This is a genomic window from Brevundimonas sp. FV1ye28, from assembly GCF_058681135.1.
Map to the genome: position 1 here is coordinate 3122659 of NZ_CM178731.1, position 55058 is coordinate 3177716.

Consider the following 55058-nt stretch of genomic DNA (forward strand, 5'->3'; position numbering starts at 1 on the left):
CCTCAGGAAATGAGCCTGCGGGCACCCTTCAACGACGCCGCCACCTCTATCGATGCGACCAATCCCAACATCTTCACCTCCTACTATCCGTATGGGGCGGTGATCGCCTTCGGCCTCGACCTGACCTTGCGCCAGCGCTTCCCGGGCAAGTCGCTCGACGACCTGATGCGCCACATGTGGCGTGTCCACGGGGTGAACGAGAAACCCTACACGCCCGCCGACCTCCAGAACGCCCTGGCTGAGGTGACCGGCGACTCCGCCTTTGCCGCAGATGTCTTCGATCGCCAGATCCGTGGCAGCGAACTGCCCGATTTCGCCCCCTTGCTGGAACAGGCCGGGATCGTGATCCGCCCCGCCAATCCGACCATCGCTTGGGCCGGCGCCGTGCGGTTCGCGCCGACCGGGCCTGCGATCGTTTCCGCAGCCCTCGCCCCCGGCACGCCTCTGTACGAGGCGGGGCTGGATCGCGGCGATCAGATCGTGGCGGTGGGCGAGACGACCGTGGCCGGCGCCGCCGACTGGACGGCCGCCATCGCCGCCGCAAAGCCGGGCGACGAGCTTCCCATCCGTTTCCTCCAGCGCGGCGTGGAGCGATCCGCCACATTGCGTCTGGTGGCTGACCCCGCCTTCCGTCTGGCCCGCACCGAGGCCGGCGGCGGCTCAGTCACGCCCGAACAGCTGGCCTTCCGTCAGGCCTGGCTTGGCGATGTCACGGAATAGTATGTAGGAGTTTATTCTTTGGTCGCTCTTGCGAACGGCGCTTGTGACGCCCAAGTCAACGCGAGCGGTCTTTGACATTGCCAGCCGTTCTCTAATGTCCGAAATTTCCGACTAGGCCGTCTCACGGACATTGTGGTGCCGGCCAAGTCTCTGATTTTCATGGACTGGCCACCCGTTTTGTCCGTTATGTCACCCTAAATTGCGTCAGGGTGACAAAGCGCCCGTCCCGCGTCCCTGGAAGGTATTGCCCATGCTCGATCGCCGCAGTCTCATGCTGTCCGCCGCCGGCGCCGGCCTCATCGCCGCCCTGCCGATTTCGACCTCGGCCCAGTCGCAACAGGACGCAGCGCTCGACGCCCTGCTGACCGAATGGTTCTACGACAACGTCGAACGCAGCCCGACCTTCGCCACAAGTCTCGGCATCGACAAGGACGACCGCGCCCATCTGGCGGGCAGGCTGAGCGACCTGAGCCTTGAGGCGGAAGCCGCCGACAATGCCCGGGCCAAGGCGCAGTGGGAGCGGATCAAGGACTGGCCGACCACCAACCTGTCCGAAAGCATGAAGGTCACCCTGGCGGTGTCTCAGTTCCAGGCCGAGACGGCCGCCATGCGCGCCGACCTGCCCTTCATCGGCTCGCCCTATGTCGTGATGCAGAACGGCGGCGCCTACTTCACCGTCCCCGACTTCATGACCAACCAGCACCGGCTGGAGACGGCCGCCGACGCCGAGGCCTTCCTGTCGCGACTGAAGGCTTTTGCGGTTCAGATCGATCAGGAAAACGCGCGCCTGGAACGGGATGCCGAGGCGGGCATCACCCTGCCGGCCGTGATCATGGACAAGACCCTGACGCAGTTGAAGACGCTGCGCGACACCCCCGCCGCCGAGATGGCCATGGTCGTCGCTCTGGTCCGCAAGACGGGCGAGAAGTCGGTCGCCGGCGACTGGGGCGCCCGCGCCGCCGTGATCGTCGACGAAGAGGTCAAACCCGCCCTGACCCGCCAGATCGCCGTGTTCGAGGCCCAGCGCCCGAGCGCCTCCGAAGACGTCGGCGTCTGGCGTCTTCCGCAGGGCGAGCGCCTCTACAATCTCGGCATCCGCGGCTACACGACGACCACCTACACCGGTGCCGAGATACACGAAATCGGCCTGCAACAGGTCGCCTCGATCCAGGCCGAGATCGCCGAAATCCTCGAAGGTCTCGGCATGACCGAAGGCACGGTCGGCGAGCGGGTCAATGCCCTCGGTCGCGACCCGCAGCACCTGTGGCCCAACGACGACGCGGGCAAGGTCGCCCTGATCGCCTCGCTGAACGAGATGGTGGCCGAGATCACCCCGCGCCTGCCCGAGGTCTTCTCGACCCTGCCCCAGGCGCCGGTGGAGATCCGCCGCGTGCCGGTGTCGATCCAGATCGGGGCGCCGGGCGGCTATTATCAGGCGGCGTCCCTGGATGGGTCGCGACCGGGCGCCTACTACATCAACCTGCGCGACACGGCGAACCGGCCGAAATGGTCGCTGAAGACCCTGACCTATCACGAGGCGGTGCCCGGCCATCACTTCCAGATTTCGGTCGCGCGCGAGGCGGGGACCTTGCCGATCTACCGTCGCGCCTCGGGCTTCTCGGCCTATAACGAGGGCTGGGCCCTCTATTCCGAACGCGTCGCCGCCGACGACCTGAACATGTACGAGGGCGATCCGCTCGGCCGGATCGGCTACCTTCAGGCCTATCTGTTCCGCGCTGTGCGTCTGGTCGTGGACACGGGCCTGCACGACAAGCGCTGGAGCCGTCAGCGGGCCATCGACTACATGATCGCCGAGGCCGCCACGCCCGCGAACTCCGCCCAGTCCGAGGTCGACCGCTACATCGTCTGGCCGGGCCAGGCCTGCTCCTACAAGCTGGGGCAGACCGTGATCGAGGGCCTGCGCCAGGAAGCCGAGGCCAAGCCGGGCTTCGACATCAAGGCCTTCCATGACCGGATGCTGCTGAACGGTTCGGTGCCTCTGGCCGTCTTGCAGGGCATCATGCGAGCCTGAGGGGCGGCGGGGAGGCCGCCTTCGTCTAGACGGTCTGGCCGTCCTGCTGACGTAAGCTGTTGTGGATGTCTGTTGCGGCGACGGCGGCTTCGGCGGTTGCCACGGCGATCTGGTTCAGGCCCCGCACGACGTCGCCGGCGGCATAGAGGCCGGGGACGCTGGTCTTCTGGTGCAGGTCGACCTCGAGCCGGCCGTCATCGGCGAGGCGGGCGTTCAGGCCCTGGGCCAAGTCGGCGTTCGGTGACGTGCCGAGCGCCGAATAGACGAGGTCGAAAGCCTGGTACTGGCCGTTCCAGCACAGGGCGGTGACGCGGTCGCCCTCCAACTGGACTTGCTCGATCGGGGTCTCGACCAGCTCCACCCCAAGCCGGACCAGGGCCTCGCGCTCGGTCAGAGCCTCGGGCGGACCGATGTGGATCAGGGTCACGCGGTCCGAATAGGTGCGCAGGAAGGCGGCCTCGCGCACCCCCTTGTCGCTGTGACCGATCACGGCCACGACCTTGTCGGTGGCCTCGTAGCCGTCGCAGATGGGGCAGATGCGGACCAGCGCCCTTTCGATGGCGCGCTCGACATCTGGCAGGTCGGGGTGATGATCTATGACGCCCGTGGCCAACAGGACGGCGCGGGCGCGGACTTCGCGGCCTTCGAAGGCGGCGATAAAGCGGTCACCCTCAAGCTTCAGCCGATCCACCCACCCCGCCTCGATGCGGGCCCCGTACTCCTCGGCCTGTTCGCGCATCCGGGCTAGGATGGCGTCACCCGTGATGCCGGCGGGAAAGCCCGGCATGTTGTGGCTCAGGGGGATCCAGCTCGCGCGCGGCTGCCCCCCGTCGGCGACCAGCACCGACCGCCGGAAGCGGGCGAGGTAGTTGGCGGCCGTCAGCCCGGCCGGGCCTGCTCCGGCGATCAGGACATCGACATCGGTCTTCATCCACTGCCCCCTCGTCGCACGGCCGGTCAGGCCTTGCGTAACTCCGTCGGCCTGTGCGCGGCGCGGGCGCCGGTCTTGCCGCTCTCGACCAGATACTCGGGGTTCTCCTTCGAGGCCGCAACCTTGTGCGTCTTGATCGTCGTAGGCTTCGTCAGCTTCCTGACGACCTTGCCGGTCGTGGTTCCCTGGGAGTGGTCCCATTGAACCGTATCCCCGGCCTTGAACGTTTTTTCGGTCATAGGTTCGGCTCCGTCGTCTGGGTCTCCATATCAGCGAGCACGGCCCGCATCAGTTCCTTGTCGATCAGGGTGGGCATCTCGCAGAAGGCGATAATCCAGCGCTGAATCAAGGTTTCGGTTTCGGCATCCATTCGGATTCCCCGTGGCTGGAATGGCAGCCCTTCCGCCGATGAGAACAGGCGGGTCGGAGCGGGGTTCAGCTTGACCAGAGGCGGCTTTTTTGGGGCAGGGTTAACACAGGGCTCCTCGCCCTTTGCCTCGCGCGCCTGTGCTCGCTATACCGCCGCCACCTCCCGCACTTGCAGAAACAGGACGAAGCCGCATGGCCAAGATCAAGGTCGCCAATCCCATCGTGGACATCGACGGCGACGAAATGACCCGCATCATCTGGCAGTGGATCAAGGACAAGCTGGTCTTCCCGTTCGTCGATATCGAACTGGACTACTACGACCTGGGCATGGAGCACCGCGACGCCACCGACGACCAGGTGACGATCGACGCCGCCCACGCCATCCAGAAGCACGGCGTCGGCGTCAAATGCGCCACCATCACCCCCGATGAGGCGCGCGTCGCCGAATTCGGCCTGAAGAAGATGTGGAAGTCGCCGAACGGCACCATCCGCAACATCCTGGGCGGCGTGGTCTTCCGCGAGCCGATCATTTGCCAGAACGTGCCGCGTCTGGTTCCGGGCTGGACCCAGCCGATCGTCGTCGGCCGTCACGCCTTCGGCGACCAGTACAAGGCCACCGACTTCCTGATGCCGGGCGCCGGCACCCTGTCGATCAAGTTCGTCGGCGACGACGGCGCGGTCATCGAACATGAAGTGTTCAAGTCCCCCGGCGCCGGCGTGGCCATGGGCATGTACAACCTCGACGACTCGATCCGCGACTTCGCCCACGCCTCGTTCAGCTACGGCCTGGCGCGCAATTACCCGGTCTATCTGTCGACCAAGAACACCATCCTCAAAGCCTATGACGGTCGCTTCAAGGACATCTTCCAGGAGATCTTCGACGCCGAGTACGCCGACAAGTTCAAGGCCGCCGGCCTAACGTACGAGCACCGTCTGATCGATGACATGGTGGCCGCGGCCATCAAGTGGTCGGGCGGCTTCGTCTGGGCGTGCAAGAACTACGACGGCGACGTCCAGTCCGACATCGTGGCGCAGGGCTTCGGCTCGCTGGGCCTGATGACCTCGGTGCTGATGACGCCGGATGGCAAGGTGATGGAAACCGAGGCCGCCCACGGCACCGTGACCCGCCACTATCGCCAGCACCAGAAGGGCGAGGCCACCTCGACCAACTCGATCGCCTCGATCTTCGCCTGGACGGCGGGCTTCAAGCATCGCGCCAAGCTGGACGACAACGCCGAGCTGCTCCAGTTCGCCGAGACCCTGGAGAAGGTCGTCGTCGACACCGTCGAGGCCGGCTTCATGACCAAGGACCTGGCCCTGCTGGTCGGCGATCAGCAGTCGTGGCTGACGACCGAAGGCTTCCTCGACAAGGTCGCCGACAACCTTAAGACGGCGCTGCCGAACGTCGGTTAAGCCGAACACGGTTAGAATCTTTCGACCCCGCCGGAGCTTCTCCGGCGGGGTTTCGTTTGAGCCCAGCCTCAAGCCGTGCATTGTTGACGCACCGCTGGAGGAGGGGAGACCGCCACGTGAAACGGGTATTCGGCAATCTGATCCTGGTCGCCATCGCGCTTGCGGCGGTCAGCTTCTTCGCGGCCCCGGCCGTGGCCTTCTTCGGCATCCGCTCGGCGGCGCAGTCGGACGACGTCGCTGGGCTGCAGAGGCTGATGGATTTCGACGCCGTGCGTGCGTCGCTGCGGCCGCAGTTGTCGGGACGGCCCGAAGCCATGACACCGCCCCCTTCCTTCATGAACGATCCCATCGGCGCCTTCCGCCGCCAGTTCGAGGAGGTCGCGGCTCCTCAGGGTCCGAACCCGGACGCCTATCTTACGCCCGACGCCATCGACGGCCTGACCCGGGCCGAGGGACGCTACGCCGCAGTGCGGGCTGCCGCGCCGGGCACGGACAAGGCGTCGGCGCCCTGGCCGAAGCCGGCCTACTGGGGGATCAATCGTGCGCGGATGGCGGTGACGGACGAGGGCGGGTCGGACACGGTCTTCACCTTCGAGCGGCGCGGCCCGTTCGAGTGGAAGCTTGTTCACATCGGCCTGCCTGACGGATCGACGCCTCAGGTTTCGGCGCGCACCCCGCCGACCACGACCGCACCGGAGACGAAACGATGAAGGGCCTCATCAAGGGCATCGTGGTTTTGGGCGTCATCGCCTTCCTGGTCGCCTATTTCGCTACGCCGATCCTGACGGTGAATGCGATCGTCGCGGCGGCAAAGGCGGGAGACGATGCAGCGCTGGAGCGGAACATCGACTTCCCGGCCTTCCGCGACAGCCTGAAGGACGAACTGACGACCCGGCTGATGGCCGAGGCCAACGCCGATCCGGACGTGAGGTCGAGCGGACTGGGTGGTCTGGGCATGATGCTGGCCCCGATGCTGGTCTCCGGCGCCGTCGACGCCCTGGTGACCGCGCCCACCATCGCCGCCATGGTGCGGACGGCCGATACGCCGGACCCGACCGACCCCGCCCAGGCGACGACGCCCGAGCCGGAGGCCGAGGATCAGGACATTCGCCAGAGCTACGGCTACCGCGACCTGAACACCTTCGTGCTCACCCTGACCGATCCGGATCAGTCGGATCAGCCGCTGAAGCTGCTGCTCAAGCGGCAAGGTTTGTTCGGCTGGAAGCTGTCGGGGATCGACTTGCCGGAGAAGGCGACTGCCTAACGCTGCGCGGCGATCCAGGCGTCCATGCGGCGATCGAGCAGATTCAGTGGCAACGGGCCGTCGACCAGCAAGGCGTCGTGGAAGTCGCGGACGTTGAACCGGTCGCCCAGCGCCTGTTCCGCTCGCGTGCGGATGGCGCGCAGTCGGATCTCGCCGATCTTGTAGGCCAGGGCCTGACCTGGCCAACCGATGTAGCGCTGCAGCTCGGTCTCGATGTTGTGGGGCGACAGGGCGGAGTTGTCGGTGAAGCAGGCGCGGGCCTGTTCGATGGTCCAGCCCATCCAGTGCATGCCGGGGTCGGCAACCAGACGGCAGGCGCGCCACATCTCGTAGCTGAGACGACCGAACCGCTCCTCCGGCGTGCGGTAGAAGCCCATCTCCTCGCCGAGGAACTCCGAATACAGGCCCCAGCCCTCGGTGAAGGCGGTGACGCCGGCATTGCGGCGGAAGGCGGGGCCGGCGGCGGCCTCCTGTTGCAGGGCGATCTGGATGTGGTGGCCGGGGACGGCCTCGTGCAGGGTCAGGGCGGGCAGTTCGTACAGCGGCCGCTGCTCCAGCTTGCCGGTGTTGACGATATAGCCGCCGGGCACACCCTCCTCGAGCGAGCCGCCGTTGTAGCGACCGGTCGTGTAATTGTCCTCGATGTCCAGCGGAACCGGTCGGACGTTGTAGGTCAGGCGCGGCAGGGTGCGGAAGAGGGCCGGCAGGCCGCCGTCGGCGCGCTTGGCCATCTCCGAGGCCTTCTCCAGCATGTCCTCGCGCGAGGTGGCGTAGAAGCGCGGATCGGTGCGCAGGTGGTTCAGGAAGCCGGCGAAGTCGCCGGTCCAGCCGGAGGCGATCATTTCGGCGTCCATGCGGGCGCGGATGCGGGCGACCTCGTCCAGGCCGATCTGGTGGATCTGCTCGGGCGTCAGGTCGGTGGTGGTGTAGCGGCGCGCCTCGAAGGCGTAGAACTCGCGGCCGCCGGGACGTGACCCGATGCCGACCTCGGCGGGGGCGGCGGGCAGGTATTCGTTCTGGGTGAATTCGACCCAGGCGCGGCGGCGCGGCACGATCTCTTCGGCGACGATGTCGGCGGCGCGGGCGCGCAGCGCCTTCTGATCGGCGGCCGGGATGGTCGCGGGCAGGTTGGCGAAGGGACGCAGGAGCGGGTCGGTCTCGGGTGTGAAGGCCGCCTCGTTGCGGAAGATAGCCAGGGCGCTTTCGACTACGGATTTCGGCTGGACGAAGCCGGTCTCAAGGCCGCGTCGGGCGTCGGCGAGGCCCTCGTCATACCAGGCGTGCAGAAGCCCGAGACGGGCCAGCCAAGCGTCGGCGTCCGCGCGGTTGGTGATGCGAGTCCCGGCGGCCAGATAGCCCGTGCTCTGGCCCGGCCCTCCTTCGGAGTTGAAGGCGAGGCGGCCGCCGTCCAGACCGATAGACTCGATCGAGCGATCGACGATGATGGCCAGGAAGTCGCGGTTCAGGGCATCGTTGGACGACAGGGGCGAAGCATCGACGGCGGCGAGCCGGCGCTTGAATTCATTCAATGGTTCGAGGCGGGCGAGCTCGGCGGCCCGCGACGGGTCCGATAGGCGGGACTTGGCGGACTGGTCGCCGGCGCGTGCGGCCTGTTCCGGGCTGAGGCTCAGTTGCCAGGCGTCGTAATCGGCAATGATGGAGGCGAGGGCGGGGTTCTCGGCGGTGGTGGTGGCGGTTGCACGCGGCGTTTGGGCAGCTGCTGCAACCGGGCTGGAGAGGAGCAGGCACGCGACAGCGGCGGTGACTAAGCGATTCATGGAGACCCCTGGAACTGAGGGCGGCATGGGTAATGAAGAGGCGCGCGAGGTCAATGGGGGAGGCTTGACCCTGACCCAAAGCACGTCGCAACTGACCGCGTGGAGGACTTAGCATGCGACACATTCCTTTGACCGTCGTCGGTCTGATCCTCGCGCTTGGCGCGGGGGAAGCAGCGGCGCAGGCGCGCGATCCGGCGGCGGAGACTGATGCGGCTTTCGCGCGCTGGAGCGGTGCCGACACGCCGGGCTGCGCCGTCGCGGTCGAGCGGGACGGGCGGACCTTGCTGAGCCGCGGCTATGGCATGGCCAACCTGGAACATGGCGTCCGGGCGACCGACCAGATGGTGTCCGAGGCCGGGTCGGTGGCCAAGCAGTTCGTCGCGGCGGGCATCGTAATGCTGGCGCTGGACGGGCGTCTGTCGCTGGACGACGACGTGCATCGCTATGTGCCGGAGCTACCTGACTATGGTGCGCCCATCACGCTGAGGCAGATGCTGAACCACACAAGCGGGCTGCGAGACTGGGGATCGATGGTGGCGCTGGAGGGGTGGCCGCGTGGGCAGCGGTACATGACCAATGCGCGGGTGCTGGACGTCATCATCCGCCAACGGGCGCTCAACAACGTCCCCGGCGCCGAATTCATCTATTCCAACTCCAACTACAACCTGCTGACCATCGTGCTGGAGCGGGTGTCGGGGCAGAGCCTGCAGGCCTTCACCCAGGCGCGGATCTTCGAGCCCCTGGGCATGAGCCACAGTCTGTGGCGCTACGACTACGCCGCCGTGGTGCCGGGCCGGGCGACGGCCTATGGGCGCGACGGGTCCGGACGCTGGCGGGCGGACATGCCGCTGGAGGATGCCCACGGCAACGGCGGTCTGCTGACAACGGTCGGCGACCTTCTGGTCTGGACGCGGGCACTGGACGAGGGACGGTTCGGTCCGGTCTTCACGGCCGAAATGCTGCGGCAGGGCGTGCTGAACGACGGGACGACCATTTCCTATGCCTCGGGCCTGTTCGTCTCGGGCGAGCCGGGGCGGCGGGAGGTGTCGCACTCGGGGTCGACGGCCGGCTATCGGGCGTGGCTGGGCGTCTATCCGGACCAGCAGCTGTCGCTGGCCATGCTGTGCAACGCCGCCGATGCGAACACCGGCGCCTTGGCGCTGCGAACCGTGGTGGCTTTTGCTCCGGAGTTGGCGCCGCCGGTGCTGCCGCCGGTGGTGCTGCCGCCGACCGGTGATTTCGTCAGCGACGAGACGGGCGAGTTGCTTGCCATCGCGGCGGCCGACGGGGTGGCGCGCACCGCTGACGGGCGCACCGTGATCGCGGGCGAAGGCGGGCGGTTCAACCTGGGCGAGGACGTGCTGATCTTCGACGGGCCGGACCGGTTCGAGCGCACCGACAACCAGGGGCGCCGTATCCGCTATCACCGCGCCACAGCCCCGGCGTTGAGCAACGAGACGGTCTCCAGCCTGATCGGCGATTGGAGGAGCGATGAAGCCCTGTCCACGGCGGCTCTGCGCGCCGGTGATCACGGCGGGCTGACTATCCAGTTCCCCAATGCGAGGGTCCAGGCCGTCACGGCGACGCGCGGAGAGGCCTTGGCCTTTCCGCAAGGAGAGATCGTGATCGACCGCGATGCGACCGGCGCACCGGTCGCCTTGAGGATCACGGTCGACCGGTCGCGCGGGATCGTCTTCCGGCGGGTGACTTAACCCGCCAGCGCTGCGCGAACGGCCGCGAGGCCGTCCTCGGCCTTGGAGCCGTCCGGCGCACCGCCCTGGGCGAAATCGGCCTTGCCGCCCGCGCCCTGGCCGCCCATGGCGATGACGGCTGCGCGGGCGAGGTCGGCCGAGTTGACACGGTCGGTGACGTCGCTGGTCGCGGCGACAGTGACCGCCGCCTTGCCGTCCGACAGGCCGATCAGGGCGACGACGCCCGAGCCGACCTGTTTGCGGAAGTCCTCGGCCACGCCGCGCAGACCCTTGCCGTCGACGCCGTCGAGGATGCGGGCGATCAGCTTGACGCCGTTGATCTCTTCCGGGGCGGCATTGGCGGAACCGCCGCCACCGCCGAGGGCCAGCTGCTTCTTCAAGTCGGCGACCTGTTTCTCCAGAGCCTTGCGTTCGGCCGAGAGGGCCTCGACGCGGGCGGGGACGTCCAGCGGCTGGACCTTGAAGGACTGGGCCAAGGTCTTGGCGACCCCGGCCTGGGCCAGCAGGTGCTGGCGCGCGGCCTCGCCGGTCACGCCTTCAACCCGGCGGATGCCGGAGGCGATGCCGGTCTCGCCGGTGATCTTGAACAGGGCGATGTCGCCGGTGCGGGCGACGTGGGTGCCGCCGCACAGCTCGACCGAATAGGGGCCGTTGTTGTCGCCGGTGAGGGCGCGGCCGAGGGTGACCACGCGGACCTCGTCGCCGTATTTCTCGCCGAACAGGGCGACGGCACCGGCGTCGATGGCGTCCTGGGGTGTCATCAGCTGGGTCGTGACCGGGACGTTCTGGCGGATGATCGCGTTCACCTCGGTCTCGATGGCGGCCAGCTGCTCCTCTGTCACCGGGGCGTTATGGCTGAAGTCGAACCGCATGCGTTCGGCGTCGACCAGCTGACCCTTCTGGGCCACGTGCGGACCGAGCACATTCTTCAGCGCCGCATGCACCAGGTGGGCGGCGGAGTGGTTGGCGCGGGTGGTCAGGCGCTGTTCGGCCCCGGCGCGCAACTGGGCGCGGGCACCGATGGTCAGCGTGCCGGATTCGATTTCGATCTTGTGGGCGTAGAGGTCGCCGCCGGCGTGTTTCTGGACGTCGAGAATGACGCCGAAGCCCTGCTGGCCGCTCGCGTCCGTCCATTCGACCTCGCCGCGATCGCCGGTCTGACCGCCGCCTTCGCCGTAGAAGGGGGTCTGGTCGAACAGGACCTCGGCGGTCTGGCCGGGCTCCAGGGCGTCGATGGACTCACCGCCGCGCACGATGGCCAGGACCTCGCCCGAACCTTCGATGGCGTCGTAGCCGGTGAAGACGGTGGGCCCGAGACGGTCGCGCAGCGACAGCCACTCGCCGGCCGAGGCGGTCTGACCCGAGCCCTTCCAGTTGGCCTTGCCGCGTTCGCGCTGCTGAGCCATCGCGGCCTCATAGGCGTCATTGTCGACGGTCAGGCCGCGACGACGGGCCTCGTCCTGGGTCAGGTCGAGCGGGAAGCCATAGGTGTCGGACAGGGTGAAGGCGGTCTGGCCCGAGATGACGCCGCCTTCCGACAGGCCAGCGGTGGCTTCGTCCAGCAGGGTCATGCCCCGCCCGAGGGTGGTGCGGAAGCGGATTTCCTCCTGCTTCATCGTGTCTTCGATGGAGGCCTGGGCGCGGGCCAGTTCGGGGAAGGCTTCGCCCATCTGGTCAACCAGGGTCGGGACCAGACGGTGCATCAGGGGATCGGCGGCGCCCAGCAGGTGGGCGTGGCGCATGGCGCGACGCATGATGCGGCGGAGCACATAGCCGCGACCTTCGTTCGAGGGCGTCACGCCGTCGGCGATCAGGAAGGAGGACGAGCGCAGGTGGTCGGCGATGACGCGGTGGCTGGCGGCCTGGGCGCCGTCGGACTTCGTCGAGGTGGCGTCTTCGGACGCGGCGATCAGGGTCTGGAACAGGTCGGTGTCGAAGACCGAGTTCTTGCCCTGCAGGACCGAAGTCATCCGCTCCAGGCCCATGCCGGTGTCGACCGAGGGCTTGGGCAGTTTGCGAACGATCTCGTCGTTCTCCTTCTCAAACTGCATGAAGACGTTGTTCCAGATCTCCACATAGCGGTCGCCGTCCTCATCCGCGCTGCCGGGAGGGCCGCCGGCGATATGGTCGCCGTAGTCCCAGAATATCTCTGTGCAGGGGCCGCAGGGGCCGTTGTCGCCCATAGCCCAGAAATTGTCGGAGCCGGCGATGCGGATGATCTTGTCGTCGCCGAAGCCGGTGACCTTTTTCCAGATATCGGCGGCCTCATCGTCGTCGATGTAGACGGTGACGAGCAGGCGCTTCGGGTCGAGGCCGTAATCCTTGGTGACCAGGTTCCACGCGCGGTCGATCGCGTGTTCCTTGAAATAGTCGCCGAAGGAGAAATTCCCCAGCATCTCGAAGAAGGTCAGGTGGCGGGCTGTGTAGCCGACATTGTCGAGGTCATTGTGCTTGCCGCCGGCACGCACGCATTTCTGGGAGCTGGTCGCGCGGGGGTAGGGGGGCGTGGCCGCGCCGGTGAAATAGTCCTTGAACGGCACCATGCCCGCGTTGACGAACATCAGCGTCGGATCGTTTTGCGGCACCAATGGAGCCGAATGGACCTTGGTGTGACCGTCGGCCGCGAAGTAGTCGAGGAAGGTCGAGCGGATCTGTTTCAGGCTGGCCATGGGCATTCAGTCGTTCGTGTCTGTGTGCGGGAGCGGGTCACGATGTCGGTTTCGCCGCGACGCGGCGTCACCTCGACCGATCAGGCTCAGGATATGGAACCGCGCATATAGAGACTGGCGCGGTCATCAGCCAAGGTTTTCCACCCGGAAAGGCGGTCAGTCGGCCTCTTCGCCAAGATCTTCGACCGCGTCGTCTTCGTCCGAGAGGAGGGCGTCGAGGGCTTCGATTATGGCGTCGATCTGTTCGGCGGTGGCGGCCACGCGCACGACCGAGCCGTCCGAACCACCGACCTCCAGCAGATAGCCTTCGTCGCTTTCGGCCAGGTTGAACTGGGTCAGGGCGGGGATGGTGTCAGCCATGGGCGGTTCTCCTCGGGGCATGAACCGCCGATCAGGGAAATGGTTCGTGCTTTTGCGCGTCGGCGTGACGCGGGGCAAGGCGGGCTGCGCAGGCCTAGGGTGGGATATGGCCGAGGTGGAAGTCTGGTTCGATGGTGACTGCCCGTTGTGTCGGCGCGAGATCGCCCTGATGCGGCGGCTGGATCGCCATGGCGCGATCGTCTTCACCGATGTGGCGACGGGGCAGGGGAGCTGTCCCATCAATCGGGCAGAGCTGTTGAGCCGGTTCCATGCACGGGAGGACGGGCGAATGGTCTCCGGGGCGGAGGCCTTCGCGGCCATGTGGCGCGCCATCCCCTTGTTGTCGCCGTTCGGGCGGTTGGCCCGGAACCGGTGGGTTTTGGCGGTGATGGAGCGGCTTTATCTCGGTTTCCTCAAGGTCCGGCCGCGGCTGCAGCGGGCGCTGCGGCGGACGGGTTGAGGGCGGCCTTTCCTCAATAAGAAGAGCCCGCCCGGACGAGCCGGGCGGGCGGCTCCCCCCGGCCCGAGCCCCGCGGGGGTCGGCGGCGGGTCGCGGGACCAGCCAGGGGGAGTGTTCGATAGTCGGACGGAAAAACACCGTCCGAAGCGTCCGAAGCGTCCGAAGCGTTCGGATCAGCCTTCGAGGTCCTGACCTTCGTCGGGTTCGGGCGTGCCCAGAAGCTCATCGGCGATCTTGTTGGTCGAGGCGCGGACGGCTTTTTCGATCGCGTCGGCCATGTCGGGGTTGGCCTTGAGGAAGTTGCGGACGTTCTCGCGGCCCTGACCGATACGGGTCGAGTCGTAGGAGAACCAACTGCCCGACTTCTCGATGATCCCGGCCTTGACGCCCAGATCGATGATCTCGCCCAGCTTGGAGATGCCTTCGCCGTACATGATGTCGAAGATGACCTCACGGAACGGCGGAGCGACCTTGTTCTTGACCACCTTGACGCGGGTCGTGTTGCCGACGACCTCGTCGCGATCCTTGATCGCGCCCGTGCGGCGGATGTCGAGGCGGACCGAGGCGTAGAACTTCAGCGCATTGCCGCCCGTCGTCGTTTCCGGCGAGCCGTACATGACGCCGATCTTGTGACGGATCTGATTGATGAACAGGACGATGCACTGCGACTTGTTGATCGAGGCGGTCAGCTTGCGCAGGGCCTGAGACATCAGGCGCGCCTGAAGGCCGGGCAGGCTGTCGCCCATCTCGCCCTCGATTTCGGCGCGCGGCGTCAGGGCGGCGACCGAGTCGACCACCACGATGTCCACGGCGCCCGAGCGCACCAGGGTGTCTACGATCTCCAGCGCCTGTTCGCCCGTATCGGGCTGCGACACCAGCAGGTCGTCGAGGTTGACGCCCAGCTTCTGAGCGTAGCCGGGATCGAGCGCGTGTTCGGCGTCGACGAAGGCGGCGACACCGCCGGCTTTCTGGATCTCGGCCACAGTGTGTAGGGCAAGCGTCGTCTTGCCCGAGGATTCAGGGCCGAAGACCTCGATCACTCGTCCGCGCGGCAAGCCGCCGATGCCGAGCGCCATGTCCAGACCCAGCGAGCCGGTGGACACCGAGGGGATCACATCGGCGACCCCGCCCTTGCCCAGTTTCATCACCGAGCCCTTGCCGAAGGCGCGGTCGATCTGTGCGATCGCCGCCTCCAGCGCGCGCTGTTTGTCGCCGTCGTCCTTGCCAACCAATTTCAGATTCGCCTGAGCTGCCACCTTGCCACTCTCCTTTGCCATGATTCCCGTTGAAACCCTGGGGAGAGGCCCGCCTTCGGTCCTGTGACCGTGACCCGCTCCCTGTGAGACCAGACAGTACACGGTTTGTTCCAGTTGCCAATATGTTCTTTTCACAGCCTTTGCGGGAGTGCGACCGATTTTGACGTGTCGCGTCTCTTGGCGGTACGCATTGGACACCTTAGCTTCAGCTTCGACCATAAGAGGTGACCGATGGAAGTTCGAGAAGCGATCCAGACCGCTAAGCAAACAGTCGCGCAGCTGTTCGAGCCGGAGGGTGCCACAAACATCGGCTTGGAAGAGCTGGAGTTTGATGAGGACAGCGACACTTGGGACGTAACCATCGGGTTCTCGCGTCCGTGGGATCGTCCAAATATTGGTGCAATCGCGGAGGCGATGGGAACAGCTAGGCCAGCCTTCCGTCGAACCTATAAGATTGTTTCTTTAGCTAAGAACGATGGAAAACTCGTCGCGATCAGGAACAGGAACGTCTGACGACGTGCGCAAAGTTTTGCTCGACGCCAATCTGATCGTCTTGCTTATCGTCGGGAACGTCGGTCGCGAGAGGATCGAAAAGCATAAGCGGCTTTCGGCCTATCGCGCCGAGGATTGGGATTTGCTGATCGATGTGCTCAGCGATTACGAGCAGATTGTAGTGACGCCCAATGTGCTTACGGAGGCGTCCAATCTCATGCGAAGCGGCGACAAGAGTTCACGCGATGCGTTCTCGGTCATAATGCAGACGCTCATGAGCGATGCGGCCGAGGAATATGTCGAGAGCAGAAGCGTGGTCGCAGATGATCGGTTCGCCCGCCTTGGGTTGGCGGATGTCGCTTCCCTCGGCGCAATGGACGCCCACACCACATTGCTAACCGCAGACCTCGGCCTGTTCTTGGCGGCGCTGAACCAAGGTAATCGAGCGACGAACTTCAATCATCTTCGGGATCAAGCGTGACGCCGTTCAAGGGACGTCATCGCGCGTGTCCTGCTGAACCTCGCGGCCGACCGGCGGGCCGAAGTCGATAACATCGGGAAAGGTCTCCGGCTTCATTCGACGCAAAATGATGTCGAGATCGACGCGTTCAGGCCGAACGGCTCGCTCCTTGTCTTCTTCATGCATCGCCGCTTCCCGTCGTCTTGTCCAAACACCTATAGCGGTTTCGCCATCGCCTATTCTTTCAGATGCGCGTCCAGCAGGGTGTACCAGGTCGAGGTCAGGCGCTCGAACTCGGCCGGGCACTGTTCGGCGCGGGCCTCGGTCAGCCATTCCTCCTCGAGGAGGTTGGCGTACTGCTGGGTGTCGGAGCCGTAAACCAGGCAGGTCAGGGTGTAGTAGCGCTGCTGGCTCAGCGAGTGTTCGTCCTCGAAGTCGCTCTCGGCAATCTCGGCCGCCTCCGAGGGGTCGGTGTAGAAGCTGAGGGCGCCGGAGATGGCGGATTCCTCGCCGTCGTCGCCGTCGATCAGCCACCAGGCGGCCAGACTGTCGGCGGCGTCTTCCTCGCGGCCGGTGAAGGGAATCTCGAGCACATCGATCAGGGCGTGGCCCACCTCGTGGAAGACCGTGAACAGGAAGGAGCCGTTGACGGCGTCCTCGATCTCGCCATCGGTCTCGTAGTAGGCGGCGAAACTCTCGCGCTCGCCTTCGAACATCTCGATGCAGATCTGAATCTCGCGGTCATCGGGTATGTAGTAGGCGTTGTTTTCGCCGCACTGAGCGAAACGCATGCCGACGTCGACGGGCATGTTCAGGCTCTGGTTCAGAACGTCGGCAACGTCCTCCAGCCAGCGCTCCTCGGCGAGTTGCGCGGCGAGTTCTGCGTATTCATCGTCTTCGAGGACCGCCGGGCGGACGACGAAGTCGCCGCGATCCTCGCCCGAAGCGCGGGCGGCGGATTCGGCCGTGGCAAGTGTGTCCTCGCAGGCGACGAGCGTCAGGGCCGCGAGCATCACGAGCGTGAAACGGCGTGCGTGCGCCTTTAGCGACATGGACTTGGCGACCCCTCTGAAAGGCGGGATGTAGCCGGGGGTCGGCAGTGACGGCAACGCTTGCTGCGTCGCCGTCAGGTCACGTCAGTGAACGGCCGGATCGCGGACGGCGATCAGGGACTTGGTCAGGCCGGCGACCACCTCGTTGTGGTGGGCCGCGTCCGGATAGAGGAAGCGGAACTGGGCCTTGTCGAGGAGGCGGGCGTGCTGGACGTCGCGCATGGCCGCGCCCATGTCCGGCGCCTTCTGCGAAAAGCCGTGGCGGCGCTTCAAGAGGGACTTCGCGCGGCTTTGTTCCGAGCGCCAGTGGAAGAAGGGGGCCGAGAAATGCGGCTCGACCGGGAACCAGAAATAGGGCGTCTGGACATAGTAGCGCGGGGCCAGGCGGCGGCATTCGGCGGCGAAGGCCTCCACGCGGGTCCAGTCGCCGACGTGCTCGATGACCGAGTTGGAATGGACCATGTCGAAGCTGTGGTCAGCGTACTGAGGCAGGGAACAGGCATCGCCATCGACGACAGTGAACCGACGAGGATCCGCCACCTCGTCGATACCGCCCGGATTGACCAGCGTGATGCGGACCTTGGAATCCTGCAGGAACCCGGCGTCGAACAGGGTCCAGTAATTCGCCTCGCCGCCCAGATCGATGATGTTCACCGATCCCTTTTCTGCGTGGATACGGGTGATCATGTCGACGATCCGCCTGGCGCGGGCGCGGCGGAACCGCGACACCAGGGAGTTCGGATCGGTGTTGTCCTGGAGAGCGTGGATCAGGTTCATGTCGATCCTGATAGCGGCCTCGCTTTGCCGTCGGCTTAAACGGCAGGGTTAGCGCATGTTTACGTCGGGCCGGTCGCCGAAGGCGCGGGCGCGGGTTCTGCGTAGCGGGCGGTGAGAGAGAGGCCGCAGGCGAGGATAAGGCAGGCTGCGGCCGCGGCCGCGAGCGTACTTCTGGCCTTCGGAGCGAGCGGCGCGAGGAACAGAAGGATCAGCACCGTCATCAGGGCAAGCGCGCCGGGCAGGTCCATGCCGACACCGAGGAAGACCTGATGCGACAGGCTGAGGATCCATGCCCCGCCCAGGATCGTGGCGACGACCGCCGGGATCAGGGAGCGAGGGCTTTCGAGACGCGCGCCGATAAGAGCCGAGACCGCAGCCGTGACGGCCGCCAGAAGGCCAGGCCAGACCAGGAGAGGGGAGGCCTCGGGGGCGGCGGTCTGGGCGGCGCATCCGAGAACGAAGGTCAGGGCGATGAGGCCGAGCCAGCCACCCCACACCGTGCGGGGCGCACTGTGAGACCACAGTGAAAGGGCGATGGCGACGACGCCGGCGCCGAGGACGATGGGATCGAAGCCGCCGAGGATCACGCTGGTGATGACGGCGACGATGACGACGCCGGAAAGCAGCCGGGGTCCCAAAGCGTCGCGGCCGGCGAGGAGGGCGAGGGCGACTGCGGACATGGCCAGGCCCGTGCCGGCCTCCATCCAGGGGAGGCGACGCAGCAGGGTGTAGTAGACGTCGGCGGACTCGGCCCTTGCGGTCAGAGGCCCGGCGAGGACGCGGACGCCGTGGGCGACGACCATCCCCATGCCGAGAACCCAGACGCCCGACAGCATGCCGCGTCCGACGTCGGCGGCGGTCAGGCGGGTCGCATGATGCGCGCCCCAGGCGGCGAAGGCGCCGAGGACGGCGGTGACGGCCAGGAGGCTCCATCCCAGATCCAGCGAATGGACGATGGTGAACAGGCCGAGATAATCACCATAGGCGACATTGCGGCTCGCGGCCGGCAGGGCGGGCGCGCGCAGCAGTGCGTCAGTGACCTCAAGCGCCTGGGACCCCAGATGCTGGACCGCGCCCTGGTCGAGATTGTCGGGCGTGGATGTCGAGGAATGGTACTGGGACGGGCGGCCGATGAAGGCGAAATTCATCCCGCCCACACCCCGGTTCTTGGAGATGGTGAAGTCGGTGCCGTTCGGCATGTTCTCGTAGACGAAGACCGCGAGCGAGCTGGACGCCACCCCGCCGTCGGCGCGTCGGGCGGCCTGACCGTAGAGGCGGACGGTCTCGGCATTGCCGCGGCCGGTCTCGAACATGAAGGCGCGACCGCCGCCGCCGCGCGCCTCCAGATTGACCACTGCGCCGATCCGATCGCGCAGGGGATGTTCGGAGAAGAAGATTCGGGCACCGTCGAGATTCAGCTCCTCAGCGTCCGTCAGCAGGACGACGAGGCTGCGGTCGGCTGGGCCGCGCGCCTTGATGGCGCGGACGGCTTCCAGGATGGCGGCGACGCCGGCGCCGTCATCGGCCGCGCCCGGAGAATCCCAGGCGCTGTCGTAGTGAGCCATCATCAGAACGGCGGGGGCCGTGGTGTCGCGGCCCGGAAGGACGCCGACGATGTTGACGGCCTGATTGCCCGCAGCTGCCGGATCCCCGCCCCAGCGGGTCAGGCGTTCGATCGCCTCGGGCGACATCGCGCCGGGCTGAAGCGCGGGATCGAGGCCGAGCTGAGCCATCCGGCCGAACAGATGCTGCTGTACACGCGCGTGGTCGGCCGATCCGACCGGGTGGGGCCGCGCGCCAATGGCCCGAACATCGGTCATGGCGCGGGCGGCTGAGAAATCGACGGCCGGGGTTTCGGGGCCGCGCGGGGCAGGGACCTGAAGCGCCCACACGCCGATCAGTAGCGCGACGGCCAATGATCCCAGAAACAGAGCCCACCGCATCGATATCCCCTCCGACGTCCCGCCGACCATAGGGGGACGCGCGGGGCCGTGTCGACCGGGATCAGGCCGCGCGGCTGAGGGCCGAGGGGGCCTTGACGAAGACGCCCCTTCGACCGCCGACGGGGCGGAAGGCCACGGTGTCGCCGTCGATCCGCTCGTCTGCGCCCAGGATCAGGACCCCGTCGTCGACCAGTCGCCGCTCCAGACCGTCGACGACCTGGCCGCGCTTGGCGGCGTCCATTTCGGACAGGACATTGCGGCACAGGATGACGTCGAACTGCGCGGCGTCGGCGGGGGCGTCCAGCAGGTTGTGACGCGCGAACCGGACGGCGTCGCGCAAGCGGGGCTTGGTGATCCAGGCATCGTCGGCCCGGTCGAACCATTGCAGCATGGTCTGGGCGGAGAGTCCCCGCTGGATCTCGAAGGCGGTATAGGCGCCGGTCTTGCCGCGTTCGACCGCGCGCTGAGACAGATCGGTGGCGACGATCTCCACATTGGCGCCGGCGTCCATGGCGGCCATGGCCAGGGAGTAGGGCTCCTGACCGTGAGAGCAGCCGGCCGACCAGACCTTGATAAGCCCCTCCGGACGGGCGCGTCCGATGGCGGGCAGCAACTCGCGGGCGAAGGTGTCGAAGAGCGCTCGGTCTCGACGGAACCAGGTCTCCGGGTTGAGCAGGGCCTCGATCACCGCCCAGCCCAGGCTCGCGACCGGCTTGGCCCAGAGGCTGGCCAGCATGTCGTCGACGCTGTCGAAGCCCTCGCGGCGGGCGACGGGCGCCAGGCGGTGCTCGGCCAAATGAATGCGATCGCGCGCCAGCCTGAAACCGGCGCGCGAGACCATCAGGGCCTGCAGGCGTTCGAAATCGTCCTGGGTCATGTGACAGCTACGGCGCGGGTCATGGCTGGGTTTCAGACCGCTCCGACTTCAGAGAATTTGGACTGGAGGATCTCCGAGTCGAACGGCTTCATGACATAGTCGTCGGCCCCGGCGGACAGGGCCTCGGCGATCCGTTCCGGAGCCGTTTCGATGGTGCAGAAGAGGACCTTGGGCTTGTCGCCGTTCGGGGTGGCGCGCAGGCGGCGCAAAAAGGTCAGGCCGTCCATGACCGGCATGTTCCAGTCCAGCAGGACGACATCGGGCATCATGCCGGCGCAGTAGGAGAGGGCCTCAACGCCGTCGGCTGCCTCGTCGACCTCGAACCCGAGACCTTCCACGATGCGGCGTGCGACCTTCCGGATGATCCGGCTGTCGTCGACGATCAGGCAGGTGCGGATATCCAACGCGATATTCTCCCAGCGGTCGGAATCACCCGTCGCTTCAACCGCCAATATCGCTTCCGGGCGGTTAACGAGGCGTTGGGATTCGGGATTAAGACGGCATCCGTACTGTCATCGACACCCGGCCTTCCACAGCTTCGACGGCCAGGGTTCCGCCGTGCTGGTCGGCGGTGAGCCACAGCCAGTAGGGCTGGATCCACTGGCCTGCGAGCCCTTCGGTCAGGCGGTGGCCTTGGAGGCCGGTCGCCGCCTCGGGCTTGAGCCGCGCTCGGGCACCCTCGGCGAGACCTTTGATGACGATCTGGGCACCGTCCCGGCGCGCGCCGACCGTGGCGGCGCCACCCATCGGCAGGGCGGCGACGGTCAGATAGGCCAGATTGACCAGGGCGCGGGCTTGTGGCTTGCCGAAATCGCCGGCGTCGAGGTCCCAAGCCAGGGTGGCGCGGCCTCCCGAGGTCACGCCGTCGATCAGGGCGGTCAGTTCGGCGGCGGTGAACCGCTCGGCCGTCGTGGCCGCACCGAAGGCGACGCGACAGAACTGGACCAGGGCGACCATCTTCTTCGCGCTGTCCTTGATCAGGCTAAGGGCGTCGTCGCGCATGTCCTGGGCCGTCGGGTCGTCCAGCAGGTCGAGACCCGACATGATCGCGCCCGAGGGACTGATGAAGTCGTGGCAGAGTTTCGCGGCGATCAGGCTGGCAAGTTCCTGGCCGTCGACGGGCAGATCAGACGGGGCGGAGAAGGCGGCGTCGGTCATGCGGTGTGCGGCTCGCGAAGGGCTTCGGATATGGCCGGCACACTCGCGCGATTTGCCGGTTCGCGAAACCGCTCGCGATGGTCTATCCCCCGCCGAATGAGTGATGCCCTTTCTTCCGACCTCGCCTCCGGCGGCTTGCACGACCATCTCGCCGAGATCGCCGAGGAAGCCGCCGCCGTCATCATGCCGTACTGGCGGGCCGGGGGGGAGGTCTTCTCCAAGGCCGACGACAGCCCGGTGACGATGGCGGATCGTGAGGCCGAGGCCTTGATCCTGTCGCGCCTGGCCGCTCTCTATCCCGAGATCCAGGCCGTGGCCGAGGAGCAGTCGGAGGCCGACGGCAAGCCGGAGAGCGCGGCCGAGCGGTTCTGGCTGATCGACCCGCTCGACGGCACCAAGGGCTTCGTTCAGGGCAAGGAGAGCTTCACCGTCAACATCGCCCTGGTCGAGGGCGATCGCCCGACGGTCGGCGTGGTCTCGGCGCCGGCCACGTCTCTGACTTGGCGAACCGCGCCGGGTGGCGGGGCGCAGATGCGCCGCTATGGCCACGTCTGGCGGTCGATCAAGGTTCGCAATCGGCCCGACGAGGGGTTCGCCCTGTTGAGCCACAGCGTCACGGACGACGAGGCCGTTCGCCTCGCCGCTCGCCATGGCTGCACCCGGTGGCAAGGGACGGATTCGTCGCTGAAATTCTGCCTGATCGCCGAGGGGCGGTTCGACGCCTATCCGCGCACCGGACCCACGATGGAGTGGGATACGGCGGCGGGGCAGGCCGTGCTGGAAGCCGCCGGCGGACGTGTGCTGGGGCCAGACGGACAGCCGCTCGCCTATGGCAAGCCCGGGTTCCTGAACGGGGCGTTCGTGGCCATGGGCGGGTAGGGCTTCAAGCCCGGACCGGCAGACCCATCATCAGCCCCTGTGCGCGGTCGGCCAGCACCGGGACGCCGTGGTCGCGGGCGGCTTCGGCGGCCTCGGCCAGGACGAAGGCGGCCTGATCGGGGTCGGAGCCCATGAGTTGGCTGCGGGCAATCATCAGGCGGGCCATGGCGATCTGGTCGACGGCCCAGTCGATGACGGATGGGGCGCCTCGGCGTTCGGCCAGACGGCGACGGACACGGGTCTCGATCGTCGTCAACTCGGTGAGGTCGCCGGCGGTCGCAGCCGTCTCAATCTCTCGCGTGACCAGAAGGTCCAGAGCCAGTGCGCCCAGAATCGTGCCTTGCCCGGTGGTCAGGGCGACCGACTGGCGGATGGGTTCCACGGGGGCGGCCGGGTCGATCGAGCGGGCGATCTGGATGGCGACCCAGTCCAGCGGGCTATGGTCGACGAAGAACTGGTCGGCGGCGGCGTCGAACATGTCGTGGCCCGTCTTCATGGCCGCCTCGTCATCGGCCATGGCGGCCAGAGCGGACAGGCCGGCGGCACACAGGGCCAAGGCGCGGGCGCGGGTCAGGGGCCGTTGGTCGGGAGACGAGGCCTCGACCAGAGCGGTCAGGTCGCGACCGGCCTGGTCCAACAATCGGTGATCGCGCTGGATGATGCCGCCTTCGAGTGCGAGCGCGGCGCTGTCCAGGCGCAGGTCGTCGGCCTCGATCGGATTGTGCTTGGTCAAGGCGTGCAGAGCCGCGTCCATCAGGGCGGCGGCGTCCTGGCGATCCTGAGCGCGTTCGCTGATCCGGGCCTGGCGGGCGCGGATGCGGGCATGGACGCCGGCGCATGAGGCGAGGGTAGGCAGGCGTTTGGCGTTGACCTCACGCGCAAGTTCGGCGGCCAGGGCGACCGCCTCACGATCGCCGAAGAGATCGAACTTCGTGACATAGGCCTGGGCGGCGGCCAGAAGGGCCCGGGCGCGGTCGTCGTCGGACTTCGCAGCCTTGAGGGCGTCGTCGGCAGTGGTCAGGGCCTTGGCGAGGCTGTCGGGATTGCCACTGCGTCGCGCATGCTCTCGCCACAGGATCGAGGCGCGGCGCCAGGTCTGGGAAGGCTGGGAGCAGGAAACACGGCCACCGTCGGTGGTCAGCGACTTGGCTTCGCGCGCCAGCAGGTTGACGCCGATGAGTTCCAGCCAACCCAGGTCGTCGCTGTCGCGCGCCTGAACGAACAGTCGTCTCAGATCCTTGCCGAACTCAAACATAGCCACGTTACAAATCTCCGCGCGTCCCGCATCGGGACCGTCTCAAGCCTTCGCCCCCTTGTCTAGCAAACCCGACGCCGCGACCCGGTTCCACAACGGTTGCGCCGCGGGAGTCGGGCGCCTACCTCGTGTGCACCGCAACACCAGGTGTTTCATATGACGACCCTCTTCGACCCCATCGACCTCGGCGCGATCCCTCTCAAAAACCGGATCGTCATGGCCCCCCTGACGCGTAGCCGCGCCGTCGAGGGTGAGGTCCCCAATCCCTTGGCGGTCGAGTACTACGCCCAGCGCGCTTCGACCGGCCTGATCATCTCCGAGGCCACCCAGATCAGCCGTTCCGGGCAGGGCTATCCCAACACGCCCGGCATCTTCACCGACGCCCAGGTCGCCGGCTGGAAGCCGATCACCGAGGCCGTGCACGCAAAGGGCGGCAAGATCGTCGCTCAACTTTGGCATGTCGGCCGGGTCTCTATCTCCGCCTATCAGCCTGACGGCCTGCCGGGTTTCGCGCCGTCGGCCATCCCGCCCAGCGCCGGCCAGGCGATGAAGCCCGACTTCAGCATGGTCGATTTCGAGACGCCGCGCGCCCTGACGCTTGAGCAGATCGAGGCCATCGTCGGCGACTACGTCCATGCCGCCGAGAACGCGATCAAGGCGGGCTTCGACGGCGTCGAGATACATGCCGCCAACGGCTATCTGATCGACCAATTCCTTAAGGACGGTTCGAACCAGCGCGACGACCGCTATGGCGGCTCCGTCGAGAACCGCGCGCGCCTCATGCTGGAGGTCACGACCGCCGTGGTCGCCGCCATAGGTGCGGACCGGACGGGCATTCGCCTGTCGCCGTCGAACGGCGCCAACGGGACGCTGGATAGCGATCCCGCCTCGATCTTCCTCTACGCCGCAGCGGCCCTGAAGCCCTTCGGCCTCGCCTATCTGCACCTGATCGAGGGCGAGCCCGATACGCCGATGTCCATCAAGGATGGGGCTCCGCAGCTGGCCGCGCAGATCCGCGACGCCTTTGGCGGGCCTGTGATGCTGAACGGGGGCCTGACCCGCGAAACGGCCGAGAAGGCTATCGCCGAAGGCCGCGCCGATCTGATCAGCTCGGGCGTTCCTGTGCTGTCCAACCCGGATCTGGTCGAGCGCTGGCAGAAGAATGCTCCGCTGAACGCTCCTGACAAGGCCACCTTCTACGGCGGCGGCGCCAAGGGCTACACTGACTATCCGTTCCTCGAAACGGCCGAGGCGTAAGCTTCAGAAGACGTCCGGCTCCGGCGCACGCGCGCGCCGGGCCGGGCGGTCGCCGATCCGGGCCCAGGCCTCGGCCAGGGTATCGACGGCGTTCTTCAGCTCCGGCTCGGGCAGACAGTAGGGCAGGCGGACGAAGCGCTCGAACGCTCCTTCGATGCCGAAGCGCGTGCCTGGCGCGATGATCAGTTTCAGTTTCTGGGCCTCGACCACCAGGGCCGCGACCGAGGGGCGAGGCAGGGCGACCCATAGCGACAGTCCGCCGGTCGGGCGGGTCGTCTTCCATTCCGGCAACACCTCCGACAGACGCGCATGCAGCGCCGTCTCGCGCGCCCACAGCATCCCGCGTCGCTCCACGACGGGTGTCTGGTCCCCGGCCAACAGGTGGGCGGCGGCCAGTTGTTCGATCACCGCCGCGCCGAGATCGAGCGAAGCACGCGCACGAACGGCGGCGTCGGCGACCTCCGGGCTGGCGCGAATCCAGCCGATGCGGAGCCCGCCCCACCAGGTCTTGCTCATCGATCCCACCCGGACGACATGCGGACCGGGGGCGGCGGGCGCAGGCGGAGCCTTCTCGAACCACAGTTCCCTCTGGGTGTCGTCCATCACCATCAGGGCGCCGACGCGGGCGACGGCGGCGGCCACGACGGCTTCGTCTTCCGCCGTCATCACATGGCCGGTCGGATTCTGGTGGGCGCCCAGCAGATAGACCAGCCGGGGGCGGACCCGCTCGATCGTCGAGACCAGGCCGTCGATGTCCCAGCCCACCGAGGTCAGGGCCACAGGTATCGGCCGCATGCCCGCCCGAACGATCGCCTCAATGGCATGTGGATAGGTGGGGTGGTCGATCACCACCGCGTCTCTCGGCCGTCCGAAGGCGCGCAACAGGATGGCCAGCCCGTTCTGAGCTCCGGAGGTGACCACGATCTGGTCCGGCGTGGTCGGCAGACCTGCCTGACCATAGGTGTCGGCGACCGCGCGGCGCAGCGGCAGGAGACCGACGGGATCGTAGCCGTGACCGGGCAGATGCGGCGGCAGAGATTCCAGCGCGCGGGCATAGGCGGCATGGACGTGGGCGCCAGCCGGAAGGACCGCCGTCGCCATGTTGACGACCTCCGGTCCCGGCGCGACGTGGAACAGGCCTTCGAGACGCTCGGCCCGGCGGAAGGGCAGGGCTGTGTATGTGCCTGCGCCGACGCGGCTGGTCAGGAAGCCGTCGGCGCGGAGACGGTCCATGGCCGCGCTCACAGTGATGCGGCTGACGCCCAAGGCTTCTGCCACACGGCGTTCTCCGGGCAGGCGGGAGTCGAGCGGCAGACGGCCGTCCAGCACCAGCCCTTTTAGCGCGTCGGCGAGGCTGCGATAGGCGACGTCCTCGGCACCGGACGCGCGCCAGTCGCCGAGGTGACGGGACAGGCTGTTGAGATTGACGGGGCCGGACATGAGGCCACCGTCGCCAAAGTGGCTATGGATTGCAAGGCCGGTCGATCTAGCGTGGCGTCATGTTCATCCGTCGCTTCATCCAGCTCCAGATCGGCCTGCTTCTGTATGGCATGTCGCTGGCCCTCATGGTCCGCGCCGACCTCGGCCTGAATCCGTGGAGCGTCTTCCATCAGGGTCTGTCGGAGATGACGGGGCTCAGCCTCGGGCTGATCGTCAATATCGTCGGGGCGCTGGTGCTGTTGCTGTGGATCCCGATCCGCCAGAAGCCCGGCGTGGGGACGATCTGCAACGTGCTGGTCATCGGTACGGCGGCGGATGTCAGCCTGCATTTCCTGCCGGGGATCCATGGACTGCCGCTGCAGATCGGGTTCCTGGTCGCGGCCATCCTGCTGAACGGCGCGGCGACGGGAGCCTATATCGGCGCAGGACTGGGGCCGGGACCGCGGGACGGGCTGACGACCGGCGGCGTGCGCCTGACCGGCTGGGAGGTCCGCTGGGTGCGGATGGCGATCGAGGGGCTGGTCTTGGCGTTCGGATGGATGCTGGGCGGGACGATCGGGGTGGGCACAGTGGCCTACGCCCTGTCGAACGGGCCACTGCTGCAATTCTTCCTGCCGATGTTCGAAATCCGGCCAGCGACGGCGCCGGTGCCCGCGATCAGCTAGCGTCCGACGTGCCGAAGCGGGCGTTTTCGGGGACGTCCTCGAGGCGGCAGAAGTTCCAGAGGTCGTCCTCGGCCGTATCGACATCGTCGCCGAGCCGGGCCTGACGCTTGATCTGATCCGTGCCGAGCACGTCGTAGGTGACGTTGTAGGCGCCCGCGTCGCCGCCGCGCTCGGTCTTGCAGCGCTGTTCCTCGCCCCAGCTGTTGGGGCCGGTCTGGAGGAACTGGCCGGGGTCGCAGCCGCCGAAGTCGATGGTGAAGGATGTCGGCGTCAGGAAGGCCAGATCGCCTTCGCCGGGCCAGACCTGATCGCAGTCCTTGTCGCCCCGGACGTAGTAGCCGAGCGTCATCGGGATCGGGGCGGGCTCGGTCTCGCCGGGAGCCAAGGTGACGCCGGCAGGCTGCTCGGCGGTCTCTACTGCGTCCTCGCTGGTGTCACCCAGCAGATCTTCGAGAGTGCGATCGGCGGCCGAGGTCTGAGGGCGCGTCGTCTGCGGTCGGGCTGGCTGCGCGCGCGTCGTCTGAGGACGCTCCACGGCGCTCAGCGGAGGCTGGGCGTTGGCGCGAGGCGTCAGGGTCGACTGGGCCGGAGCGGTGTTCAACGACCGGGTCGTCGCCGAGCCCGAGCCTGAGCCTGAGCTTTGCTGGGCAGAGGCCGCGCTTGTCAGCAACAGGGCGCCCGCCGCCAGGGCGAGGGTCGTTCCGCAAGTCTTTGCTCGTTCGATCATGTCGTCCCTTCGATCACGCATGAACGACAGAACGATGGCGAAAGGCCGAGGTTCAGACGGGAAACGACTGATGGTACGCGACGCCTAGCCGCGTTCCTTGGTCTTGGTGAAGGCGACCTTGGGGAAGCGCTCCATGACGTAGCCGGTCTCCCAGCTCGACTTGGCCAGGAAGACCGGGGCCTGGTCGATGTCGCGGGCCATCTGTCCGCGGTATTTGGACATGAAGTCCTCGACGTCGGCCTTGTCCCCATCGATCCAGCGGGCCTCTGCATAGGGACTGTGCTCGAAGATAACGTCGAGACCGTATTCCTCGCCGAGACGGTCGGCCATGACCTCGAACTGCAGCTGGCCCACGGCCCCGACGATGAAGTCCGCGCCGATCTCGGGGCGGAACAACTGGGTCACGCCTTCCTCGGCCAGGCCGTCGAGAGCCTTCTTCAGGTGCTTGGCCTTGAGCGGATCCTTGACCCGGACGCGCTGCAGGATTTCCGGGGCGAAGTTGGGCAGGCCGGCGAAACGGATCAGGCCGCTCTCGGAAAGGCTGTCGCCGACGCGCAGCACGCCGTGGTTGGGAATGCCGATCACGTCACCGGCGAAGGCGTCGTCGGCCAGTTCGCGGTCACTGGCGAAGAACATGATGGGAGCGTTCACCGACAGCTGCTTGCCGGTGTTCTGGACCTTCAGCTTCATGCCGCGCTTGAAGCTGCCCGAGGCCATGCGGAACATCGCGATCCGGTCGCGGTGGTTGGGGTCCATGTTGGCCTGAACCTTGAAGACGAAGCCGGTGACCTCGCTGGAGCCCGGGTCGACCGTCAGTTCGACGGGGGCTGGGGCGTTGCGCGTCTCGGGCGGCGCTTCCTTCCTGGCCGGCATTGTGTTGGGCGGCGGCGCCCATTCGCCGATGGCGGCCAGAAGCTCGTCGATGCCGAAGTGGCGCAGGGCCGAGCCCCACAGGACGGGAGTCATATGGCCTTCCAGGAAGGACTGGCGATCGAAAGCCGGGTAGCCGCCCTCGACCAGTTCCTGGGCGTCCATCAGGGCCTGAAGCTCGCCCGCCTCGAAATACTCGCCGGCCTCGGCCAGGGGCAGGGCGGCCGGATGGGGGACGTCGTCCTTCGAACCGGCGGGCTTCTTGGCATAGGGCTGGAATTTGCCGGTGCCCATCTCGACCATGCCGCGCAGGCGGTTGCCGCTCTCGGCCGGCCACCAGATCGGCGAGGGATCGAGCTGGAGGCGCGAGGCGATCTCGTCCAGCAGGGCCATGGGGTCCTGGGCCTCGCGGTCCAGCTTGTTGATGAAGGTGATGATCGGGATGTCGCGCAGGCGGCAGACCTCGAACAGCTTCAGCGTCTGCGGCTCGATGCCCTTGGCGGCGTCCAGCACCATGATGGCGCAGTCGGCAGCGGTTAGGGTGCGATAGGTGTCTTCCGAGAAGTCCTCGTGCCCAGGCGTATCGAGGAGGTTGAACATCTTGCCTTCGTGCTCGAACGTCATGACCGAGGCGGAGACGGAGATGCCGCGCTCCTTCTCGATCTTCATCCAGTCGGACTGGGTGCGCCGGTTCTCGCCGCGCGCGCGCACCGCGCCAGCTGCGCGGATGGCCCCGCCGGACAAGAGGATATGTTCCGTCAGCGTCGTCTTGCCGGCGTCGGGGTGGGCGATGATGGCGAAGGTCCGGCGGCGGCCGGCCTCCTCGGCGAGGGTCAGTTTGGACATGCGGCCGGGGAGGTAGCGCGCGGGGCCGCCAAAGTCACGCAGCCCGGCTTTGAGGGCGCTCTCGAAGAAGTGTCGATAGGACCCGCAAAATCCCCTCGCCAAGAAGGGGCTTTGGAGTCATCCTCCCTTGGTGAGACGTTCCGGACACGAGCCGGACGCCGCAGGGAAGAAGGAAACGGTTATGGCCTTGCTGGATTCTGCCCACCACATCGCGTCCCATCGGGCGCCTGCGAAACGCTTCACGGAACGCGAGTTTCACCCCGCGATCTGTCTGGCGGCGGGCTTCGGCGTGATCTTCGGGGCAGCCGCCCTGGTGCATGTGGTGTTCAACGTCCTGACGTAGGACTTCAGGAACCCTCAGGCTCCTCACCGGCGTCGTCGCTTTCCGGCGGCGCTGCGGACGTGTCCGGCATCAGACCGGCATTGACGCGTGCCCGATTGAGAAGGGTGCGAACCGTGGCGTTGTTGCTGCCGCCATGCGGATCGTTGGCGATCGGCTCGAGCAGTTCGATTGCCTGTTGATTGACCCCCGCCTGAACCAGGGCCTGAGCCGCCCGATAACGTGTCGCCCGAACCTGGGGGGCGTATTCCTCTGCCGCCAGCAGGGTGTTCAGGTCGTTGTCGTTGGGGTAGCCGGCCTGCCCCTGTCGGCTGTCATCGAGGGCCAGGTAGGTGCGAAAATCCTCCGGGTCCGCCTGGAGCGAGCGGCCCAGAAGACGCCGAGCGTCGCGCAGGTGAGCCGCCCGTTCCTCATCGGACGCATCCTCCGCCTTGGCCCGTTCCAGCACGGCCATGCCGGCCAGGCGCAAGCCCTCGGCATTGGTTGAACTCTCGGCCGTCAGGGGCTCAAGCGCCGTGGTCGCCGCCGCCCACTCGCCGGCCGCCATCTCGGCCTTGGCCAGGACCAATGCGGCCATCGGGTCGCCCGCGTGGCGCGCGGCGGTCGCTCGGGCGAGAGCGATGCCCTCGAGGAAGTCCGCGCGGGCCTCGGCAAGGTTTTCGGCGCGCTCGGCGGTCTGCTCTGCGGTCTCGCCCTCACGCGCTTCGATCGGGTCGGGATTTCGCAGGCGCGACGCGCTGCCGAGCGACCGGTCCATGCGCAGACCCAGCCAGATCAGGTCGTCGGCGCCCGAGCCGAGGCGCTCGATCGCGACCTCGGCCTCGGGGATGGGCTGTTGGAGGGTGTAGACGGTGATCAGGTAGAGGTAGCTGCGGACGTCGAGCTGCAACTGCTGCGGCGTGCGCCCTGTCGCCTCGGTCATGGCCGCGACCGACTCCGTACCCCCGAGCACGAGCTGGAGATAGCGGCGCAGCATCTGCTGCCGCTCCGGCGTGCTCATCATGTAGTTCATCAGAAGCCAGGACTGGGCGTAGAAGCCGTAGCCCTGTTGCCCGCGCAACTGGCCCACGGACCGGCCGAGCAGGACATCCATCGGCACCCAGGTGTTGACGGCCCCGCGCAGCGAGTTGACCCGGCCGCGGCTCTCGATCCCCACACGGATGCGGCCCGGCGTCAGGTCCGCGGTCGAATAGTATTCGGCAAACCCCTCGACGAACCACGCCGGATAGGCCCCCGGCAGATGCACCAGCATGAAGTGGTGGCCGTATTCGTGAAACAGGGTCTTGTCGCCCTCCGACTTCTGGAGGTCTACGACGGCGTAAACATGCTCGGGGCTGGGGCTGTAGAAGCCCGCGATGCCTGAGCTGATACTGGGCGAGATGCGGCGCATGTCGGCACCGCCCTGGGCCAGATAGATCTCCAGCTTGGGCGCCTCGTGCTCGTTCGCGATGGGGTAGTAGAGGCGCAGGACCGCGTTGAAGCGCTCGACCTTGCGGACATAGGAGCGCAGGTCGCCTTCGCTGACGTCGCCGTAGACGATGAAATGCTCGCTCTCGGCCCGCAGCCATTCTGCATGGGCGGGAAAAGCGGCGCTGAGAGACAGAGCGGCGACGGCGCCGAGCAGGGTCGGCTTCAGACGGCGGAACAACATGACGCGGGTCTCCGGAACAACCCCGTCAGCCTATCGTCCCATTCACTCGTCCTACAAGCTTGGCGCGTGTCAGGCGGCCATACGTCCCCAGACGGCGCGGTCGGCGGCGACGGCGTCCAGCTTGCCTTTGCGGCCGCGCGTCATCAGCTGGGCGAGGACCGCATCGGGCAGGGCGCAGAACTGGGGTTCGACCAGGGCTGGGTCGCAGTCGGTCTCGGGTGCGGCGAACAGGGCGGCGTTCACTTCCGGCGAGCGGTCGTGGATCAGCCAGGCCAGGCGACGGGCGCGCTCCGGGTCGTTCCGGTGCATCATCGGGTCCTCGGCGAACAGCTCGCAACCGAGTTCCATCAGGTAGTCGAAGCCCAGCTTCTCGAACCGGCGCGCATCCGCCGACGTGACCGGGGAGGCCTCGTTCAGGTCGAAGACGACGTCGTTCATGAGAAACAGCATGCGGGGCACTCGCCTGACGCCGACGCTTCTCGCCGACATCCCGAACCTAGGCCCGGCCCGCTTGCGGTTCCGTTCCCGAACGTCGTTAAGGATTTGCGACCAGCGGGGTCAGCTCAGTCCTGCACCTTCTCGGTGATGAAATGCCGCCCCTGGCGGTCTTCGATCTCCACCACCCAGAGGTCGGGATCGTAGCCGCGCTGGCGTTCGATATAGGCGTCCAACTCGCTCTCGGTCCCGGTCACCGGCTGAATCCAGAGACGTTCTCCTTCATTGCCGAACGCTTCGCTGTAGAGCTGGGCCGTCCGTTGGGAGGTGTTGTAGGCCTTCACGATCACGGTCCCGGCGCGCGTGTCGCCCTTTTTCACGACGGTCGCGCTGGCGCCCTCGATCTGGGCGCGGCGGATCAGGGCACCGACCCACAGGTCTGAGTTCAGAAGCAAATCGGTAACCCTGCTCGGAAACGGGACCGGAACGACGTCGCGTTACGGTGAGGGCATGAGGATAGGCCTTTCGACCCGCACCGCCAGAGCCATCGCCGCCGCTGTCCTGATGGCGACGACGCCGGCGGCCGCCTTCGCCGACGGCACGGGCACCTACTATGACCGAACCTTCGTCCTGGCCGCGCACCAGAAATGCAGCCTGTTCCGAGCGCCTGTCGCCGGGGCGTTGTCGGCTGCGGCGCTTCAGTCGCGAGGCGCGGCCCTGCGCGCCGGAACGGCCGAGACCGCGCTTCAGGCCACGGCCGCCCGCGCCCGGACGCGGGCCCGTCAGGTGTCCTGCGCCAATCCCGAACTGGCTGTGGTGCGCGACCGGGTGGCCAACGCCTTTGCCGGCTGGCAGCGCATCCCGCGTATGGACTTCAACGGCGACAGCGCCAAATGGACCGCCGATCGCGTGCCTCGAGAAGGCGCCACCTGGCGTCTGGTTCAGACCTCGGTCACCGGGGCCTCGCCGGTGCGCTTCGGCATAGACGCCTCGGCGACGGGGCGTGAGAGCCTGTCGGCGGTGGTGTCCTTCGTCGGGCGTCCGCGTCCCTATGCGGCGCGGATGGTCATGCGCGATCCGGCCCTGGCCGCCCGCCCCTGGCTTACGGCCGCCGGGCGTGCCGTACTGCCGCCCCAGCGCGTCCGCCAGCAGGTCTGGTCGGCCGGGACCACCGCCGCTCCGGCGACCTTGCTGGCTTCGGGCCAGACGCAGGGTGAGACCTGGACCTTCCCAGCCTCGGGCGGAGACCGCCTGTCCCGCCTCGACCCGCGCGAGCCCTTCCTGATCGAGTTCCTGTTCCGCGACGGCAGCGTGGCGACCGCGACGTTTGAAGCGGGGGACTTCGGGGCGGCCCGGGCCTTCGTGGCGCTGGGGACGGTTTAGGACCGCACCAGGTCTCAACCTCCTGCGTTGAAGGGAATCACCTCCGCGCCACCCTCGGGCGCCGGGGCGCGAAGGGCGACCGCGACCGGCATCCGCACCGTCACGGCCGTGCCTTCGCCCAGGGTCGAGTCCAGGCTCATCCGACCGCCGTGCAGTTCAGCCAGAGACCGGACGAGCGACAGGCCCAGACCCGTTCCCTGAACCTTCTGCTCCACCGCGCCGGCCTGTTCGAACGGGCGGCCGAGGCGCTTCAGGTCCTTCGCGGCGATGCCGACGCCGGTGTCGGACACGACGAGCTCCAGATACGGACCGATGACGTCGAGTGTCAGGGTCACGGAGCCGCCAGCGGGCGTGAACTTGATGGCGTTTGACAACAGGTTGAGCGTGACCTGCTTCAGCGCGCGGCGGTCGGCATCGACGATCAGGGGCTCGTCGGGGACCAGGCTGGACAGGCCCACGCCCTTGTCGTTGGCGGTGACGCGGACGAGGGCGACGGCGGCGGAGACGACCTCGCGCGCATCGAAGGTCTCGCGCGACAGTTCGTAGCGTTCGGCCTCGATCTTGGACACGTCCAGCACGTCGTTGATCAGGTCCAGCAAGTGGCCGCCGGCCTCATGGATGCTGTCGGCGTAGTCGGCGTATTTCTGGGGCAGGGGGCCGAAGATCCGCTGGCGCATGATGTCGGAGAAGCCGAGCACGGCGTTCAGCGGCGTGCGCAACTCATGGGACATGTTGGCGAGGAAGCGGGTCTTGCCGCTGTCACGGGCCTCGGCCTCGGCGCGGGCGGCTTCGAGACCGATCTCGGTGGCGAACTGGCGGGTGGCGTCGAAGGCCTGGGCGATGACGCGGGGGGCGCCGTCGCCGTCCTCCATCCTGCGGATGATGAGGTTGACCCGGCGGTCGAGCGCCACGCGGGGCGCGAACTGGACCTGGCCTTCGTGACCGGCGAGGGCGCGATCGATGGCGGTCAGGATGCCGGGGCGATCGGGCGCGTGGACGGCGGCGATCAGGCCGGACTGGAACAGGGCCTCGGGATCTAGGGCGGGCGGCGGCGAGCCGTAGGCGGCCAGCACCCGACCACTGGGTTCGAGCACGAGGGTGAGGCCGGGCTGGGCGGCCAGAAGCGTCTCGACCCTGCGCGTCATGGCCTCGGCGGCGTTGAGCTTGTTCTCGCGCAGACGCCAGGCCAGCCGAACGGCCAGGACGGCGGCGACCATGACGAGGAGGACGGAGAGCGAGGCGGCCAGGGGCTGTTCCGCTGGCGGGCCGATCAGGAGGGCCGAAAGCTGACCGCCGAGCGCGGCGATGCCCGCCCCGACCGAACCGGCCTGGGCCAGTCGGACGCCGTGGCGGGGACCGCCGAGGGCCAGGGCCGCCACGAAAGGCATGATCACATAGCCGACCAGGGGACCGGCGAGGCCGCCCGACAGCATGGCCGCCGCCAAGGCCGCCAAGGTCCAGACCACGAGAACCAGCGACCGCTCGCCCGTCCCGTCGCGCCGCAACAGGCCCAGCCCCACGAGGCCGGGCGCCGCCATGGCAGCCGCGCCGAAGATCGCCGAACCTCCGAGCCAGCCGAGGGTCGCGCCCGCCAGGGTCGAGACCGCCGCGCCCACGGCCCAGGCCGCATGCCAGGCCGCCAGGGCAGACAGACCTTCGGCCGTCGACGCGCGTGCGCGCGGCGGAGAGGCGTCCGGGTCGGGGTTGGCGACAGGGTTCAAACAGGTGTCCAGGCGGCCGGGTGCGAGGCGTTGGGAGAGGAGGAGGCGCCGCCGACCGGCGAGATTAGCGTTCCGCATGAGTCGTCTAAAGCCCGCTCCCGCAGGAGGCGACTCGGTCAAGGGGATTCGCGAGCCGTGACTGGGGATGGACGGCGTGGTTGTCGTTAACCGGCGGGCGGCCTATCTGGCGGCCATGACCGAACCGGCCGACACCATCGACGCGACCCTGGAGGAACTGGCCGAGGATTTCGAGGTGCTGGAGGACTGGGAACAGCGGATCGCCTATGTCATCGACCTGGGCAAGGACCTCGAACCCCTGCCGGAGGCCGATCGAACCGAGACCAACAAGGTGCCGGGCTGTGCGGCGCAGGTCTGGCTGGCGTCATCGCGCGACGGCGACCGGCTGAGGTTCCGGGCCGACAGCGACAGCGCCATCTCGAAGGGCAATGTGGCCCTGTTGCTGAAGCTCTATTCCGGCCGTCCCGCCGACCAGATCCTGGCCTTCGACGCCAAGGCGGCGCTGGATCGGCTGGGGTTGCCCCAGGCCCTGACGCGACAGAGGGCGAACGGGCTGAACAGCATGGTCGGCCGCATCCGGCAGGAGGCCCTGGCGGCGGGCTGACGGTCATCGGGCGTAATGTCCGGGGTGACGCAATTTTCAGGGTGACATTACGGACATTTCGGACACTTCGACTTCACCGATTCCGTAGTGGTTCGCCAGCATCCGCAGCCCGGCCTTGAGCACCGTCTTGCCCTGGCGACGAGCGACGCCGGTCTCGCGTTCGGCGAGTTGCAGGCTGGTTTCCCGCAGACAGACCTGTTCCAGCAGAGGGCGATAGCGCGGGTCGACGGCGGAGAGGGCCTGGGCCACGCGTCGTCCGGCGGCCAGGGCGCGGTCGCCCGGCTCGACCCGGGCAGACGATCCGCTGCCGCCCGTCCGGGGCAGGGCGTCCCAGCGCATGGTCAAGGACGGCCCGGACCGCGCCAGCTCGGCGTCGAGCCTGAGCCGTTCGGCCGCCGCGATATCCCTCCGACCGAGCCAGGGGCGACCCGTGGCATCCTTGCGGCGAGCCAGCCAGGCGATGGGGCTTTCCCCCAGATTGGCGTGGTGCAGGATCACGCCGCCGTCCGGCATCATGATGGCGCGCTCACCGACGATCCGGCCGGGCATGCCGGCGGCCGGCGATGCAGCCTCGGGGCCGGCTGTGCGCATGATCCAGCCCCCGCCGGGACGCGCCCGGAGGCCGGGCGCCTGCACAAGGCCGTGGAAGGTCGCCTCGCTCAACATCATCGTCGCACGGCCGCGCCGGTCCGCGCCGAGTCGAAGCGGATAGGTCCTGTCCGATCCCGCAGCATCGACCCAGCCGCCGCGTTCCAGCAGGCCCCGCGCCCGCGCGACCGGGCCGCTCATGCGACGTCCGGCAGATCTGTGACCGGCGGGGCGTCGCAGACGGCCTGGATGGTCCCGGCGAGTTGATCGAGCAGGTCGTTCAGATGAGGCTCGTCGCGCGCCTCCTCGATCCGGGTGCAGGCCGAGCCGACGGTCTGGCGGCTGATCCCGAAGGCGTGGGCGACACGTTCCAGGGTCCAGCCCAGAGCGACGTGAGCCAGATAAAGGGAAAGCCGGCGCACCCGCAGGGCCGAATAGGACAGTCGGCCCTGACGGGACACGGTCTCGACCGGCGTGCCCAGCCGCATGGCGACGATCTGGAGGACCAGGTCGGCGCGGTGCCGCTCCTCCGCCGGGACGATAATCCGATAGGGTCTGTTCAAGGCTTTCTCCCGATACCGATGCGCAACCGACCCCCATTGTAGGGCCAGTCAGAAGGACGTTAGGAAGATTATCCTTCTTAACGTCAGAATCGGTCGTATCTGCGGTTGTGGCGGGCCCGGGTGGGATTCAATCATGCCAAACATGGCCAGCCACGAGGGCGCGGCGCGAAATAATTCGAATCGTTGACTCATGGAGTCTCGACGCGATTCGCAAATCACCCCAGATTCGCCTTCATGGGGTGGCGTTAATACTTCTTAAGGGTTCGAGGAGTTAACTCTCGAACAAGGTTACCTAGCCGTGAGCGGCGGGTCATATGGTCTAGCTTTTGCCTGGAGGGGCATGAATGCGCGTTCTGCTTATCGAAGACGATCACGCGACGGCGCAAAGCATCGAGTTGATGCTGAAGTCCGAGGGCTTCAACGTCTACACGACGGACCTGGGCGAGGAAGGCATCGATCTTGGAAAGATCTATGACTACGACCTGATCCTGCTTGACCTGAACCTGCCCGACATGAGCGGCCTGGAAGTCCTGCGCCAGCTTCGCGTCGGCAAGGTCAACACGCCGGTGATGATCCTGTCTGGCTCGACCGAGATCGAGACCAAGGTCAAGACGTTCGGCGGCGGCGCCGACGACTACATGACCAAGCCCTTCCACAAGGACGAGCTGATCGCGCGCACCCACGCCGTGGTCCGTCGCTCCAAGGGTCACGCCCAGGCGATCATCCACACCGGCGAGATCGCCGTGAACCTGGATGGCAAGACGGTCGAGGTGCACGGTCACCGCGTCCACCTGACGGGCAAGGAATACCAGATGCTGGAGCTGCTCTCGCTCCGCAAGGGCACGACCCTGACCAAGGAAATGTTCCTGAACCACCTGTACGGCGGCATGGACGAGCCCGAGCTGAAGATCATCGACGTCTTCATCTGCAAGCTGCGCAAGAAGCTGGCGACGGCCGCCGGCGGCAAACATTACATCGAAACCGTCTGGGGCCGCGGCTATGTGCTGCGCGATCCGTCGGAAGTGTCGGCGCCCGCTCCGCAGAGCGCCGCCGCCTAAGCCTTCAGGGAAGAAACGGCCAGAAAATCAGCGCCCGCCGGGAAACCGGCGGGCGTTTCTCGTTCGTAAGCAGATCAGCCTGCGCGGATCGCCCCTGCCACGGCCTGGAACATCGGGTTCGCCCGCCCGGCGGCGTCGAACAGCAGGGGTGAGTCCTTGCCGTCGTCGCGAGCGTCTCGCCGCAGCCAGCTGTCGGTGTCGCGCAAGCCCCAGACAGTGAAGGCGAAGCGCTGGGCGGGCGGCAGGTCCATGAAGGCCGAGGTCAGTTCGGCGACGCGAGCGGTCTGTTGCTCGATCCTCTGGCGGGGCGAGCGCAGGTCGACACGGCCTTCGGAGCGCAGGGAGGCGTCGAGCTCGGAGACGTGGATCGGCAGGCCGAACTGGGCGGCCTCGCGGAAGAAGGTGGCGGTCTGGCCGGCGGGGATCTCGATGTCGAGATGAGACTGGGTGCCGATGCCGCCGATGGGGACGCCGGCCTTCAGCATCCGCTCGACCAGCCGCAGGAAGGTCGCGCCCTTGGTCGGCAGGTTCTCGAGATTGTAGTCGTTGAGGAACAGGACGGCGTCCGGGTCGGCCAGCTTCGCCTGTTCGAAGGCGCGGGCGATGTAGCCGTCCTGGCCCAGGGCCTCGGACCAGAGGCAGGTGCGCAGGCCGGCGCCGTCCTCGGCGACGGCCTCGTTGACCACGTCCCAGCCGGTGGCGCGGCCGCGATAACGCTGGGTGACGGTCTGGATGTAGCGGTCGTACTCGGTGCGGAAACGATCGCCGCTGAGCGAGCGGAAGAAGGCCGAGTCCTGCGAGTACCAGATCAGGGTCGTGCCGAAGAGGCGCAGGCCGTGGGTGGTGCAGAAGTCGGCGATCCGGTCGGGGGCGTCCCAGCGGTAGTCGCCGGTCTCCGACAGGATGTATTCCATCTTCATCTCCCACTCGGGCGTGAGCTGGGAGACGTGGGTGAGGGCCAGATCGACCCAGGCGGGGTCGTTGAACTGGCCGGTCATGGCCGATGTGCCGATGGGGAAGGGGGCGATGGACTTCAGCGGGGTCGCGGCGACAGCGGGCGCGGCGGCGGTGTTTCCGCAGGCCGCGAGGGCGAGGGAAGACGCGAGGACGGTGCGGCGGGAAAGGCCCTTCTCCCCTTGCGGGTGGAGGAGGAGCGCATCGCGATCCGACGACGGGTGGCAGCCGGAGGCTGACTGATGAGGGGGCTGTGTCATCGGATCGGCTCTCAACGGTTGGAACGGCGAGGCGGACGCAGCCCCCTCATCCGACCTCGCTTCGCTCGGCCACCTTCTCCCCCGAGTGGAGAAGGAAACTTAGGCGCTACGCCGACGCAGGCCCATCTCGTCGAAGGCGGCGGTTTCGCGCTTGCCGGCGGCGATGAGGGCGTTGAGGCGGGTCGTCTCGGCGACGTGCTCGAATTTCTTCAGTTCGGAATAGGCGCCGGTCAGGGCGTCGCGGGCGCCTTCTTCCTCGGCGTCGAGGGTGACGAGGTCGCTCTCGGCGGCGCCCTTCCTGGCCTTCCAGCCGGCCAGATAGGCCTGAAGTAGCATGCTGGCCTCAGTGTCGGCGCGGGCGCGCTCGCGTTCGACCTCGACCTCGGCGTCCAGGACGGCCAGACGCATTTCGGCGGAGACCTTGCGCGACGAGATTTCGGCCAGGCGTTTCTGCAGCGTCTCGACCTCGTAGTTCGAGATGCGGATCAGCGAGTGGGCCCAGGCGGTCATGCGTACTTACTCCGTTGGCCGTGCATCACTGCACCATGCCCTGGTTCAGGATTGCCTCCAGGCGGGTAAAGGAATCGGAAAGACGCGTGGCGTCGTCCTTGTCCTGACCCAGGAAGGCCTCCAGTGCGGGGTTGAGGGCGATGGCCCGGTCGGTGATCGGGTCGGCGCCCGCGCGATAGGCGCCGATCTTGATCAGTTCTTCCATCGAGGCGTAGGCGCTGAGGCACTGGCGGGCGCGCTTGTTCAGCTCGCGCTCGGGCGGGGTCTGGCAGGCGGGCATGGTGCGGCTGACGGATTTCAGCACGTCGATGGCGGGGAAGCGGCCGCGTTCGGCGATCTTGCGGTCCATGACGATGTGGCCGTCCAGGATACCGCGCACGGCGTCGGCGATCGGCTCGTCATGGTCGCCGCCGTCCACCAGCACGGTGAACAGGGCGGTGATGGGGCCCGCCGTGGTGCCGTCGGGGCGGACGGGACCCGGCCCTGCGCGCTCCAGAAGCTTGGGCAGTTCGGTGAAGACGGTGGGGGTGTAGCCCTTGGTGGTCGGCGGCTCGCCGGCGGCCAGGCCTATCTCGCGCTGGGCCATGGCGAAGCGGGTGACCGAGTCCATCAGGCACAGGACTTCGAGGTCCCGGTCGCGGAAATATTCGGCGATGGCCAGGGTCATGTAGGCCGACTGACGGCGCTTCAGGGCCGGCTCGTCGGAAGTGGCGACGACGACGACAGCGCGGCGGAGGCCTTCTTCGCCCAGGGTCTCCTCGATGAACTCGCGGACCTCACGGCCCCGTTCGCCGATCAGGCCGACGACGACCACGTCGCAGGTGGCCTGTTTGGCCAGCATGGACAGAAGGACCGACTTGCCGACGCCCGAGCCCGCGAAGATGCCGAGGCGCTGGCCACGGCAGGTGGTGGTGAAGACGTCCATCGAGCGGACGCCCAGATCGAGCCGTTCGCCGACCCGGCCGCGCGAATGGGCCGGGGGCGGAGAGGCGCGCAGGGTGTAGGGGGCGGGTCCTTGCGGCAGGGGACCCTTGCCGTCGATGGGCTGACCGAAGGCGTCGATGATGCGGCCGAGCCAGGCCTTGGTCGGGCGGACGCTGGCCTGTTCGCCGATGATGTGGATGTCGGCGCCGGGGGCCACGCCCTCGACCGGGCCGAAGGGCATCAGCAGAGCCTTGGAATCGCGGAAGCCGACGACTTCGGCGGGGAGGGGCGTCTGGCCCCGGCGGCCGATTTCGGCGCGGGCGCCGACGGCGAGGCGGGACAGGCCGCCGCGCGCCTCGATCAGCAGGCCGCTGACGCCCGCCACCTTGCCGGTGACGACCAGCGGATCGATCGCTTCGACGGCGGAGACGAGGTTCTGCATCGCGTTAACGAATGCGGCATCGTGGTTAACGCGCCATGAATCCCGGACGTCAGAGGTAGCTCAGGATGGGGTGCGGGCGGCGCGATTTCAGGGCGATAAAGGCCCTGCATGGCGCCCACAGCAGAGCGGCGCAAAGCAGGGCGACGACCCAGACCCAGCCCATGTTCGCCACGCTGAAATAGTCGCCCTGATTGGGCCCCCAGATCGCGAGGCCGAGGCGGTTGGCGATGCCGAGGACGAACAGGTGGAGGATGTAGAAGAAGAGGGGGGCACCGCCGAATACGGCCAGCAGATTGGTCAGGACGGCCGGTGCTCGCTCCAGCGCGACCAGCAGCAGGGTGCCGAGGCCGAGGGTCACCAGGAGAAAGTCGAGCGACGGCGGGTATTTGGTCACGTTCAGGAAGGACAGGACGGTGCGGACCCAGGTCTCGCCGACCTGCCACGGCACGGGCTCGCCGTAGCCGTTGAACGTGCGGATGACGGCGAACAGAACGAGCGCGCCGACGCCCGTGGCCAGCAGCGCCCGGGTCCGCGCGGCCTCGGTCGTCTGCGCCTCGAACCATGGTCCAGCCGCATAGCCGAGGGCGATCACGCCGATCCACGGCAACAGGGGATAGGAGGTGCGGATGTCCGCCCCCCATGGCAGGTCGATCAGGCCCCGGTCATGCAGAATGGCCCAGGGAATATAGGCCCATTGACCCGGCTGGACGCTGATCGGATCCAGCAGGTTGTGGCCGAAGATGATGACCAGGCCGATCGCCGCCAGCACGGGGCGCGGCAGGTGAAGCAGGACCGACAGGGCGATCATCGACACGCCGATGGCCCAGATGACCTGAAGGAAATACCGATCCGGCGTCGGATCGAAGCTCCAGGCCAGGCTGATGACCGTGACTTCAAGGAAGACCAGAAACAGGCCGCGCTTGAACAGGAACCCGGAGGCCGCCCGCGCTCCGCCGTTCTTCGCTCCGTACAGCCAGGCAGAAATGCCGGTCAGGACGATGAAGATCGGGGCGCACAGATGGGCCAGAAGACGCGACACGAAAAGCCAGGTCTCGGTGTCCAGAGGCATGGGGTCCGAGACCTGGGCGTGCATGAAGAAGGTCTCGCGCACATGGTCGACCATCATCAGCAGGATGACGAAGCCCCGGAGGGCGTCGATGGAGACGATACGGCGGCGGGTAGGCGGGGTCTCAGGCATGCGGCCTGATATGTAATAATATAACGGCACGCAACCCGCGGCGTCAGTTGGGATTGGGGACCGGGGCATCGGCCGGGGCGGGCGCCTCGTCCTGGTCGGTCGTCAGGATGGCGCCGACCGAGGCGATGACGATGCAGGCGATGGCCAGCCACTGCAGACTGTTGAGCTGTTCGTGCAGCAGGACCAGGCCGGCGACGGCGCCGATGGCAGGCTCTGCGGACAGAAGGACGCCGAAGGTGCGTTTGGGGATGTGACGCAGGGCGATCATCTCCAGCGAATAGGGCAGGGCGCTGGAGGCCAGGGCGACGCACAGACCGATGATCAGGACGGACGGCAGCAGCAGGTTCACGCCCGCCGTGGCCACGCCGAAGGGGATGATGACCAGGGCGGCCGTGCTCATGCCCAGCGCCACCGACTGGCCTGCGTGCATGTGCGACAGGCGTTTGCCGAAGACGATGTAGAGGGCCCAGAACAGACCGGCGGCGGCGGCGAAGGCCACACCAACGGGATCCAAGGCATGGGCGCCGCTCCAGATCGGCAGCAACATACCAAGGCCTGCGACCGCACAGCCGATCCAGACGAAATGAATGACTCGGCGGGCGTGGATCAGGGCGAGGACCAGCGGGCCCGAGAACTCGATAGCGATGGCCAGGCCCAGCGGAATGGTCCGCAGCGACATGTAGAAGCTGAGATTCATCAGGCCCAGCACCAGGCCGTAGAGCAGCACCCGCCCGGCGTCGGCGCGGGTCAGCCGGAACCGCCACGGCCTCCAGATCGCGACCAGCACCAGGGCGGAGAGGCCGACGCGCAGCGTTGAGGTCCCCTCTGCGCCGATCACGGGGAACAGTTGTTTGGCGTAGGAGGTACCGACCGCCAGGGACACCATGCCGACGAACAGGGCGAGATATGGCGTCGCCATGGCGAGGCTGGGCGAGGTCAGGGTGCGGCGGGGAGCGATCATCGACATCGGGAGACGATAGCCGTTCGGCGGTTGCGCTTCCCGGCGATTTCAGGCTGTGATTCGGCTGAAATCGTCACGGAGGTCGCTCATATGACGGAATTCGCTGCGCTCGATGCCTTCGATCACAAGCTGCTCGATCGTGTTCGACGCAATACCCTGGAACCGGCGCGGGTGACGGCGGAGGCCGTGGGTCTGTCGGAATCCGCCGTGCTGCGTCGGCTGCGTCGGCTGCGGGCCGAGAAGGTGATCGTCGCCGACGTGGCCATCGTCGATCCGGCTCGGGTCGACCCGCGCATCGTCCTGCATGTCCTGGTCGAGATGAACACCCAGGATCGCAAGGTGATGGGTGCCTTCCAGAACGCGATGCAGACGAGCCCCGAGGTGCAGGGCTGCTGGGACGTCACCGGCGAAACCGACTATCTGCTGACCGTCTCCGTCAGGTCGATGGCCGAGTATGAGGTCTTCGGCAGCCGCGAACTGGTCCCCGAGAAGGGGGTGAGAGCGTTCCGCAGCATGATCGTGATCCGCGAAGTCGTCGGGCACGACCCCGCGCGCGCGGTGCTGTCGCGCTGAATTCGGCGGTGTCGTCTGGCGAGGTGCGAGACGGTCGTCGGAGCACCCGTGGCCGACGTCGCGGCATTGCTCTGAGAAGCATTCGCAACGTATGCAGTATTCGCTAGATGCAGGGGATTTGGCCGATGTCGTCATAGGGCTTCTTGACTAGACCTGGTGAAATGAATGTTTCCGGTCTGAAAACGAGTATTTTCGTCTTGAGCCTAGCGGTCTCATTCGAGGGGCGAATGCATGACGACTGTTCGGACATAAGGAATTCTACCTATCGACTCACTTGGATTTGGGTAACGGTGTTTGGGTTTAATCCGCAACCGAGGGTGGTCGCATCAAGGCGGCCCAGGGACGAAGACTATGTTCGGACACCAGTCGCGGGCCGAGAGCCGCATTCAGACGCAGGCGCTTCAGGAACTGGAGGGCAAGATGGCCGCGATCGGGCGATCGCAGGCGGTGATCGAGTTCGCCCTGGACGGCACCATCCTGGATGCGAACGACAACTTCCTGGGCGCCATGGGCTATCGGATGGAGGACCTCCGGGGTGCCCATCACCGCCTGTTCATGAACCCGGCGGAGGCGGCGTCGCCGGATTACGCCCGGTTCTGGGCTGAACTGAACGAGGGCCGGTTCGCGGCGGGAAAGTTCCGCCGCATCACGAAAGACGGTCGTGAAATCTGGCTGCAGGCCTCGTACAATCCGGTCTTCGCCGACGGGCGTCCGGTTCGGGTCATCAAACTGGCCGTCGACATCACCGAGGCCGAACATCAGGCGGCGCGGAGCGAGACCGAGCGCGTAGAGGCGCAGCGCATTCAGACCGCCCTCGTCGACGCCCTGGCCGCCAGTCTTTCGAGCCTGTCAGGTGGCGACCTGACCACCTCGGTCATGATCGAACCCAATGACCCGAACGGCCGCATCAAGACGGACTACAACAAGGCGGTGGAAAGCCTGCAAGACGCGATTGGCCAGGTCGGTCTGGCGGTCTCGGGATTGCGCGGCGGGTCCGATGAAATCTCCGGCGCGTCCGACGACCTGTCGCGACGCACCGAGCAGCAGGCCGCCAGCCTGGAAGAGACCGCGGCGGCCCTGGACGAAATCACCGCCACGGTGCGCCGCAGTTCGGAGGGCGCGCGTCGAGCCGCCGAAGCCGCCGCCGGGGCTCGCGAGGAAGCCGAGCGTTCGAGTGAAGTCGTGCGCGGCGCCGTGGCCGCCATGGGCGATATCCAGAAGAGCTCCGCCCTGATCGGCGACATCATAGGCGTGATCGACGAGATAGCCTTCCAGACCAACCTGCTGGCCCTGAACGCCGGGGTCGAGGCGGCGCGCGCGGGCGAGTTCGGTCGCGGCTTCGCGGTCGTGGCCTCCGAGGTCCGCGCCCTGGCTCAGCGTTCGGCGGAGGCGGCCAAGGAGATCAAGTCCCTGATCACCTCATCGACCGCTCAGGTCGCCGCCGGCGTCCGGCTGGTGGATCAGACCGGCTCGACCTTGCAGGCCATCGTCGATCGCGTCGCCGATATCGACGGGCTGATCACCGAGATCGCCGCCTCGTCCCAGGAACAGGCGACCGGGCTTCAGCAGGTGAACACCGCCGTCAACCAGATGGATCAGGTGACCCAGCAGAACGCGGCCATGGTCGAGGAATCGACGGCGGCCGCAGCGAGCCTGAAGATGGAGGCCGAGCAACTGGCGGAACTGGTCGCCCGGTTCACGACGGGGGCCGCGGTCGCTCCCGCTCCGGCTGCCGCTCCCGTGCGCGAGCGGAGCCGGCTGCGGATGGTCGCCGGCGGTGGCCGGGCGGCGGTGTCCGACCAGTGGGAAGAGTTCTAGCCTTCGATCATGTCGTGGACCTTGGCGGCCAGGTCGCCCATGACGAAGGGCTTGGTCAGGACCTCCATTCCGGGCGCGAGCAAGCCGTTGCCGACGGCGGCATTTTCCGCATAGCCGGTGATGAAGAGGACCCTCAGATCGGGTCGTGACACTCGCGCGGCATCTGCGACCTGTCGCCCGTTCATGCCGCCCGGCAGGCCCACATCCGAGATCAGCAGATCGATGCGGCGCTCTGAGCGCAGAATCTCCAGGCCCGAGGGGCCGTCCGGCGCCTCGATGACGTTATAGCCCGCGTCGCCCAAGACCTCGGCGACGAGCATTCGGACGGTCTGTTCGTCGTCGATGATCAGAACGGTCTCGCCGTGGCCGCCCTCGGCGACCGCGATGACGCCGATATCCTCGTCGCCGTTCACGTCACCCTGATAGCGCGGCAGGTAAAGGCACATGGTCGTGCCCTTGCCGATCTCGGAATAGATCCGCACCTGACCGCCCGACTGGCGCACGAAGCCGTGGATCATGGACAGGCCGAGACCGGTCCCTTGGCCCAAAGGCTTGGTGGTGAAGAAGGGGTCGAAGGCCTGGGCCTGGACCTCGGGCGGCATGCCCGTGCCCGTGTCGGTGACGCAGAGGGACACGTACTGACCGGACGGCAGGTCTCGGGCCTTGGCCGCGCGGTCGTCGAGCCACTTGTTCGAGGTTTCGATCGTCAGCCGACCGCCGTCCGGGGCCATGGCGTCGCGAGCATTGATGCACAGGTTCAGCAGGGCGTTCTCGAGCTGCGATTGGTCGATCCTGGTGGCCCAAAGACCGCCGGCACCGACGACCTCGACCTCAATATCCGGCCCCACGGAGCGGCGGACCAGATCCTCCATGCCGTTGATCAGGCGGTTCACGTCGGTCGGTTTGGGGTCCAGCGTCTGGCGGCGGGAGAAGGCCAGGAGGCGCTGGGTCAGGGAGGCTGCGCGCTGGGCCGAGCCCTGGGCGGCGTCGATGTAGCGTTCCATCCCGTTCAGACGGCCTTCGGACAGGCGCTTGGACAGCAACTCCAGCGAGCCGGAGATGCCGGCCAGCAGGTTGTTGAAGTCGTGGGCGATGCCTCCGGTCAGCTGACCGACGGCCTCCATCTTCTGCGACTGGCGCAGGGCTTCGTGCGCGCGGGAGAGTTCGGCGGTGCGTTCGAGCACCCGCTCTTCGAGGGTGGCATTGAGAGCCTGGAGAGCCTCCTGGGTCCGGGCCCGTTCGATCGCGATCCGAACCCGGGCGGCGACCTCGCTCAGCAGATCGATATCGCTGTCCGACCAGTTGCGGGGCGCGACATTGTTGACGAACACGATGGCGACGACTGCGCCCTGTTCCTTCAACGGCATGTTGATGAAGGAGGCGACGCCGATCCCCGCCAAGGCCTCGGCGGTCTCCTGGGTGCGGGGGTCGGTTCTGGTGTCTGTGACGACGACGGTCTCGCCGCGCGCCAGGTCCTCGATGTAGGAGCCGAAGTCGCGGAACTTCAGTCGTCCGGCGATACTGGTCATGCCCGGCGCGTTGTAGTCGCGAGCGATATCGACCGTCTCCGCCTCGACATCCATGACGCCGTATCCGGCGCGGGTGACGTTCAAGGCGCGGGCGAGAATGGCCGAGGACGCCGCCGCGATTTCATCCGGGTCGGTCAGATCGCGCAGGGTGTCGTTCAGCTCGATCAGAGCCCCCTGTCGGCTTTCCTGCTGTTTGCGGTCCGTGATGTTGGTGAACAGGATGGCGACCCGGTGCGCGGCGGGATCGCCGATGCGCAGGGCCTCGACCGCGTACCAGCGTCCGAAGATGTCGGCCGGGTTCTCGAACCGCGCCGTCTCCCCCGTCAGGGCGACGCGGCCGTAGAGGTCGAACCAGTGCTGCTCCAGACCCGGCGCGATCTCCGACACCCATTTGCCGTTGACGCCATGGAGGCCGGTCATCTGCTCGAAGGCCGGGTTGCCCTCGACGATCATGTAGTCGACCGGCTTCAGGACCTCATCGAACTTCATCTGGACGATGCAGAAGCCGGTCGAGGTGGCGCCGAACAGGGCGTCGTAGCGGATTTCGGTCTCCGCCAGAGCCGCATCGGTCTCGCGCCGTTCAGTGATGTCGAAGGTCACGCCGGGGAAACGCAAAGTCCCGTCCGGTTCGACGACGATACGCCCCTCGGCCGCCACCCAGCGGATCTGGTCGTCGTCGCCGATCAGCCGATACTCGGACCGGAATGGCGAGCGATTCTGGATCGTGCGCCGAATCTCTTCCGCGACACGCGTCGTGTCGTCGGGATGCATGGCCTTGAAGAAGTCGGACAGGGGGGCGCCGGCGCGGGCGAGCGCGGGATCGACGCCGTACATCTCGGCGAACCGGGCGTCGGCGACGACCTGATCGGAGCCGATGTTCCAGTCCCAGGTGCCTACGCCGCGTCCGGCGGAAAGAGCCAGCTCAAGCCGTTGGTTGGTGGCCGCTCGCGCCCGGTCGGCCTCGATCCGGGCCGTGGTCTCGACGACGGTCGCGATGACGCCGCCGGGGCGTCCGCTCTCGTCCGGCACGGGCCAGTAGTCCAGATCCATCCAGACCTGCTCGGGCCGGCCGGAGCGATGCAGGGTCAACTCCTGGTCCTGGTAGGCCAGGGTGCCGCCGGCCATGCCGACCGTCATGACGTTGGCGTTGAAGTCGGCGACCTCTGGCCAGCCTTCGAGGACATTGGAGCCGAGAAGCTGAGGGTGGCGGCCCCCGGCGAAGACGGAATAGGCGTCGTTGTAGATCATCACACCGTGCTCGCCCCACAGCAGGACGATCGGAACGGGCGATGCAATCAGCAGCGAGACCGTCGTCCGCAGGCTCTGGGGCCAGGCTGCGATGGGGCCGAGCGGCGTGGAGGCCCAGTCATGGCCGCGAACGCGCTCGGCCATCTCTCCGGAGCCGCCGGGGAAGGCGGGGGCGGAACCGTGGCCGTCGATGGAAGTCGCGTCAGACAGTGATCATCCCCCATGGGCGTCCGTTCAGCCGCCGCCAATCGTCGCAAACGCGGTGGAGCTTGAAAGGGTTCATGCCCAAACGCTTGTACGACGCGCAGACGGCCCTATGTCCTTTCGAAGCCTGCGTACCGCAGTCGCTAAGCCCGACTGTACGTACTATCCCGCCCCCCCCATTTTCACGCGACCAGCCGGAGCCTGCCATGTCCGACACCGCCCCCAACGCCCGATCCACGCAAGGCCGCGGCAAGATCTATCCCTCGATCGTCGATACCATCGGCGATACGCCCCTGGTCGGTCTGCCTCGTCTGTCGGCGGAATATTCGCCAAAGGCCCGGGTTCTGGCCAAGCTGGAGTTCTTCAACCCCATCGCCTCGGTCAAGGACCGGATCGGCGTGGCGATGATCGAGGGGCTGGAAGCAACCGGCAAGATTTCGGCGGGCTCGGTCCTGATCGAGCCGACCAGTGGCAACACGGGCATCGCCTTGGCCTTCGTTGCGGCGGCGAAGGGGTATCGCCTGATCCTGGTCATGCCGGAATCGATGTCGATCGAGCGCCGCAAGATGCTGGCCCTGCTGGGCGCGGAGCTGGTCCTGACCCCCGCCGAGAAGGGGATGAAGGGCGCCATCGCCATGGCCGCCGAACTGCTGGACCGCACGCCGGGCGCCGTCAGCCCCTCGCAGTTCGAAAACCCCGCCAACCCGGCGATCCACAAGTCGACGACGGCCGAGGAAATCTGGAACGACACGGCGGGCGCTGTCGATATCGTCGTGGCGGGCGTCGGCACGGGGGGCACGATCACCGGCGTCGGACAGGCGCTGAAGGCCCGCAAGGCGTCAGTGCGGATGGTCGCGGTGGAGCCCACCGCCTCGCCCGTCCTGTCGGGCGGCGAGCCGGGACCGCACAAGATTCAAGGCATCGGCGCGGGCTTCATTCCGACGATCGTGGACCGCTCGGTCATCGACGCCGTCGAACAGGTTTCCAACGAGGACAGTTTCGAGATGGCCCGAAAGGTCGCCAGGGTCGAAGGCATTCCGGTCGGCATATCCTCCGGCGCGGCCCTGACCGCCGGCTTCCGTCTGGCCGCGCTCGACGAGAACGCCGGCAAGACGATCGTCGTGATCATCCCGAGCTTCGCTGAACGCTATCTGTCGACGGCGCTGTTCGAGGGGCTCTGAGGAAGACGACAATGGAGAGTCTTCCTAACGTGTGTTATCTTCCTCGGTGATCGAGGGAAGACCATGGCGCTGAACATCAAAGATCGCCGCACTGACGAACTGGCCCGCGAGGTCGCCGCTCTGACACACCAGGGGATCACAGAGGCGTTGCGCGAAACCCTGGAACTGCGTGTCGTGGAATTGCGGAGTGCGAAAGCCGCCAGGGACAGAGACGCCGCTCGGGAAATCAAGGCGATGCAGGCCCAGATCGCATCCGCGCCGGTTCGCCATACGCATTCGCTCAAGGAACATAACGACCGGCTTTGGGACGACAGCGAGTGATCGCGGTGGACGCGTCGGCGGTGGTGGCGATCTTGTTCGGTGAGCCCGAGGCCGGCGCGTTTGACTCTGTTTTGAGCGGCCCTGTCTCTTGCTCCATTTCCGCAGTGTCGGTTCTAGAAGCCGAGACCGTGGTTCGGGGACGCACGACGGAGGACCTCGTTCCGCTGGTCCGTCGTTTGTTGTCGCTTCGCAACGTTCGGATCGTGCCTTTGGACGACGTGCAGGCCCAACTGGCGTCCGACGCCTACGGTCGTTTCGGCAAGGGGTTTCACGCGGCGCGGCTGAATCTGGGGGACTGCGCCGCCTATGCTTTGGCGAAGTCGATGGACGCTCCGTTGCTCTACAAGGGCGACGATTTCGCCCAGACCGACCTGGTCGCGGCCGTCACCGGCGGTTAACCCAAGCGCCGTTACCTTGGCGGCATCATGTCCGATCCGGCGCTCGTCCCCCCTGAAGAGGCCTCGCAGCCCGCGTTCCGCGCGCGCCATGCGTTGCTGAAGCGGCTGGCCGACGTCGTGTCGCTGCCGGGCAGCCGGGTCAACGCGTTCGAGCGGTCAGTGACGGGCGATCTGCTGGTCGAGATGCTGCGACTGGCGGCGCCGCGCGAGCGTCAGCGGGTGGCCCAGCGGCTGGCGCCCCTGGCCGAACTTCCAAACAGTCTGGCGCGGATGCTGCTGCGTGACGAGCCGGCCATCGCAGGCTTGCTGCTGGAACAGTGCGCCTCCCTGTCGGACGCGGACCTGGTCGCCTGCGCTCGCGACACCGGGCCGGAGCATCGCTTCCTGATGGCCAGCCGTCGAGGTCTGACCGAGGTGGTCACCGAGACCCTGATGTCGTTCGACGAGCAGCATGTGATCGAATGCCTTCTGAGGAACAGCACGGCTCGCCTGTCGCAGAGCGGGGTCGAGCATATCGTGGGCCTGAGCCGACAGATGCCGGTCCTGTGCGGCCATCTGTTGAGACGCCCCGAGCTGCGGCCGTCGGGCGCCTATGTGATGTTCTGGTGGGCTCCGGCGGAGGACCGGAAAACCATCCTGCAGCGCTTCGCCGTGAGCCGGGAAGTCATGCAGGAGGTGGTCGAGGACGTCTTCGCCATGGCTGCCGAAGAAGGGTGGCAGGACCCGGTGTCGCGCAAGGCGCTGCAGTTCATCGAGCGCCGCCAGCGCAACCGCGCCGCCATAGACAAGAGCCCCTACGACAGCCTCGAGCATGCCGTGACCGTGGCCGCTCGCGATGGCCTGAGCCGTGAAGTGGCGGCCGAGGTCGCCTACCTGGCCGGGATCAAGCCCCTGACCGGGGCCAAGATCATGGGCGACGTGGGCGGGGAACCCCTGGCGATTCTGTGCAAGGCGACCGGCATGTCGCGCGTCGATCTGCAAAACCTGTGGCGTTCGGTCAGGCGTCCCGAGACGACGGCCGACGGCCGGGTTCATCCGGATTGGGATCGCGTCCAGGTCACCTATGAGATGCTGGCCGTCGATCGCGCCCAGACCGTGCTGCGCTACTGGAACTGGTCCCTGTCCTCGGCCTTGTCGCCGGATTTGCTGAGGGCGATCCGTGACGGCGACGAACTGGCCCTGGATGAATATTCGACGCCGGAGCGGGCGGCGATGATGGCGCTGGCCGAGAACTTCGGCCGCTGAGGCCGCAGAAAGGCTAAGTCGAACTATAGTTCGCGCGTTTGCTTGACGGCGGAAGGACGCGTCTTGTCGCCTGGCGCATTGCTTTCGGCGTCGAACATCCGTATTTGCCGAAATCATAATCGCCGTTGTGCGACAAGAACAGGCAAGGACAAGATCATGGACGCTGCAAGACTGGACGAACGCTCGGAACTTCTCGAGATGACCGCAGACATCGTTTCGGCCTATGTCGGCAACAACAGCGTCTCGGCCAACGACCTGCCGTCGCTGATCGCCAACATCCATGCTGCCCTGTCGCAGGTCTCGACCGGCGTGGTCGAGGTCGAGCCCGAGGTCAAGGAACCGGCCGTGCCGATCCGGAAGTCGATCAGCCCGGACTTCCTGATCTGCCTGGAAGACGGCCGCAAGTTCAAGTCGCTGAAGCGCCACCTGCGCACCAAGTACGACATGAGCCCGGAAGAATACCGCGCCAAGTGGAACCTGCCCAAGGACTACCCGATGGTCGCCCCGAACTACGCCAAGGCCCGTTCGGACCTGGCCAAGCAGATGGGCCTGGGCCAGGGCGGACGTAAGCCGGCCCGCGTCGCGCGCGCCAAGAAGTAGTCTTCGGACTTTCGACGATCAGACGCCCGCTTCCGCACGGAGGCGGGCGTTCTGGTATCAGGCTGCGGCGGCGTTGCCGCGACGCATGCGCCAGAAGCGCAGGGTCCTGAGCGCGGCGTCGCGTTGCAGTTCGGCGTAGAGCTTGGCGTAGCTGCCGGCCTTGCCCATCGCATTGTCCTCGCCGCCGATGATGACGACGGCGAAGGTCAGGAACAGGGATCGGTCGAGATCGGCGGCCTTGCAGATGACGGCGAGGGCGTCGAGTTCCTTCTTCTCCACGATCTGGCTGGCGGTGTGGAAGTCCACATCGGCCAGTTGGGCGAGGGCGATCAGGAACGAGGTCCTCGAGCCGGAGCGCAGGAAGCGGGCCAGCATGCTCGGGGTCAACTGGTTGGCGGCCTTCAACTCGCCGACATAGGCGAGGCATTCCGAATAGTCGGCGGGCAGGGCGCCGTCCTCGGTGGCGACCCGGGCGCGACCCGCGGCCAGCGCGCTTTCCAGCAGGGCCGGGTCCATGGCGGCGTTCTGTTCGAGGATCTGCTGACGCAGTCGGGCTTCGACGACGAAATACATGTCGTTCAGCAGGTCGGCAGGCAGGCCCTGACGCTGGACGGTCACTTCGTGGAGCGCCGGGTTGACCCTGGCGCGCTCGACGGCCGTCTCGCTGGCGGCGCGCGACAGGCGGGCGCCGTCGTTCCGCAGCAGGGTTCCCAGGGTCTCGTCGTCGCCGCGCTCGACGATGACGTCGGACACGGCCTCGGATACGGTCACGCGTTCCGAAACGGCGCGTAGATGGCCCTGGCCCTTGGAGCGGACGACGCCCAGGAGATCGTCGTCGGTCAGGACGGTGGACGCGCGCAGAACCGCGTCGGCGACCGAGACCTCGTCGTTGGCGAGACGCCGGATCAGGCCGCGCGGGGCGTCAGCCGACAGGGCGAAGCGCGCCGAAAGCTCGGCACGGACAGCGGTCTCCATCTCGGCCGTGAGGTCGGTGAGAACGGCATCATAGAGACCTTCTTCGGCCGCGCTGCGGTTCGGGGATCCGAAGAAATGCTCGGTCAATTCACGCAGAAGGGCGCGGCGCTTCTCGCTCGATGTTTCCTGGGCAAGGACGATCAGATCGGGCAGACGCGAGCCGGTCTCGACGGGGGCGAAGGCGGCGTCGCTCATGGCAGGTTCGGGTCTTCGTTGGGGACCACGCGTCGGCGACCCTGAGGATCGCGGATGGGCAGTTCTTCTTCGGGGACCGCCGCATGGTCCAGGGTGACGCTGTCGAAGTAGACCGGTTCGGGCAGGGGCGTCGGATCAGGGCGATGGCCGGCGTCGCGATGCACCGAGTAATAGCGCGCGCCCGAGGACCCGGACTGGGCGGAAGCCTGTGCCATGCCTTGCGGCCGGTCTTGCTGAATCTGGAAGATGCGGGCGTCCTGGCGAGGGGCCATCGCGTCGGCGGCGGCGATGGGTTGCTGTAGCGGTGGCTGGGACGCCGTGAGTTGGGCGCTGGGCTCCCGAGGGGGATGGGGCATGTCCATGACGGGGGCGTCGCGTCGCGGGGCCATCGCGTCGGCGGCGGCGTGGGTGATCGGTTGAGGCTGGGTCGCCGCGTGCTCGACGTGCGCCGTCATGGCGGTCAGATCTCCGACGGGGTCCGGGGCGCCGGGGGCGTAGGCAGGCGTCACGCGCGGGCCGATCCAGACGCTGGCGGGGGTCAGGCCGCGCGAGACGGCGACGTTGGAGACCGGAGCGACCATCTGCGGCTGGTAGGGCGACTGCGACGGCGCGACCCGGCGCGGGATCATGGCGTTGCGGGCGCGTGCCTGGGCGGCGTTCATGTCGGCGGGTGTCGTGCCGACCGGACGGTTGGCCCAGGTCAGGTAGCGGCCGGCGGCGGGCGTGGACTGGGCGTCGGCGGCGGTCGCCGCAAGGCATGCACCCGCCATCACCAAAACGAGCGGCAAGATGCGGGCGGCGCGGTACGGCAAGGGCGAGGCTCCCGTTCGAACAGAACGTATCGAGCACCCTAGGAGCGAGCCGCTTAACCCCGCGCTAACAGCCGTAAAGCTTTCACACCCGATGGCGCCGCCGCCGGCGCTTTACCAAGCGGGTGGCCGGGTCAGCCACGGCCGGGCAGGAATTCGTCGGTGAAGGCGGTGCGCCAGCGAAGGTCGGCGGGGTAGACGCCGGCTTGCGAGGTCACTTCGAAGAAGGCTTGCCAACGATCGATGGTCATCGCGCCGAGGCCGTAGAGGGCGGCGTCGCCGGAATCGACGATGCCGTTCTCGCTGAGCTTGGTCCGGGCCTGATCCAGGATGTCCTGAGTCATCTCCGGGTTGGCTTTACGGATCAGGGCGTTCGCCGCGGCCGGGTCGCCCCGGATGTAGTCGCGCCAACCCTCTGCCGAGGCGGCGATGAAGCTGCGCAAGGCCGCCGCATTGTCGCGCGCGAAGCCGTCCGGCGAGAGGACCATGGTGGCGTAGGAAGGGTAGCCCTCGTCGGCGAGCAGGAAGACGCGGGGTTCGAAGCCGGCTTCCTGTTCGATCGTATAGGGATCGGAAGTCAGATAGCCCTGCTGCACCGCGCGCTCGTCGGCGAGGAAGGCGGCGGGGTTGAAGTCGTACTTGCTGACCTGGTCGTCGGTGAAACCGTATTTGGCCTTCAGCCAGACCCAG

56 protein-coding genes (2 of these 56 only partly in view) are annotated in these 55058 nt (G+C 67.2%); 23 read left to right on the plus strand and 33 right to left on the minus strand.

What is annotated here, in order from left to right; genetic code table 11:
- Window positions 1-720 carry the 3' portion of a M61 family metallopeptidase gene (locus ACW171_RS15365; RefSeq protein ID WP_492094493.1) on the plus strand. Its footprint begins 1095 nt before the window's first position, so the window shows 720 of its 1815 coding nt (coding positions 1096-1815); its start codon lies beyond the left edge, outside the window; its stop codon occupies window positions 718-720.
- A 250-nt stretch (window positions 721-970) separates the two neighbouring features.
- The gene (locus ACW171_RS15370; protein ID WP_492094495.1) at window positions 971-2752 is read left to right on the plus strand and encodes a DUF885 domain-containing protein; all 1782 of its coding nucleotides are present in this window, start codon (window positions 971-973) and stop codon (window positions 2750-2752) included.
- A gap of 25 nt (window positions 2753-2777) precedes the next feature.
- On the opposite strand, the gene ACW171_RS15375 is transcribed toward ACW171_RS15370, so the two are convergent.
- Genes ACW171_RS15375 through ACW171_RS15385 form a run of 3 tightly spaced genes read right to left on the minus strand, consistent with a single transcriptional unit; the run spans window position 2778 to window position 4053 of the window.
- A complete protein-coding gene (locus tag ACW171_RS15375) occupies window positions 2778-3683 on the minus strand; it encodes an NAD(P)/FAD-dependent oxidoreductase (protein ID WP_492094497.1) in 906 nt (301 codons plus the stop codon).
- A gap of 26 nt (window positions 3684-3709) precedes the next feature.
- A complete protein-coding gene (locus ACW171_RS15380) occupies window positions 3710-3922 on the minus strand; it encodes a hypervirulence associated TUDOR domain-containing protein (protein ID WP_492094499.1) in 213 nt (70 codons plus the stop codon).
- Window positions 3919-4053 carry a hypothetical protein gene (locus tag ACW171_RS15385; protein ID WP_492094500.1) on the minus strand — a complete coding sequence of 45 codons (135 nt, stop codon included), beginning with the start codon at window positions 4051-4053 and terminating at the stop codon, window positions 3919-3921. Before ACW171_RS15385 ends, ACW171_RS15380 begins: the two co-directional genes overlap by 4 nt.
- Before the next feature lie 191 nt (window positions 4054-4244).
- Here ACW171_RS15385 and ACW171_RS15390 point away from each other — a divergent pair, with 191 nt between their 5' ends.
- The 3 genes from ACW171_RS15390 (at window position 4245) to ACW171_RS15400 (ending at window position 6729) form a co-directional block, all read left to right on the plus strand.
- Entirely contained in the window at window positions 4245-5465 is a 1221-nt protein-coding gene (locus ACW171_RS15390) for an NADP-dependent isocitrate dehydrogenase (RefSeq protein WP_492094502.1), read from the plus strand.
- Between the two features lie 116 nt (window positions 5466-5581).
- A complete protein-coding gene (locus ACW171_RS15395) occupies window positions 5582-6175 on the plus strand; it encodes a DUF2939 domain-containing protein (RefSeq protein WP_492094504.1) in 594 nt (197 codons plus the stop codon).
- Entirely contained in the window at window positions 6172-6729 is a 558-nt protein-coding gene (locus ACW171_RS15400) for a DUF2939 domain-containing protein (protein WP_492094506.1), read from the plus strand. The genes ACW171_RS15395 and ACW171_RS15400 overlap by 4 nt, the downstream gene beginning before the upstream one ends.
- Here the strand turns inward: ACW171_RS15400 and ACW171_RS15405 are convergent.
- Window positions 6726-8507 carry a DUF885 domain-containing protein gene (locus ACW171_RS15405; protein WP_492094508.1) on the minus strand — a complete coding sequence of 594 codons (1782 nt, stop codon included), beginning with the start codon at window positions 8505-8507 and terminating at the stop codon, window positions 6726-6728. The two genes, ACW171_RS15400 and ACW171_RS15405, sit on opposite strands and share 4 nt — an antisense overlap.
- 113 nt (window positions 8508-8620) lie before the next feature.
- On the opposite strand from ACW171_RS15405, the gene ACW171_RS15410 reads away from it, so the two are divergent.
- Complete coding sequence (locus tag ACW171_RS15410; protein ID WP_492094510.1) at window positions 8621-10219, plus strand: serine hydrolase domain-containing protein; 1599 nt, start codon at window positions 8621-8623, stop codon at window positions 10217-10219.
- On the opposite strand, the gene alaS is transcribed toward ACW171_RS15410, so the two are convergent.
- Both alaS and ACW171_RS15420 read right to left on the minus strand, forming a co-directional pair.
- Window positions 10216-12888: an alanine--tRNA ligase gene (alaS, locus tag ACW171_RS15415; RefSeq protein WP_492096648.1), complete on the minus strand. Its 2673-nt coding sequence runs from the start codon at window positions 12886-12888 to the stop codon at window positions 10216-10218. The genes ACW171_RS15410 and alaS overlap by 4 nt on opposite strands.
- Before the next feature lie 156 nt (window positions 12889-13044).
- Window positions 13045-13248 carry a hypothetical protein gene (locus ACW171_RS15420; RefSeq protein ID WP_492094512.1) on the minus strand — a complete coding sequence of 68 codons (204 nt, stop codon included), beginning with the start codon at window positions 13246-13248 and terminating at the stop codon, window positions 13045-13047.
- Window positions 13249-13354: 106 nt separating this feature from the next.
- Between ACW171_RS15420 and ACW171_RS15425 the strand changes: the two genes are divergently transcribed.
- The gene (locus ACW171_RS15425; RefSeq protein ID WP_492094514.1) at window positions 13355-13708 is read left to right on the plus strand and encodes a thiol-disulfide oxidoreductase DCC family protein; all 354 of its coding nucleotides are present in this window, start codon (window positions 13355-13357) and stop codon (window positions 13706-13708) included.
- A gap of 173 nt (window positions 13709-13881) precedes the next feature.
- Here the strand turns inward: ACW171_RS15425 and recA are convergent, their stop codons facing one another.
- The gene (gene recA / locus ACW171_RS15430; RefSeq protein ID WP_492094516.1) at window positions 13882-14964 is read right to left on the minus strand and encodes a recombinase RecA; all 1083 of its coding nucleotides are present in this window, start codon (window positions 14962-14964) and stop codon (window positions 13882-13884) included.
- A 231-nt stretch (window positions 14965-15195) separates the two neighbouring features.
- Here recA and ACW171_RS15435 point away from each other — a divergent pair, with 231 nt between their 5' ends.
- Complete coding sequence (locus ACW171_RS15435; protein ID WP_492094518.1) at window positions 15196-15477, plus strand: hypothetical protein; 282 nt, start codon at window positions 15196-15198, stop codon at window positions 15475-15477.
- A 4-nt stretch (window positions 15478-15481) separates the two neighbouring features.
- Entirely contained in the window at window positions 15482-15937 is a 456-nt protein-coding gene (locus ACW171_RS15440; protein ID WP_492094520.1) for a PIN domain-containing protein, read from the plus strand.
- Between the two features lie 6 nt (window positions 15938-15943).
- Here the strand turns inward: ACW171_RS15440 and ACW171_RS15445 are convergent, their stop codons facing one another.
- The 7 genes from ACW171_RS15445 to chpT form a co-directional block, all read right to left on the minus strand.
- Complete coding sequence (locus ACW171_RS15445) at window positions 15944-16102, minus strand: hypothetical protein (RefSeq protein WP_492094522.1); 159 nt, start codon at window positions 16100-16102, stop codon at window positions 15944-15946.
- A 50-nt stretch (window positions 16103-16152) separates the two neighbouring features.
- A complete protein-coding gene (locus tag ACW171_RS15450) occupies window positions 16153-17025 on the minus strand; it encodes a DUF4344 domain-containing metallopeptidase (RefSeq protein ID WP_492094524.1) in 873 nt (290 codons plus the stop codon).
- A gap of 27 nt (window positions 17026-17052) precedes the next feature.
- Complete coding sequence (locus ACW171_RS15455; protein ID WP_492094526.1) at window positions 17053-17745, minus strand: methyltransferase domain-containing protein; 693 nt, start codon at window positions 17743-17745, stop codon at window positions 17053-17055.
- Window positions 17746-17804: 59 nt separating this feature from the next.
- Window positions 17805-19688, minus strand: coding sequence for a M20/M25/M40 family metallo-hydrolase (locus tag ACW171_RS15460; RefSeq protein ID WP_492094528.1), 1884 nt, complete (start codon window positions 19686-19688; stop codon window positions 17805-17807).
- A 61-nt stretch (window positions 19689-19749) separates the two neighbouring features.
- Window positions 19750-20565, minus strand: a complete 816-nt coding sequence (locus ACW171_RS15465; RefSeq protein WP_492094530.1) for a CheR family methyltransferase — start codon at window positions 20563-20565, stop codon at window positions 19750-19752.
- Window positions 20566-20597: 32 nt separating this feature from the next.
- A complete protein-coding gene (locus tag ACW171_RS15470) occupies window positions 20598-20963 on the minus strand; it encodes a response regulator (RefSeq protein ID WP_492096649.1) in 366 nt (121 codons plus the stop codon).
- A 94-nt stretch (window positions 20964-21057) separates the two neighbouring features.
- Window positions 21058-21723, minus strand: coding sequence for a histidine phosphotransferase ChpT (gene chpT, locus ACW171_RS15475; protein WP_492094532.1), 666 nt, complete (start codon window positions 21721-21723; stop codon window positions 21058-21060).
- A 96-nt stretch (window positions 21724-21819) separates the two neighbouring features.
- Here chpT and cysQ point away from each other — a divergent pair, with 96 nt between their 5' ends.
- Window positions 21820-22602, plus strand: coding sequence for a 3'(2'),5'-bisphosphate nucleotidase CysQ (gene cysQ / locus ACW171_RS15480; protein ID WP_492094534.1), 783 nt, complete (start codon window positions 21820-21822; stop codon window positions 22600-22602).
- 4 nt (window positions 22603-22606) lie between these two features.
- Here cysQ and ACW171_RS15485 read toward each other — a convergent pair whose 3' ends face one another.
- Window positions 22607-23857, minus strand: a complete 1251-nt coding sequence (locus ACW171_RS15485; protein WP_492096650.1) for a hypothetical protein — start codon at window positions 23855-23857, stop codon at window positions 22607-22609.
- A 156-nt stretch (window positions 23858-24013) separates the two neighbouring features.
- On the opposite strand from ACW171_RS15485, the gene ACW171_RS15490 reads away from it, so the two are divergent.
- Window positions 24014-25114: an alkene reductase gene (locus tag ACW171_RS15490; protein ID WP_492094536.1), complete on the plus strand. Its 1101-nt coding sequence runs from the start codon at window positions 24014-24016 to the stop codon at window positions 25112-25114.
- A gap of 3 nt (window positions 25115-25117) precedes the next feature.
- On the opposite strand, the gene yczR is transcribed toward ACW171_RS15490, so the two are convergent.
- Window positions 25118-26554, minus strand: coding sequence for a MocR-like transcription factor YczR (yczR, locus tag ACW171_RS15495; protein WP_492094537.1), 1437 nt, complete (start codon window positions 26552-26554; stop codon window positions 25118-25120).
- 59 nt (window positions 26555-26613) lie between these two features.
- Between yczR and yczE the strand changes: the two genes are divergently transcribed.
- A complete protein-coding gene (yczE, locus tag ACW171_RS15500; protein ID WP_492094539.1) occupies window positions 26614-27219 on the plus strand; it encodes a membrane protein YczE in 606 nt (201 codons plus the stop codon).
- On the opposite strand, the gene ACW171_RS15505 is transcribed toward yczE, so the two are convergent.
- Complete coding sequence (locus tag ACW171_RS15505) at window positions 27212-27946, minus strand: hypothetical protein (protein ID WP_492094541.1); 735 nt, start codon at window positions 27944-27946, stop codon at window positions 27212-27214. The two genes, yczE and ACW171_RS15505, sit on opposite strands and share 8 nt — an antisense overlap.
- Window positions 27947-28030: 84 nt before the next feature.
- Entirely contained in the window at window positions 28031-29662 is a 1632-nt protein-coding gene (locus ACW171_RS15510) for a peptide chain release factor 3 (RefSeq protein WP_492094543.1), read from the minus strand.
- Window positions 29663-29843: 181 nt separating this feature from the next.
- On the opposite strand from ACW171_RS15510, the gene ACW171_RS15515 reads away from it, so the two are divergent.
- A complete protein-coding gene (locus ACW171_RS15515) occupies window positions 29844-30005 on the plus strand; it encodes a hypothetical protein (RefSeq protein WP_492094544.1) in 162 nt (53 codons plus the stop codon).
- A gap of 4 nt (window positions 30006-30009) precedes the next feature.
- Here the strand turns inward: ACW171_RS15515 and ACW171_RS15520 are convergent, their stop codons facing one another.
- From ACW171_RS15520 to ACW171_RS15530, 3 genes are all read right to left on the minus strand, one after another.
- Window positions 30010-31653, minus strand: a complete 1644-nt coding sequence (locus ACW171_RS15520) for a DUF1570 domain-containing protein (RefSeq protein WP_492094545.1) — start codon at window positions 31651-31653, stop codon at window positions 30010-30012.
- Window positions 31654-31722: 69 nt separating this feature from the next.
- The gene (locus ACW171_RS15525) at window positions 31723-32103 is read right to left on the minus strand and encodes a hypothetical protein (protein ID WP_492094547.1); all 381 of its coding nucleotides are present in this window, start codon (window positions 32101-32103) and stop codon (window positions 31723-31725) included.
- Between the two features lie 113 nt (window positions 32104-32216).
- Window positions 32217-32543, minus strand: a complete 327-nt coding sequence (locus ACW171_RS15530; RefSeq protein ID WP_492094549.1) for a DUF1491 family protein — start codon at window positions 32541-32543, stop codon at window positions 32217-32219.
- A 55-nt stretch (window positions 32544-32598) separates the two neighbouring features.
- On the opposite strand from ACW171_RS15530, the gene ACW171_RS15535 reads away from it, so the two are divergent.
- Window positions 32599-33471: a hypothetical protein gene (locus ACW171_RS15535; protein ID WP_492094551.1), complete on the plus strand. Its 873-nt coding sequence runs from the start codon at window positions 32599-32601 to the stop codon at window positions 33469-33471.
- A 14-nt stretch (window positions 33472-33485) separates the two neighbouring features.
- On the opposite strand, the gene ACW171_RS15540 is transcribed toward ACW171_RS15535, so the two are convergent.
- On the minus strand, window positions 33486-35192 hold the full coding sequence (locus tag ACW171_RS15540) for a sensor histidine kinase (protein ID WP_492094552.1): 1707 nt from the start codon (window positions 35190-35192) through the stop codon (window positions 33486-33488).
- A gap of 193 nt (window positions 35193-35385) precedes the next feature.
- Here ACW171_RS15540 and ACW171_RS15545 point away from each other — a divergent pair, with 193 nt between their 5' ends.
- Window positions 35386-35814 carry a SufE family protein gene (locus ACW171_RS15545; protein ID WP_492096651.1) on the plus strand — a complete coding sequence of 143 codons (429 nt, stop codon included), beginning with the start codon at window positions 35386-35388 and terminating at the stop codon, window positions 35812-35814.
- 36 nt (window positions 35815-35850) lie between these two features.
- Here the strand turns inward: ACW171_RS15545 and ACW171_RS15550 are convergent, their stop codons facing one another.
- The gene (locus ACW171_RS15550; protein ID WP_492094554.1) at window positions 35851-36603 is read right to left on the minus strand and encodes a DUF6456 domain-containing protein; all 753 of its coding nucleotides are present in this window, start codon (window positions 36601-36603) and stop codon (window positions 35851-35853) included.
- A complete protein-coding gene (locus tag ACW171_RS15555; RefSeq protein WP_492094556.1) occupies window positions 36600-36965 on the minus strand; it encodes a chromosomal replication initiator DnaA in 366 nt (121 codons plus the stop codon). Before ACW171_RS15555 ends, ACW171_RS15550 begins: the two co-directional genes overlap by 4 nt.
- A gap of 344 nt (window positions 36966-37309) precedes the next feature.
- Here ACW171_RS15555 and ctrA point away from each other — a divergent pair, with 344 nt between their 5' ends.
- The gene (ctrA, locus tag ACW171_RS15560; RefSeq protein ID WP_492094558.1) at window positions 37310-38023 is read left to right on the plus strand and encodes a response regulator transcription factor CtrA; all 714 of its coding nucleotides are present in this window, start codon (window positions 37310-37312) and stop codon (window positions 38021-38023) included.
- Between the two features lie 74 nt (window positions 38024-38097).
- On the opposite strand, the gene ACW171_RS15565 is transcribed toward ctrA, so the two are convergent.
- The 5 genes from ACW171_RS15565 to ACW171_RS15585 all read right to left on the minus strand — a co-directional run bounded on the left by ACW171_RS15565 (window position 38098) and on the right by ACW171_RS15585 (window position 43278).
- Complete coding sequence (locus tag ACW171_RS15565) at window positions 38098-39237, minus strand: endo-1,4-beta-xylanase (protein ID WP_492094560.1); 1140 nt, start codon at window positions 39235-39237, stop codon at window positions 38098-38100.
- A 99-nt stretch (window positions 39238-39336) separates the two neighbouring features.
- Window positions 39337-39747, minus strand: coding sequence for a flagellar export protein FliJ (locus ACW171_RS15570; protein ID WP_492094562.1), 411 nt, complete (start codon window positions 39745-39747; stop codon window positions 39337-39339).
- Window positions 39748-39772: 25 nt separating this feature from the next.
- A complete protein-coding gene (fliI, locus tag ACW171_RS15575; RefSeq protein WP_492094564.1) occupies window positions 39773-41113 on the minus strand; it encodes a flagellar protein export ATPase FliI in 1341 nt (446 codons plus the stop codon).
- A gap of 49 nt (window positions 41114-41162) precedes the next feature.
- Window positions 41163-42311, minus strand: a complete 1149-nt coding sequence (locus tag ACW171_RS15580) for an acetyltransferase domain-containing protein (protein WP_492094566.1) — start codon at window positions 42309-42311, stop codon at window positions 41163-41165.
- A 43-nt stretch (window positions 42312-42354) separates the two neighbouring features.
- Window positions 42355-43278, minus strand: a complete 924-nt coding sequence (locus ACW171_RS15585; protein ID WP_492094568.1) for an EamA family transporter — start codon at window positions 43276-43278, stop codon at window positions 42355-42357.
- Window positions 43279-43362: 84 nt separating this feature from the next.
- Between ACW171_RS15585 and ACW171_RS15590 the strand changes: the two genes are divergently transcribed.
- Together ACW171_RS15590 and ACW171_RS15595 are read left to right on the plus strand one after the other, a co-directional pair.
- Window positions 43363-43845, plus strand: a complete 483-nt coding sequence (locus ACW171_RS15590; RefSeq protein WP_492094570.1) for an Lrp/AsnC family transcriptional regulator — start codon at window positions 43363-43365, stop codon at window positions 43843-43845.
- A 351-nt stretch (window positions 43846-44196) separates the two neighbouring features.
- Window positions 44197-45663 (plus strand): methyl-accepting chemotaxis protein, encoded by a 1467-nt coding sequence (locus ACW171_RS15595; protein WP_492094572.1) that lies wholly within the window; start codon window positions 44197-44199, stop codon window positions 45661-45663.
- Here the strand turns inward: ACW171_RS15595 and ACW171_RS15600 are convergent.
- A complete protein-coding gene (locus ACW171_RS15600; protein ID WP_492094574.1) occupies window positions 45660-48584 on the minus strand; it encodes an ATP-binding protein in 2925 nt (974 codons plus the stop codon). The genes ACW171_RS15595 and ACW171_RS15600 overlap by 4 nt on opposite strands.
- 266 nt (window positions 48585-48850) lie before the next feature.
- On the opposite strand from ACW171_RS15600, the gene cysK reads away from it, so the two are divergent.
- From cysK to ACW171_RS15625, 5 genes are all read left to right on the plus strand, one after another.
- The gene (cysK, locus tag ACW171_RS15605) at window positions 48851-49825 is read left to right on the plus strand and encodes a cysteine synthase A (RefSeq protein WP_492094576.1); all 975 of its coding nucleotides are present in this window, start codon (window positions 48851-48853) and stop codon (window positions 49823-49825) included.
- Between the two features lie 63 nt (window positions 49826-49888).
- Window positions 49889-50146 carry a type II toxin-antitoxin system VapB family antitoxin gene (locus ACW171_RS15610; protein ID WP_492094578.1) on the plus strand — a complete coding sequence of 86 codons (258 nt, stop codon included), beginning with the start codon at window positions 49889-49891 and terminating at the stop codon, window positions 50144-50146.
- On the plus strand, window positions 50143-50544 hold the full coding sequence (locus tag ACW171_RS15615) for a type II toxin-antitoxin system VapC family toxin (RefSeq protein WP_492094580.1): 402 nt from the start codon (window positions 50143-50145) through the stop codon (window positions 50542-50544). The genes ACW171_RS15610 and ACW171_RS15615 overlap by 4 nt, the downstream gene beginning before the upstream one ends.
- A gap of 27 nt (window positions 50545-50571) precedes the next feature.
- Complete coding sequence (locus ACW171_RS15620) at window positions 50572-51789, plus strand: DUF2336 domain-containing protein (RefSeq protein WP_492094582.1); 1218 nt, start codon at window positions 50572-50574, stop codon at window positions 51787-51789.
- A 156-nt stretch (window positions 51790-51945) separates the two neighbouring features.
- Window positions 51946-52389, plus strand: a complete 444-nt coding sequence (locus tag ACW171_RS15625) for a Ros/MucR family transcriptional regulator (protein ID WP_492094584.1) — start codon at window positions 51946-51948, stop codon at window positions 52387-52389.
- 57 nt (window positions 52390-52446) lie between these two features.
- Here the strand turns inward: ACW171_RS15625 and ACW171_RS15630 are convergent, their stop codons facing one another.
- From ACW171_RS15630 to ACW171_RS15640, 3 genes are all read right to left on the minus strand, one after another.
- The gene (locus ACW171_RS15630) at window positions 52447-53559 is read right to left on the minus strand and encodes a DUF2336 domain-containing protein (RefSeq protein WP_492094586.1); all 1113 of its coding nucleotides are present in this window, start codon (window positions 53557-53559) and stop codon (window positions 52447-52449) included.
- Entirely contained in the window at window positions 53556-54371 is an 816-nt protein-coding gene (locus tag ACW171_RS15635; RefSeq protein ID WP_492094588.1) for a hypothetical protein, read from the minus strand. The genes ACW171_RS15630 and ACW171_RS15635 overlap by 4 nt, the downstream gene beginning before the upstream one ends.
- A 131-nt stretch (window positions 54372-54502) precedes the next feature.
- Window positions 54503-55058: the 3' portion of an ABC transporter substrate-binding protein gene (locus ACW171_RS15640; protein WP_492094590.1), read on the minus strand. Its footprint extends 479 nt past the window's final position; 556 of the gene's 1035 nt are visible here — the last part of the coding sequence; its start codon lies off the right edge, out of view; the stop codon is at window positions 54503-54505.

Excerpts from the sequence above, each read along its gene's own strand:
- ACW171_RS15455 (WP_492094526.1), bottom strand. The coding sequence starts at position 17,745 with ATGAACCTGATCCACGCTCTCCAGGACAACACCGATCCGAACTCCCTG.
- ACW171_RS15400 (WP_492094506.1), top strand. The coding sequence starts at position 6,172 with ATGAAGGGCCTCATCAAGGGCATCGTGGTTTTGGGCGTCATCGCCTTC.
- ACW171_RS15460 (WP_492094528.1), bottom strand. The coding sequence starts at position 19,688 with ATGCGGTGGGCTCTGTTTCTGGGATCATTGGCCGTCGCGCTACTGATC.
- ACW171_RS15620 (WP_492094582.1), top strand. The coding sequence starts at position 50,572 with ATGTCCGATCCGGCGCTCGTCCCCCCTGAAGAGGCCTCGCAGCCCGCG.
- alaS (WP_492096648.1), bottom strand. The coding sequence starts at position 12,888 with ATGGCCAGCCTGAAACAGATCCGCTCGACCTTCCTCGACTACTTCGCG.
- ACW171_RS15535 (WP_492094551.1), top strand. The coding sequence starts at position 32,599 with ATGAGGATAGGCCTTTCGACCCGCACCGCCAGAGCCATCGCCGCCGCT.
- ACW171_RS15390 (WP_492094502.1), top strand. The coding sequence starts at position 4,245 with ATGGCCAAGATCAAGGTCGCCAATCCCATCGTGGACATCGACGGCGAC.
- ACW171_RS15580 (WP_492094566.1), bottom strand. The coding sequence starts at position 42,311 with ATGCCTGAGACCCCGCCTACCCGCCGCCGTATCGTCTCCATCGACGCC.
- ACW171_RS15550 (WP_492094554.1), bottom strand. The coding sequence starts at position 36,603 with ATGAGCGGCCCGGTCGCGCGGGCGCGGGGCCTGCTGGAACGCGGCGGC.
- ACW171_RS15525 (WP_492094547.1), bottom strand. The coding sequence starts at position 32,103 with ATGCTGTTTCTCATGAACGACGTCGTCTTCGACCTGAACGAGGCCTCC.
- ACW171_RS15595 (WP_492094572.1), top strand. The coding sequence starts at position 44,197 with ATGTTCGGACACCAGTCGCGGGCCGAGAGCCGCATTCAGACGCAGGCG.
- ACW171_RS15370 (WP_492094495.1), top strand. The coding sequence starts at position 971 with ATGCTCGATCGCCGCAGTCTCATGCTGTCCGCCGCCGGCGCCGGCCTC.
- ACW171_RS15445 (WP_492094522.1), bottom strand. The coding sequence starts at position 16,102 with ATGCATGAAGAAGACAAGGAGCGAGCCGTTCGGCCTGAACGCGTCGAT.
- ACW171_RS15625 (WP_492094584.1), top strand. The coding sequence starts at position 51,946 with ATGGACGCTGCAAGACTGGACGAACGCTCGGAACTTCTCGAGATGACC.
- ACW171_RS15520 (WP_492094545.1), bottom strand. The coding sequence starts at position 31,653 with ATGTTGTTCCGCCGTCTGAAGCCGACCCTGCTCGGCGCCGTCGCCGCT.
- ACW171_RS15485 (WP_492096650.1), bottom strand. The coding sequence starts at position 23,857 with ATGTTTGAGTTCGGCAAGGATCTGAGACGACTGTTCGTTCAGGCGCGC.
- ctrA (WP_492094558.1), top strand. The coding sequence starts at position 37,310 with ATGCGCGTTCTGCTTATCGAAGACGATCACGCGACGGCGCAAAGCATC.
- ACW171_RS15510 (WP_492094543.1), bottom strand. The coding sequence starts at position 29,662 with ATGTCCAAACTGACCCTCGCCGAGGAGGCCGGCCGCCGCCGGACCTTC.
- ACW171_RS15515 (WP_492094544.1), top strand. The coding sequence starts at position 29,844 with ATGGCCTTGCTGGATTCTGCCCACCACATCGCGTCCCATCGGGCGCCT.
- cysQ (WP_492094534.1), top strand. The coding sequence starts at position 21,820 with ATGAGTGATGCCCTTTCTTCCGACCTCGCCTCCGGCGGCTTGCACGAC.
- ACW171_RS15505 (WP_492094541.1), bottom strand. The coding sequence starts at position 27,946 with ATGATCGAACGAGCAAAGACTTGCGGAACGACCCTCGCCCTGGCGGCG.
- ACW171_RS15545 (WP_492096651.1), top strand. The coding sequence starts at position 35,386 with ATGACCGAACCGGCCGACACCATCGACGCGACCCTGGAGGAACTGGCC.
- ACW171_RS15405 (WP_492094508.1), bottom strand. The coding sequence starts at position 8,507 with ATGAATCGCTTAGTCACCGCCGCTGTCGCGTGCCTGCTCCTCTCCAGC.
- yczE (WP_492094539.1), top strand. The coding sequence starts at position 26,614 with ATGTTCATCCGTCGCTTCATCCAGCTCCAGATCGGCCTGCTTCTGTAT.
- ACW171_RS15585 (WP_492094568.1), bottom strand. The coding sequence starts at position 43,278 with ATGTCGATGATCGCTCCCCGCCGCACCCTGACCTCGCCCAGCCTCGCC.
- ACW171_RS15570 (WP_492094562.1), bottom strand. The coding sequence starts at position 39,747 with ATGACCGCCTGGGCCCACTCGCTGATCCGCATCTCGAACTACGAGGTC.
- chpT (WP_492094532.1), bottom strand. The coding sequence starts at position 21,723 with ATGACCGACGCCGCCTTCTCCGCCCCGTCTGATCTGCCCGTCGACGGC.
- ACW171_RS15465 (WP_492094530.1), bottom strand. The coding sequence starts at position 20,565 with ATGACCCAGGACGATTTCGAACGCCTGCAGGCCCTGATGGTCTCGCGC.
- ACW171_RS15610 (WP_492094578.1), top strand. The coding sequence starts at position 49,889 with ATGGCGCTGAACATCAAAGATCGCCGCACTGACGAACTGGCCCGCGAG.
- ACW171_RS15565 (WP_492094560.1), bottom strand. The coding sequence starts at position 39,237 with ATGACACAGCCCCCTCATCAGTCAGCCTCCGGCTGCCACCCGTCGTCG.
- ACW171_RS15420 (WP_492094512.1), bottom strand. The coding sequence starts at position 13,248 with ATGGCTGACACCATCCCCGCCCTGACCCAGTTCAACCTGGCCGAAAGC.
- yczR (WP_492094537.1), bottom strand. The coding sequence starts at position 26,554 with ATGTCCGGCCCCGTCAATCTCAACAGCCTGTCCCGTCACCTCGGCGAC.
- ACW171_RS15600 (WP_492094574.1), bottom strand. The coding sequence starts at position 48,584 with ATGGCCGAGCGCGTTCGCGGCCATGACTGGGCCTCCACGCCGCTCGGC.
- ACW171_RS15435 (WP_492094518.1), top strand. The coding sequence starts at position 15,196 with ATGGAAGTTCGAGAAGCGATCCAGACCGCTAAGCAAACAGTCGCGCAG.
- ACW171_RS15410 (WP_492094510.1), top strand. The coding sequence starts at position 8,621 with ATGCGACACATTCCTTTGACCGTCGTCGGTCTGATCCTCGCGCTTGGC.
- fliI (WP_492094564.1), bottom strand. The coding sequence starts at position 41,113 with ATGCAGAACCTCGTCTCCGCCGTCGAAGCGATCGATCCGCTGGTCGTC.
- ACW171_RS15380 (WP_492094499.1), bottom strand. The coding sequence starts at position 3,922 with ATGACCGAAAAAACGTTCAAGGCCGGGGATACGGTTCAATGGGACCAC.
- ACW171_RS15375 (WP_492094497.1), bottom strand. The coding sequence starts at position 3,683 with ATGAAGACCGATGTCGATGTCCTGATCGCCGGAGCAGGCCCGGCCGGG.
- ACW171_RS15490 (WP_492094536.1), top strand. The coding sequence starts at position 24,014 with ATGACGACCCTCTTCGACCCCATCGACCTCGGCGCGATCCCTCTCAAA.
- ACW171_RS15385 (WP_492094500.1), bottom strand. The coding sequence starts at position 4,053 with ATGGATGCCGAAACCGAAACCTTGATTCAGCGCTGGATTATCGCCTTC.
- ACW171_RS15590 (WP_492094570.1), top strand. The coding sequence starts at position 43,363 with ATGACGGAATTCGCTGCGCTCGATGCCTTCGATCACAAGCTGCTCGAT.
- ACW171_RS15630 (WP_492094586.1), bottom strand. The coding sequence starts at position 53,559 with ATGAGCGACGCCGCCTTCGCCCCCGTCGAGACCGGCTCGCGTCTGCCC.
- ACW171_RS15425 (WP_492094514.1), top strand. The coding sequence starts at position 13,355 with ATGGCCGAGGTGGAAGTCTGGTTCGATGGTGACTGCCCGTTGTGTCGG.
- cysK (WP_492094576.1), top strand. The coding sequence starts at position 48,851 with ATGTCCGACACCGCCCCCAACGCCCGATCCACGCAAGGCCGCGGCAAG.